This window comes from Mycobacterium sp. NPDC051804 (assembly GCF_044452905.1).
Classification (GTDB): Bacteria; Actinomycetota; Actinomycetes; order Mycobacteriales; family Mycobacteriaceae; genus Mycobacterium.
Genome location: NZ_JBITCD010000008.1, coordinates 171,149 through 228,319, shown reverse-complemented (window position 1 = coordinate 228,319; position 57,171 = coordinate 171,149). Strand labels below are relative to the sequence as shown.

Genomic DNA, 57,171 nt, shown 5'->3' with positions numbered 1-57,171 from the left:
TTTCATAAGCGGCCATCGTGAACCAACTCATCCAACGCCGTGACGTGCGACTACACAACACGCCCAACGCAGCTCAAAGCAGCAAACGCCCAGATAACAGAATCCGGCTTACAGGCCGACTCATCCGCCCTGCACAGCTGGGCGCCTTGACCTCAGTAGACTGGCCTCACGACGCTTGGATCGAGGCGAACGATGGCCACACCACCAACCGATCGGGCAGCAATTGCAGCCGACCTCGAACGCGCTCGTACGGATTTTCAGCGGCTCTTGACCGCCGCGAAAGACGCCGACTGGAACAGACCCACGTCAGGGACTCGCTGGACTAACGAACAGCTGCTATTCCACATGGTGTTCGGGTACATGGTCGTGCGACGGCTGATCTTCCTCATGCGTGTCTTCGGGCGACTGCCCGATCGAGTCAGTCGCAGCTTTGCGCTACTGCTGGACGCGGCTACCCCGTCGTTCCATGTGGTCAATTACTGCGGGTCCTGCGCCGCAGCCCTCGTCTTCAACCGCAGACGCATGGGCCGGCAAATGAACCGGGTGATCCGCAAACTTCAAGAGTCGCTGGCCGTTGAGGACGCCACAACCTTCGAAAGCGGGATGCATTACCCGCCGCGCTGGGACCCCTACTTCCGCGACTACATGACACTTGCAGACGTTTACCGGTATCCGGGCCGCCACTACGACCACCACCGACAGCAGTTGACGCTGAGCGGCGACTGAACACCCATCAGCTCTAGGCCGCTTTGTCATTGCGTCGCAACCGAACTCAACCATCTTGTTGCGGCTTACAGCCGACGCCATGCCCTTTCCATGCTTCCTCACAGCCACCGTCTGTATACAAGATTTCAAGATCGTAGACAGGACGACGCCATGGCATCCGAAAGTTCGGCAGCACGCATCGCCTCGCAGCTCAGGACCGAGATCCTGCACGGAGACGTCGCGCCCGGCGCCAAGCTCGCTCAGGTCGGCCTCGCCGAGCGGTTCGGCGTCAGCCGCATCCCGGTGCGCGACGCCCTCGCGCAGCTCGCCGGCGAAGGCCTGGTGCAGCCGCTGTCCAACGCCACCGCGATCGTCACCCGCATGTCCATCGAGGAACTTCAGGAGCTCTACGACCTACGCCTGTCAATCGAGCCCAAGACCACCGCAATCGCCGTACCGCACGTCGGTCGCGCCGACATCATCTACATGCGAAAGCAGCTGGCGATCATGTCCGAACCCACCGACGCGCGCACGTGGCTGGGGGCCAACACCGAGTTCCACGCCGCGGTCTACCGACGGTGTAACCGCCCGCGCACCATCGAACTGATCGAGCATCTACGCCGCCTGACCGACCGCTACGTGTACCTGCATCTCGAGGTGATCGGCCAGACCGGGCACATCGGCTCCGAGCACGAAGAGATCCTGGCCGCCGTCGAACGCGGGGACGCCGTAACGACGGCGCGTCTCACGGGCGTCCACCTCGTGAACGCACACGACCACATCCTCAACTACGTGGTCGACCACCCTTCGGTGCTCGACCCCCACGCGGTGCTCTCGCCATGACCGACGGCAGGGTGATTCGGCAGGCCATGGCGATGCTGTCGAACCCGCACCGTGCACTCATCTACCGGGCGTACTACCTAGGCCGCACCACGGCGCAGATCGCTTCCGAGTACTGCACCACCGAACGAATCGTGCGGGCCGAACTGCACGACGCGATGCTGGAGCTGCGCCGCATCCTTCGCGGAGCGCACGCAACGGTCTAAGTCACCGACTTGCGCAGCTTCTTGAGCGTGGCGTCCAGGTTCTCTTCTGCCCGGCGCGCGACTTCGTCTTCGAGCTGATAGAGCACCCCGTAGGTGAAGGTGTCCTCGCCGGCGGCGTGCGCGGTGGCGGCCTCTTTGCTGAGGTGCCCCCGGCTGACGACGCTGTCCTGGTGGTCGCCGAGCAGCGACTGAACGGCCTTCGCACGATCAGCCACCTTGTCGTCACCGGTCGCTGACGCGGTGTAACGAAGTCGTTTGGCGCGCTTACGGATTCGGTGTAGCTCTTCGTCGCGCTGCTCGTCGGTTTCGGCGGCGTCGGCAGCCTTGGCTGCTTTACGAACCTTCTTGTATGCCGCGTCGATCGTCAGCGTCGCGGGTTCCTCGTCGCCCGACGGGGGCGGTGGTGGGGGAGTGGCGACCAACGCTTCGAGCGCGTCGAGCAGTCGGAAGTAGCGTTCCGAGCGCATCGCGATCAGCGACCGCCGGTGTCCGGCGGCGTAGCGCTTCTTCGCCCCGTCGACCAGTCGCTCGCGCACCGGACCGCGGATCAATTCTGCGGGCAGGTCGTCCAGCGCCTTTTCGTACTTCTCGGCGAGCACCTCGGCGTCGCGCGCCACCCCCAGCACGGCTGCCAGCTGGCGCAGTTCGTCGAGGATCCAGGCGTCGTCGGTGATTCCGAACGCGTCCTCGGACGCCTGCAGCAGGCTGCGGATCTTGCGGGTCGTAACCCGCATCTGGTGCACCGAGTCGTAGACGTCGGCGCGGACCGCGCGATCCCACTCCAGCAGCTCGTCGACGTGGCCGGCCACGGCCCGGTGGATCGGATCGTCGGGCAGCTCCGTGGGCTCGGACTCAGCCGACGACTCGAGCACCCTGGCGAGCTTGGAACCGTGCCCTGCGGGTACGGCGCCGGCGTCCAGCAGTCTGTTCGCCAGCCGCTCTAGGAGGTCGCGATCCCCGCCGTCGGCGAGCTCGAGCTCCCATTCGCGCCACTGCTGTTTCGGGCCGTCCAGTCCGGCCGTGGCCGTGACTTGGTCGTCGCAGAACTCGGCGAGCGCAACGCCGTCGGGTCCGTAGAGCATGTCGACACTGCGTTCGGTCGAGATGCGGGCCACCGGGGCCAACGGGCGGTCGCGCACGATGGCCAACACGACGTCGCGCAGCGCTTCCGGCACTTGGTCTTGGGCGGAGCCGTCCGAGGAGCCCAGCGGCTCGCGTACCTCGGTGCGGGCGTCGGCGCCTGCCGGCAGTTTGAGGTGCCAACCGGCGTCAGGGCCGCCGGTGCGCCGCCGCAACGTGATGCTGTGCGCGGCGAGGTCGCGATTAGGGGTGTCAAAGTAGACGGCGTCGAGTTCCTGCACAGGCGAACGTTTCACCGATGCGACGGCCGACAGCCCGTCGAACGAGGGGGAGACGGTGGAGTCGACGACGTCGAACTTGCGCTCGACCTCCAGATACCTCGAAGTGGATTTGCCCATGGTGCGGGCAAGACTGCCACATGCAGTTGAACGAGCAGGCCGGGGGAGCGCTTGAGCCGCTGGATAGCGGCGATAAAGTCCAGGGGTGACCGATTACGAGACCATCAAGTTCGAGCCGTCCGATGCGATTACCCGGATCACGTTGAACCGGCCCGACGCCGCAAACGGGATGAATGACACCATGACTCGCGAGCTCGCCGATGCCGCGCGGCGCTGCGACACAGCCGCGACGAAGGTCGTCGTGCTCACCGGTTCGGGTCGCTTCTTCTGCGCCGGAGGCGACCTCAAGTCGTTCGCGCCGGCGCCCGATCGCGGACTGCACATCAAGGGCGTCGCGAATGACCTGCATCGCGCGATCTCGAGCTTCTCGCGGATGGACGCCGTCCTCATCACCGCGGTCAACGGCACTGCCGCCGGAGCGGGGTTCTCGATCGCCGTAACGGGCGATCTGGTCCTCGCCGCGGAGTCGGCGTCGTTCACCATGGCCTATACCAAGGTGGGGCTGTCGCCGGACGGCAGCTCGTCCTACTTCCTGCCCCGGCTCATCGGCATCACCAAGACCAAGGAGCTGATGCTGACCAACCGCACCCTTTCGGCGCAGGACGCGCAGCAGTGGGGTCTGGTCACTGAGGTCGTCGCCGACGACCAACTGGCCGCCCGCGCCGACGCGCTGGCCGAGAAGATGGCGGCCACCTGTGCGGGCTCGAACGGCGGCGTGAAGGCGCTGATGCTGTCGACGTTCAGCAGCGGGCTCGAAGAGCAGATGGAATTCGAGAGCCGGCTGATCGCCGAACGTGCCAACTCGGCCGACGGCCGCGAAGGCGTCGATGCCTTCATGGCGAAGCGCAAGCCGGAGTTCTCCTAGCCGCGCAGAAAACTAGAAGGAGTGCTCCTCGGCGGGGAACGTTCCGCTGGCCACCTCGTCGGCGTACTGCTTTGCGGCGCGGCCCAATTCGGCACCGACGTCGCCGAAGCGCTTGACGAACTTGGCGGTCTTGCCGCTCGTCATGCCGGCCATGTCCTGCCACACCAGCACCTGCGCATCGCAGTTTGGTCCGGCGCCGATGCCGATGGTGGGGATGGTCAACTTGCCGGTGATCTGCGTCGCCAGTTCGGCGGGCACCATCTCGAGTACGACTGCGATGGCGCCGGCTTCCTGGACCGCGATGGCGTCGTGGACGGTCTGCTCGGCGGCGTCGCCGCGGCCCTGAACACGGAATCCGCCTAGTCCGTTGACGCTCTGCGGGGTGAATCCGATGTGGGCCACCACGGGGATGCCGGCCTGCGTCAGCGTCGCGATCTGATCGGCGACGCGCTCACCGCCCTCCAGCTTGACCGCGTGCGCGCCCGCCTCCTTCATGAACCGGATCGCGGTGGCCAGCGCCTGCTGCGGGCCCGCTTCATAGCTGCCGAACGGCATATCGGCGACCACCAGCGCGTGCGGAGCACCGCGGACGACGCCGCGCACCAGCGGCAGGAGTTCGTCGATGCTGACCGGCACCGTGGTGTCGTAGCCGTAGACCACGTTGGCTGCGGAATCGCCGACCAGCAGCACCGGGATCTCTGCGTCGTCGAACACGCGGGCGCTGGAGTAGTCGTAGGCCGTCAGCATGGCCCACTTGTGGCCTTCGGATTTCCACTTCTGCAGGTGAAGGGTTCGTACCTTGGTTCGCGGCTTATCCGCGGCAGCGCCATAGACAGTCTGCTCAGACATCGTTGTCCCTCATGGGTTGGTCTGGTCGTTCCTCGAGGCCCATCCGGGTCCCCGGGTTCGTCTGACCTGTACAGTCTGCCACTTTCGGTGCCGAAAGTTAAAAGGCGCGTTGAGTGGATTTCCTCACACCGCGCTCAGCCACGCCTAACATCTGCGGCATGCAACGGTTAAGCGGACTCGACGCCAGTTTCCTGTATCTCGAGACCGCACAGCAGCCGCTGCATGTGTGTTCGATCCTCGAGCTCGACACGTCGACCATGCCCGGCGGGTACACCTTCGACCGTTTCCGCGACGCGTTCGACCTGAGAATCAAGGCGATGCCGCAGTTCCGGGAGAAGCTCGCCGACAGCCGGTTCAACCTCGACCATCCAGTGTGGGTGGAGGACAAGGACTTCGACGTCGACCGGCACCTGCACCGCATCGGGTTGCCCGCTCCGGGAGGCCGTCGCGAATTGGCCGAGATCTGCGGGCACATCGCCTCGCTGCAGCTCGACCGCAACCGGCCGCTGTGGGAGAAGTGGGTGATCGAGAACGTCGAGGGCACCGATCCGCAGCAGGGCGGCCGCATCGTCGTGATGACCAAGGTGCATCACTCCGGAGTCGACGGGGTGTCGGGGGCCAACCTGATGTCGCAGCTGTGCAGCACCGAAGCTGACGCTCCGCCGCCGGACCCGGTGGACGGTACGGGCGATGCGAGCTCCCTCGAGATCGCGGTGTCCGGCGCCGTCAAATACGTCACCAGACCGCTGAAGCTGGTCAACGCGCTGCCGTCGACGCTGGCGACGGTCGTGGACACCGCCCGGCGGGCGCGTGGGGGTAACGCGATGACGGCGCCGTTCGTCGCTCCGAAGACGCCGTGGAACAGCAACGTCACCGGGCACCGCAACGTGGCATTCGCCCAGCTGGACCTCGAGGACATCAAGACCGTGAAGAACCACTTCGGGGTCAAGGTCAACGACGTGGTGATGGCGCTGGTGTCCGGCGTGCTGCGCAAGTTCCTCGATGACCGCGGCGAGCTGCCGGAGAACTCGTTGGTCGCCATGGTCCCGGTCTCGGTGCACGACAAGTCGGACCGGCCGGGCCGCAATCAGGTGTCGGGCATGTTCTCCAAGCTGGAAACCCAGATCGACGATCCGGCAGAGCGACTGAAATCCATCGCCGACTCGAATTCGGTTGCCAAACAACACAGTTCGGCGATCGGAGCGACACTGCTGCAGGACTGGACTCAGTTCGCGGCACCCGCGGTGTTCGGTGTCGCGATGCGCGTCTACGCCGCCAGCCGGCTGAGCGGCGCCAGGCCGGTGCACAACCTCGTCGTGTCCAACGTTCCCGGCCCGCAGGTTCCGCTGTACTACCTGGGCTGCAAGGTGGACGCGATGTACCCGCTGGGGCCGATCTTCCACGGCTCCGGACTGAACATCACGGTGATGTCGCTGACCGGCAGCCTGGACGTCGGCATCGTTTCGTGCCCGGAGTTGCTGCCTGATCTGTGGGACATGGCTGACGACTTCAAGGCGGCGCTCGACGAGTTGCTCGCTGCCACGAAATAGCCACGCGATAGCCGCTTAGCCAGCGCGGATGTGTGGTCATGGCAGCATGTGGTGCCATGAGCCTGAAGATCGGCGTCCAAGTGACGGCGTTGATGCTGTTGGTCGCCGGTTGCACCAATCTCGTGGAGGGCCGCGGCGTGGTCGCGGTGCCCCCGCCGGGATCGCCGATCGAGTGGGGGGAATGCGAGAACACTTCTTCGGACGGCGAGCCCGCGCCCGTCGGCGCCGAGTGCGGCATGCTGTCCGTTCCCGTGGACTACTCCAAGCCTGACGGCGAGGTCGCCCGCCTGGCGATGATCCGGTTCAAGGCGACCGGGGAGAAGATCGGCTCGTTGATCGTCAACCCCGGCGGTCCGGGCGAGTCGGGCGTCGCGGCAGCGACGAGCATGCTCGCGCTGCTGCCCGACAGCGTTCGCCAAAGGTTCGACCTGGTCGGTTTCGATCCGCGCGGTGTCGCGGGCTCCACGCCTGCGGTGTGGTGTAACTCCGACGCGGACAACGACCGGCTGCGCGCCGACCCTCAGGTCGACTACAGCCCGGAGGGTGTCGCGCACATCGAGTCGGAAACCAAGGCGTTCGTTCAGCGCTGCGTCGACAAGATGGGCGACGAGTTCCTCGCCAACGTCGGAACCGCCAGCGTCGTCAAGGATCTCGACGCGATGCGGCAGGCCCTCGGCGACGACAAGCTGAACTACCTTGGCTACTCGTACGGCACCCGGATCGGTGCGTTGTACGCGGAGGCCTATCCGGACAAGGTGCGCGCGATGATCCTCGATGGCGCGATCGACCCCAACGCCGACCCCACCGAGGCCAACATCCGCCAAGCCAAGGCATTCCAGACTGCGTTCAACGATTACGCCGCCGACTGCGCCACCAACGCGGACTGCCCACTGGGCACCGATCCCGCGAAGGCGGTCGACATCTATCGCAGCATGGTCGACCCGCTGGTGGAGAAGCCGCTGAAGACCCGTGATCGGCGCGGGCTGAGTTACTCCGATGCGATCGTCGGCACCATCCTGCCGCTGTACTCGCCCAACCTGTGGCGCCACCTCACGCAGGCCCTCACCGAGATCAAGGAGGGCGAGGGCGACACGATGTTGGCACTGGCCGACCTGTACATGGGCCGCGATGAGAAAGGTCACTACAACAACTCGACCGATGTCCGGGTGGCGGTCAACTGCGTCGACAAGCCGGCTGTTACGGACCGCGCCAAGGTTGTCGAGGAGGACCGGCGGGCTCGTGAGGCGGCGCCGTTCATGAGCTACGGCGAGTTCACCGGAAACGCGCCGCTGGGCACATGCGCGTTCTGGCCCGTTCCGCCGACGACCGAGCCACACGAGATCAAGGTCGACGGGCTGCCGCCGATCCTGGTCATCTCGACGACCAACGACCCCGCCACGCCGTACGAGGCGGGCGTCGACCTGGCCCGTCAGCTCGGCGGCACGCTGGTCACCTTCGTCGGCACGCAGCACACCGTCGGCTTCCAGGGTGAGGGCTGTGTCGATGACATCGCCGCGAAGTATCTGGTCGACCTCACCGTCCCGCCCGGGGGCGCTCGTTGCGACTGAAACATCACTGGTGTCACGGCTGCGGACCTGGCGGAGCTGTTGCCGATGATGCGCGGTTACTGCGACTTCTACCGCGTCGATCCGTCCGACGACCGTCTGCTGGCCCTGTCGAACGCGCTCATCGAGAACCCGGATGAAGGCGTGCAGCTGATCGCGCGGGGTGACGGCACACCGTTGGGTTTCGCGACGATCTACTGGACGTGGCAGACCTTGTATGCCGCTCGCGTCGGCGTGCTCAACGACCTGTACGTGGAGTCGGCCGCGCGCGGCACCGGCACCGGCCGGGCGCTGATTGAGCGTGGTCTGCAGCTGTGCCGCGACCGCGGTGCCGAGAAATTGGTGTGGGAGACGGCGCCGGACAACGCGACGGCGCAACGGCTGTACGACGGAATCGGCGCGGCGAAATCGACCTGGCTGAGTTACGAACTCGACGCCTGAGCCAACGACGGATGAAAGCCACTCGTTTTACCTGCTCTTCGCGCAAGCGCTCATCGCCGTAACACAGATTTAACAGCCGGTGCATACCCTGCGGACATGGACCGGCAGAAGGAATTCGTGCTGCGCACGCTGGAAGAACGCGATATCCGCTTCGTCCGGTTGTGGTTCACCGATGTGCTCGGATACCTCAAATCGGTCGCCATCGCGCCCGCCGAACTTGAAGGCGCGTTCGAGGAGGGCATCGGCTTCGACGGGTCGGCGATCGAAGGCTTCGCCCGCGTCTCCGAGGCCGACATGGTCGCGCGGCCCGATCCGTCGACGTTCCAGGTGTTGCCGTGGACGTCGAGCGCCGGCGAGCATCACTCGGCGCGGATGTTCTGCGACATCACGATGCCCGACGGATCGCCGTCGTGGGCGGACTCTCGGCACGTGCTGCGCCGCCAGCTGTCCAAGGCCAGCGACCTCGGCTTCTCCTGCTACGTGCACCCCGAGATCGAGTTCTTCCTCCTGAAGCCGGGCGAGTACGACGGCTCCGAGCCCGTGCCCGCCGACAACGGCGGATATTTCGACCAGGCCGTGCACGATTCGGCGCCGAACTTCCGCCGCCACGCCATCGACGCGCTCGAGCAGATGGGCATCTCGGTGGAGTTCAGCCACCACGAGGGCGCGCCCGGCCAGCAGGAGATCGACCTGCGCTACGCCGATGCGCTGTCGATGGCCGACAACGTCATGACGTTCCGCTACGTCGTCAAAGAGGTCGCACTCGGCGACGGTGTGCGCGCGTCGTTCATGCCCAAGCCGTTCTCCGACCATCCCGGGTCGGCGATGCACACGCACATGAGCCTGTTCGAGGGCGAGAACAACGCATTCCACAGCCCCGACGACGTGCTGCAGCTCTCTGATGTCGCCAAGTCGTTCATCGCGGGAATTCTCGAGCATGCAAACGAGATCAGCGCCGTGACCAATCAGTGGGTGAACTCCTACAAGCGGCTGGTCCACGGCGGCGAGGCGCCCACCGCGGCGTCCTGGGGTGCGGCCAACCGTTCGGCGCTGGTGCGGGTGCCGATGTACACGCCCCGCAAGGCGTCGTCTCGACGCGTGGAGGTCCGCAGCCCCGACTCGGCGTGCAACCCGTATCTGACGTTCGCCGTTCTGCTGGCCGCGGGGCTGCGCGGCATCGAGAAGAACTACGTGCTCGGTCCGCAGGCCGAGGACAACGTCTGGAACCTCACCCCCGAGGAACGCCGCGCGATGGGCTATAAGGAGCTGCCGGGCAGCCTCGGCGTGGCCCTGGCCGAGATGGAAAACTCCGAACTCGTAGCAGAAGCGTTGGGGGAGCACGTCTTCGACTACTTCCTGCGCAACAAGCGAGCCGAGTGGGAGAACTACCGAAGCCACGTCACGCCGTTCGAGCTCAAGGCCTACCTATCTCTGTAGTCCGACCTGTGTTCTCCGTGCGCTAACGTCGAGCCGTGGCCAAACCCGCGACGCAGCGACCGAAGCTGCCCAGCGTAGGGCGGCTCGGGCTCGTCGAGCCCACCGCGTCGACCGACCTGGATCGGCTGGGCTGGAACACCGATGCCCACGTCGAGTTGTTGTGGTCGCTGTCGCGCGCGCCGGACGCCGACACCGCGCTGGCCGCGATGGTCCGTCTGGTCGACGCCGTTGGCGACGGCTGGAAAGACCTCAATCAAGAATTGCTGACCGACCGCGGCCTGCGTGGCCGACTGTTCAGCGTGCTCGGCTCCTCGCTCGCGCTTGGCGACCACATGGTCGCCCACCCCGACAGCTGGAAGCTGTTGGCGGGACAAGTCACGCTGCCGTCGGCCGAGGAACTGCGCGCAACCTTCTGCGATCGTGCCGAAACGACAACGGACGCAACGGATGCACTGCAGCCGCTGCGCAACCTGTACCGCGACCGGTTGCTGGTGTTGGCGGGTCTGGACCTGGCCTCGACGGTAGAGAACGAACCCGTCCTGCCGTTCACGGTTGTCGGTGAGCATCTGTCCGACCTTGCCGACGCCGCCCTCGGGGCGGCGATGGTCTTAGGGCACAAAATGGTGGGCGGCGAGATGCCCCGGCTGGCCGTCATCGCGATGGGCAAGTGCGGTGCGCGCGAGCTGAACTACGTCAGCGACGTCGATGTGATCTTTGTAGCCGAAGGATCGCCGGACGACCTCGCCGTCGCGACCCGGGTGGCCGGCGAGATGATGCGCTTCGCGGGGGACGCGTTCTTCGAAGTCGACGCCGCGCTGCGCCCGGAGGGCAAGCGGGGCCAGTTGGTACGCACGCTGGAGTCGCATATTGCGTACTACCAGCGCTGGGCCAAGACGTGGGAGTTCCAGGCGTTGATGAAGGCACGACCCGCGGCCGGGGACGCCGACCTGGGCAAGCAGTACATCGACGCGCTGATGCCGATGGTATGGACGGCGAGCGAACGGGAGGACTTCGTTCCTGAGGTGCAGGCGATGCGCCGCCGCGTCATCGAAAACGTGCCCGCAGGTATGCGAAGCCGCGAGATCAAACTCGGGCCCGGCGGATTGCGGGACGTCGAGTTCGCAGTCCAGCTGCTGCAGCTGGTGCACGGCCGCAACGACGAATCGCTGCACGTGGCGTCGACGGTCGACGCGCTGGCCGCGCTTGGCGACAGTGGTTACATCGGCCGCGATGACACAGCGAACCTGACGGCGTCCTATGAGTTTCTGCGGCTACTCGAACACCGGCTGCAGCTGCAGCGGCTCAAACGCACGCACATGCTTCCCGAGGAAGATGACGACGAGGCGCTGCGATGGCTGGCGCGGGCAGCCCATATCCGCCCCGACGGCACGCACGACGCACTTGGGGTGCTGCGCGAAGAGCTGAAGCGGCAGAACATGCGGGTGTCGCGGCTGCACGCCAAACTCTTCTATCAGCCGCTGCTGGAATCGGTTGGAACGTCCGGGATTACGGAGGGGCTCAGTGCCGATGCCGCCGAACGTCAGTTGGCCGCACTGGGCTACGAGGGCCCGCAGAGCGCGCTGACACATCTGAGGGCGCTGACGGGCGACAGCGGGCGACGCGGGCAGGTGCAGCGGGTGTTGCTGCCGACGCTGCTGGACTGGCTCTCGGACACGCCGGACCCCGACGCCGGCCTGCTGTCGTACCGGCGTATCAGCGAGGCGCTGCCCGACGCGCGGTGGTACCTGTCGACGCTGCGCGACGAGGGTGCGGTGGCCAAGCGCCTGATGCAGGTGCTGGGCACCTCCGCGTACGTGCCCGAGCTGCTGATGCGGGCTCCGGAGGTCATCCAGCTCTACGCCGACGGGCCCGACGGGCCGAAGTTGTGCGACGTCGAACCAGAAGGGGTGGCACGAGCGCTGGTGGCCTCCGCGGGCCGGCATGCCGACCCGGTGCGGGCCATCGCTGCGGCGCGCACCCTGCGCAGGCGGGAACTGGCTCGCATCGCATCGGCCGACCTATTGGGCATGCTCGAGGTGACCGACGTGTGCAAGGCGCTGACCTCGGTGTGGGTGGCGGTGTTGCAGGCCGCGCTGGAAGCGGTGATCCGTGACAACACCGGCGACGAAGGTGCGCCCGCCCGCATCGCAGTGATCGCGATGGGCCGACTCGGCGGCGCCGAGCTGGGCTACGGGTCGGACGCCGACGTGATGTTCGTGTGTGAACCGAACGAGGGGTTCGAGGACTCGGCCGCGGTGAAGTGGTCGGTATCGGTGGCGGAGAAGGTGCGCACGCTGCTCGGCACGCCGTCCGCGGATCCGCCGCTGGAGGTTGATGCCAACCTGCGGCCAGAAGGTCGCAACGGTCCGTTGGTGAGAACACTTGCCTCCTATGAGGCGTACTACGAGAAGTACGCGCAGACGTGGGAGGTGCAGGCGCTGCTGCGCGCGCACCGGGTGGCAGGCGATGAAGACCTCGGTCAGCGTTTCCTGTTGATGATCGACAAGACGCGTTACCCCGAAGGGGGCGTCTCGCAGCAGGCGGTCCAGGAGATCCGGCGCATTAAGGCGCGCGTCGATGCCGAACGCCTTCCGCGCGGCGCCGACCCCAATACTCACACCAAGCTCGGGCGCGGCGGCCTGGCCGACATCGAGTGGACGGTGCAGCTGATGCAATTGCGGCACGCGCACAAAGTGCCTGCGCTGCACTGTACTTCGACGCTGGAGGCGCTGAACGCGATCGGCGCCGCCGAGCTGATCGCCGAGGGTGATGTCGAGTTGCTGCGACAGGCGTGGCTGACAGCGACGCGGGCGCGCAATGCCCTGGTGCTGGTGCGCGGGAAGCCGACCGATCAGCTGCCGGGGCCGGGACGTCAGCTCAACGCGGTGGCACTGGCCGCCGGCTGGGAGAGCGACGACGGCGGGGAGTTCCTCGACAACTACCTACGTGTGACGCGTAGGGCTAAGGCAGTGGTACGAAAGGTTTTTGGTGAGTAGGTACAGCGAATGAGTATGGATTTCGGGTTCGACCTCATCAGCGATGCGGAGTACGAACGTCAGCGTGCGCTCTACGGACCGCTGACCGAGTCATTGCGCAGGCTGATCGACGCCGGCCTACACACCGAGGTCGACGAGGACACAGTGCGCGACGCACAGGACAGGATCGACGCATTGACCCAGTTGCTCGAGAGCAAGCAGCGTGCCGTGACGACAACACTGCGCCACGAGGCCACCGGGCGGCCGCTCGCGTGGGCCAATCCCGCTGTCGGACTGCGCAATGCGATCGCACCTCCGATGATCATCCATCACGAGGAGGACGGGCAGTGCTGGAGCGAGTTCACGCTCAGCGGCGCCTATGAGGGTCCACCGGGATGGGTGCACGGTGGCATCTGCGCCCTGGTGCTGGACCACCTCCTCGGTGAGGCGGCCAGCGAAGGGCTGACCCAGCCGAAATTCACCGGCACGATCTCGCTGCGCTACCTGCGTGGCACGCCGCTGGGGCCACTCCGTGCCGAGGCATTCGTGGAGCGGTCCGAGGGTGTGAAGACCTTCGCCAGAGGCTATTTGAAGGATGCCAGCGGCCCGACGGTGGAGGCCGAAGGTGTGTTCATCCGTCCGGCGTGGGCGCGTGACGCCGGATGAGAATCTATGTCAGCGCGGCCTTTCTCGATACGAGTGAGGTCGTCGAGATCGCCAAGGCCGCAGATGATCTCGGCTACGACGGCCTTGGCATTCCGGACCATGTGATCAATCTCGAGACGCTGAAGACGCCGTACCCCTACACGAAGGACGGCAAGCGGCGATGGGAGGCGTTCACCGACTGGCCGGATCCCTGGGTGCTGATCGGTGCCCTCGCGATGGTGACGACGCGGCTTCGCTTCGTCACGACGGTGTATCTGCCCGCCATGCGTGATCCGTATTCTGCGGCGAAATCCATTGGTACGGCGGCAGTGTTGGCCGGCGGACGGTTGGAACTCGGTATCGGCGTCGGCTGGTGCGAGGAAGAGTTCACCCTGATGGGGCAGCAGTTCGCCCGCCGCGGTAAGCGCACCGACGAGATGCTCGCCCTCATGAAGGAGCTGTGGAAGCCGGGCTGGACGGAGTTCGACGGCGAGTTCTACCAGACACCGCGGCTCGAGATGGAGCCCACGCCGCCGCACATCCCGGTCTTCGTCGGTGGATTGTCCGACATCGCGCTTCGCCGCGCCGCAAAGCACGACGGCTGGATCGGCGATCTGATCAACACCGAACAGGCGCTCCTGCGCGTCGAGAAACTACGCGAACTGCGCGCTGCGCAAGGGTTGTCGATGGACGGTTACACCGTCATCACACCGCTGACCGATGCGTTCACCCCCGAGCACTACGAGCGCGCACAGGCTGGGGGGATCGACGGCATCATCACGATGCCGTGGATGTTCTACTCGGGTCCGCTCGCCACGCTCGACGAGAAGATCGACGGCATGCGGAAATTCCGCAAGGACATGGCGCTCGACTAGTCAGCGGCGGCGGAAGCGGCTGAGCAGTCCGCCGCGACGGACAGGCTGACCGGTCGCATAACCCGCGGGCGCCGCAGTTCCGGTGACCACGCGATTCGGCGCAACACCGCCGACGCGGGTGCGTCGACGGGCATCCACCGACCACACGCCGGCGCCCATGCCTGCAAGGAGCAGGAAGCCGAAGCAGTAGAGCAACGCGGGCTCGCCGCCGTTGACCGTGGGCCAGAAGCTCGCGGGGGGACCTTCGAGGGGCGGCCAATGCATCCAGAAATACGCCACGGCCATCTCACCGGCGGCGATCAGTGCCGCGATACGCGTGAAGAAGCCGACGGTGATGAGCACACCACAGACAACCTCGATCAGACCCGCCCACCACGCGGGAAATGAGCCGACCGGGATCGGCATCGGTGTCGGAGCCGGCCATTGGAACAGCTTCTGTGTGCCGTGCAGGAAGAACATCAGGCCGGCCACGATGCGAAAGAGGCTCAGCGCGGGTGAGGAGTAGCCGGCGAGACGGGCGTCCAGATTCGTCGTCATGTCGTCAAACCCCTACGCGTAGGCGGACAGAATGTTCACAGGTGAATGCCCAAGGGCCGGATGGCGTAAACGCCACCCGGCCCTTCGGTGAGAGCTCTTTACTCGCCGATTAGACGTCGTAGTAGAGCGCGATCTCGTACGGGTGGGGACGGATCTGCACCGGCATGATCTCGTTCTCCCGCTTGTAGGAGATCCAGGTCTCGATCAGGTCCTCGGTGAAAACGCCACCCTCGGTGAGGTATTCGTGATCCTCTTCGAGCTTGTCGATGACCGCGGACAGCGACGTCGGAGCCTGGGGGATGTTGGCGGCCTCGTCCGGCGGCAACTCGTAGAGATCCTTGTCGACCGGCGCCTGCGGCTCGATCTTCTTCTTGATGCCGTCCAGGCCGGCCATCATCATCGCCGCGAAAGCCAGGTACGGGTTGCCCGAGCTGTCCGGTGCACGGAACTCGAGGCGCTTGGCCTTCGGGTTGTTGCCCGTGATCGGGATACGCACTGCGGCCGACCGGTTGCGCTGGCTGTACACCAGGTTGATCGGAGCCTCGTAGCCCGGCACCAGACGCTTGTAGGAGTTCACCGTCGGGTTGGTGAACGCCAGCAGCGACGGCGCGTGGTGCAGGATGCCGCCGATGTAGTGGCGTGCGGTGTCCGAGAGGCCCGCGTAACCCGACTCGTCGTGGAACAGCGGCTGTCCGTCCTTCCACAGCGACTGGTGGGCGTGCATACCGGAGCCGTTGTCACCGAACAGCGGCTTGGGCATGAAGGTGACCGTCTTGCCGGCCGCCCAAGCGGTGTTCTTCACGATGTACTTGAACAACAACAGGTCGTCGGCGGCGTGCAGCAGCGTGTTGAACTTGTAGTTGATCTCGGCCTGTCCGGCGGTGCCCACCTCGTGGTGACCACGTTCGATCTCGAAGCCGGCGTTCTGCAGGTTCGTGGTGATCTGGTCGCGCAGGTCGACGTAGTGGTCGTACGGCGCTACGGGGAAGTACCCGCCCTTGGGGCGCACCTTGTAACCACGGTTGGCGCTGCCGTCGGCCTCGAAGGGCTCGCCGGTGTTCCACCAGCCGGCCTCGGAGTCGATTTCGTAGAAGGTGCCATTCATCTTCGAGTCAAAGCTCACGGAGTCGAAGATGTAGAACTCGGCCTCGGCACCGAAGTAGGCGGTGTCGGCGATGCCGGTGCTGGCGAGGTAGTTCTCCGCCTTGCGTGCCACGTTGCGCGGGTCGCGGGAGTAGGCCTCGCGGGTGAACGGATCGTGGACGAAGAAGTTGAGGTTCACCGTCTTGGCTGCGCGGAACGGATCGATGCGCGCAGTCTCGGGGTCGGGCAACAGCATCATGTCGGATTCGTGGATCGACTGGAAGCCGCGCACCGACGAACCGTCGAAGGCCAAACCGTCCTCGAAAACGCTCTCATCGAACGCGGACGCCGGGATCGAGAAGTGCTGGACCACGCCGGGCAGATCGCAGAATCGGATGTCGACGTATTCGACTTCCTCATCCTTGATCAACTTGATGACGTCGTCAGCCGTCTTATCTGCCACTGAGAACTCTCCTTATATCTGGTAACCCGCGCGTTGACGCTATGGACACGATGTTGCACGGTCATCAACCGCATGTTGCGCCGAAGTTACGCAATGTCCCGCAAGACCCATGCGGCGGCCGGCGGGCTCGTCTGTGCTCCTTCGAGTCCCCGCATATCCTGACAGTATGACCCGCCCCTTGGGGTCCTGGCTGTCGGGTTCGGACCCGAGCGGCGACTCAGGACTCAACGAATACCCCGGTCAGCGTCTTGGTTTACCGCAGTCCGGCCCCGGTTCGATCGCCGGGTTCGGCAGACGCATCGCCGCGCTGCTGATCGACTGGTTCATCGCGTACGGCCTGGTCGGGCTGCTGGTCGCGCTTGGTCTGATGAATCAGCAGACCTTCTTGTACACCCCGCTGGGGTCGACGTCGATCGCCGTGGTCTGGGTCGTGCTCGGCATCATCTCGGTGCGGCTGTTCGGCTTCACACCGGGTCAGCTGGCGCTCGGCGTGCGGGTGGCCTCCGTCGACAACCGGATTCACGTGGGTATCGGCCGCGCGACGGTGCGCGGGATTCTGGTGTTCTTCGTCATCCCGGCGCTGTTCACCGACAGCGACCTGCGCGGCTATCAGGACCGCTTCACCGGCACCGCGGTGGTCCGGCGCTGAGCCGTCAGGCCTCGTGGCGGATCTGCCCGTTCATCATGGTCATCGTGACCTGTGCCTGGTGAATGTCGTGCGGGTCGATGTCCAGGATGTTCTTGTCGAGGACGATCATGTCGGCAAGCTTGCCGACCTCGAGCGAACCCACCCTGTCGTCCAACCGGATCTGGTAGGCCGCACCAAGGGTGTTGGCGTGCACCGCCTCCTCTACTGACAGCTTCTGGTCGGCGGGCGGCAGCACCTCGGCGCCTGGCTTGCCGATGAGCTGGCGCGTCACGCCGAGCTGGATCGAATCCAGCGGCTTGTAGGTCGAGAAGTAGCCGGCGGCGGGCCAGTCGGTGCCGAAGGAGATCCGTCCGCCGGATTTCAGCACGTCCTGCGGGCGGTACATCAGATCCTGGCGGGGCCTGCCGTACCGGGCCGCCATGTTCACGACGGTGTCGGGATCGGCGGACATCCAGTTGGCGGAGAACTGGGCGACGACACCGAGTTCGCCGAACCGCTGGTTGTCGGGCTCCTGTACGTACACCAGATGCGCGATGGTGTGTCTGCGGTCGCGGGGCGGGTTCGCCGCGATGGCGCGCTCGATGGAGTCCAACGCGACGCGCGCCGTGCGTTCCCCGCACGCATGGACGTGCACGTCGAATCCGGCGGCGTCGACACCGCTGATCAGTTGGTGCCATTGGTCTTCGGTGAACGGCGACGCGCCCGTCGAATCCGGTTTGTCCGCGTAGGGCTCGATCAGCCACGCGGTGTAACCGCCCTGGGTGCCGTCACCTATGACCTTGACGGCGCCGACCTGGACCAGCTCTGTCGAGATCCTGGTGCGGATGTCGGTCAGCTTGGCCGCGGCGTCGTCGACCGGTGGCGACTTCACGCTGTAGGAGGCGACCACGCGGAACGGCAACGCGCCCCTGGATTCGGTGTCGGCGTAGAGCTCGATCAGCGCACCCTGGTCGTCGCCGATCGGAGGCACGCCGGCGTCGAACACCGACGTGATGCCGGCCGCCGAGGCCTTCGGCAACCACGCCTCCATCAGCGTCCCCATGGTCTCGGGGGAGATCGGTTCGATGGCATTGACCAGGCCGAGCACGGCGTTGACCTCGAGCACGTATCCGGTGGGCTCGCCGTTCTCGTCGCGGACGTAGTAGCTGAATCCCGGGATCGGGTCCTCGGATTCGCGGGTGATGCCCGCTTTCTCGAGGGCCTTGCTGTTGGCCCACAGACTGTGGCCGTCGATGGCGAAGAAGAAGCCGGGACGGTCCGGCAGGACCTTGTCGAGGTCGGCGCGCGTCGGTCCCTGCGGGCCGAACATGTCCACGCGCCAACCGAATCCGCGCACCGGACCGTTCGGATTGTCGTTGGCGTACTTCTCGATCGCCGCCAGCGCGTCGGCGCCGGTGGGCACCTGAAGGTCGACGCCGGTGGTCAGGAACGCCCCCAGGAAGGGGTGGATGTGGCCCTCGACGAACCCGGGCATGAGCAGCTTGCCGTCCAGGTCGATGACGTGGGTGTCGGGGCCTGCGAAGGTCAGAGCTCCGGCGCTGTCACCGACGTAGGTGATCGAGTTGTGGGTGACGGCGACGGCTTCAGCCCACGGCATCGCTTCGCGCACCGTGTAGACGCGGCCGTTGTGGAAGACGAAATCCGCAGGCACGGGCTCGATGGGCTGGTCCTGGGAACCGGACGCCGGCTCAGTGGTACAGGCCGCTGCCGTCGCGACGACGGCCGTGACGGCCGCGGTGCGCAGGATCGTCCGCCGGGACACCGGACCGCCGCGCCCGAACGCCGCGAAGTGCGGCGCCCAATCGCACGCAGTGCACACCGATCGTGACTATTTCCGTCGAACAGTGCGCTGTACGCCGCGCATCTTGGCCTGCGTCGGCAACGGGCCTTTCGGCATCGCGGCCGGCCCGACCTTGCTGCCGAGTGCGGCCAGCCGCGACTCCAGTGCGTCCATCTGCTTGACGGTGATGTTCGCGGGCAGTTTGTTGAGGTGGCGTTCGAGCTTGGCGAGGGGAACCTCATCCTCGCCGTTGCCGATCACGATGTCGTAGATCGGGACGTCGCCGACCAGGCGCGCCGTGCGCTTCTTCTCCTGGGCGAGCAGCGGCTTGACCCGCGATGCCGACCCCTCGCCCACGAAGATCACGCCGGGACGTCCGATCACCCGGTGCACCGCGTCGAAATGCCCGGTGGCCGCGACACCGGGGGTGACCCGCCACTTGCCGCGCAGATTGTCCAGCGCCCATGCCGCCGCACCGGTCTGTCCCTCGGCCTTGCGGTACACCGACTTCTGCGCCCGGCGGCCGAAGATGATGAACGCGACGAGTGCTCCGAGTACCACGCCCAGCGGAATCATCATGTACGTGGTGAACCCGCCTGCGAAGATTCCGAGGGCCACCGAAGCCGCCACGATCAGCACGAACGCGCCGATCATGTAGGGCAGTAGCCGCTTGTCCTCTTTGCGCTGAATCTGGAAGGCCTGCCAGAGCTGGCTGCGGCGCTGCTTGGAGGCCGCCTTACGGGCCGCCTTGGCCTCGGCCTTGGCCGCCTTGTTGGCGGCGGCATTGCGGGGTTTTGCCATTTGTTCAGGATACGGCTGGCTTCGCCGGCCGCGATGCCACGGCCTGTGCATACAGGCGACCCGCGCGGTACGACGACCGCACCAGCGGTCCCGCGAGGACCCCCGGGAAGCCGAGTTCGGTGGCGAACTTCTCGTGCTCGACGAACTCTTCGGGCTTGACCCAGCGCTCGATAGGGTGATGCCGAACAGACGGCCGCAGGTACTGCGTGATCGTGACGAGGTCGCAGCCCGCCTCGTGCAGATCGGTCAGCGCCGTCCGGACCTCGTCGGGCGTTTCACCCATGCCGAGGATCAGGTTTGACTTGGTGACCAGGCCGTCGGCGCGTGCCGCGGTCAGCACCGAAAGGCTGCGCTCGTAGCGGAAGCCCGGTCGGATCCGCTTGAAGATGCGGGGCACCGTTTCGACGTTGTGCGCCAACACTTCTGGGCGTGACTCAAACACCTGGGCCAGCAGCTGCGGGTCGGCGTTGAAATCGGGGATCAGCAACTCCACCCCGGTGTTCGGGTTGAGTTCCTTGATCGCGCGGACGGTCTCGGCGTACAGCCATGCACCACCGTCGGGAAGATCGTCACGCGCCACCCCGGTGACCGTCGAATAGCGCAGCCCCATCGCCTGCACACTTTCGGCGACGCGGCGTGGCTCGTCACGGTCGAGTTCAGCGGGCTTACCGGTGTCGATCTGGCAGAAGTCGCAACGACGGGTGCACTGCTCGCCACCGATGAGGAACGTCGCCTCGCGGTCCTCCCAGCATTCGAAGATGTTGGGGCAGCCCGCCTCCTCGCAGACCGTATGCAAGCCCTCGCGCTTGACCAGCGCCTTGAGCTCCTTGTACTCCGGGCCCATCTTGGCTCGGGTCTTGATCCACGGCGGCTTACGCTCGATCGGCGTCTCGGCATTGCGTACCTCGAGACGCAGCAGCTTTCGGCCTTCCGGAGCGACTGTCACTGCGTCAATGCTACCGATAGGCGGCCGTCGAGCGCGTCAGCGACGGCGGCGGCCACCGGCTCCACCACGTCACTGACAGTGATTTGCCGGTCCAACTCGGCGGTCAGCGAGGTGACGCCGGCATCAGAGATGCCGCACGGCACGATCGCGGAGAACGCAGAGAGGTCGCAGTCGCAGTTCAGCGCGAAGCCGTGCAGCGTCGTCGACCGGGACACCCGGATGCCGACGGCGGCCACCTTGCGGGCCGGGCGACGACCGTCTTGTGCCACCCACACGCCAGAGCGGCCCTCGATTCGGCAGGTCTCCAATCCGAGGTCGGCGCACACGGTGATGAGCGATTCCTCCAGGCGCCGAACAAAATTCACGACATCCAGCGGTTCGGCCAGACCGATCACCGGATAGCCCACCAATTGTCCGGGGCCGTGCCAGGTGATCTTGCCGCCCCGGTCGGTGTCGATCACCGGAACGTCGGCCGCGCCGGGCCTTTCACTGGGCAGCGTGCGCTTGCCAGCCGTGTACACGGACGGGTGTTCGAGCAGCAGGAGTGTGTCCGCGCCGCCCGCGATGCGCGCATCGGCCAGCTCGCGCTGCAGCTGCCAGGCCTGCCGATAGTCGACGGTGCCGAGTCGTCGTACGTCGAGAGGTGTCGTCACCGACCGGATGGACACTGGCGCCATGACTTTGACGGTACGCGCTAACCGGCTTTCGGCGCGGTCGCGAATGCCAGCGCCTCGCCGATCGTGTTGTGGTGGAACTCGAAGCCGGCCCGCTCCAGCGCGGCCGGTATTGCGCGCTGGCCTCCGAGCAGGCCTTCGTCGGCGAACTCGCCGAACGCGGCCCGCAATGCGAAGCCCGGCACCATCAGCGGTGTGGGGCGATTCACCGCCCGTCCCAGGGCGGTCGTGAACTCCGCGTTGGTGACCGGAGCGGGTCCGGTGAGGTTCACCGGACCCGACAACCCTTCGTGGGTGATCGCGAACAAGATCGCGCGCACCTCGTCCTCCAGGCTGATCCAAGGCATGTACTGGCGCCCGTTGCCGAGTCGGGCGCCCAGCCCTAGCGAGAACAGCAGTTTGAGACGGCCGAGCACCCCGCCGGCATCCGTCAGCACCAGGCCGCTGCGCAGCAGCACCACCCTGGCGCCGCCGTCCTCGGCGGACGCCACCGCGGCTTCCCAGTCCTGGCTCAACTGAGCGAGGAAGCCGTCGCCCGGGGGCGCGGACTCGTCGACGGTGTGGCTGCCGGTGTCGCCGTAGTAGCCCACCGCGCTGGCGTTGATGAGCACCGGCACCCCGGCTTCCGCGACAGCGGCGGACAAGACCTCCGTCGGCCCGATGCGGCTGTCGCGCAGGCTCTGTTTGAACGCACCCGACCACCGCTTGTCGCCGACGTTGACGCCGCACAGATTCACCACGGCGTCGACCCCGGCCAAGGACCCCGGATCGAACTCGCCGGTGTCGGGGTTCCAGAACACCTCGTCTGCGTTGGACGGGGCTCGGCGCACGATTCGGAGTACTCGGCGATCGGTGGCTCGCAGGGCGTACACCAGTGCGGAACCGATCAGACCGGACGATCCGGCGATCGCGATGACAGCGTCGGACACGGCGGGCGGCAGTCCTTCCCGGTCTTAAAGGCCGAGATCGGCCTCGAACGCGCCGTCCTCGAGACGCCGCTTGATGGTGGTCACAAAGCGTCCGGCATCCGCGCCGTCGATGAGGCGGTGGTCATACGTGAGCGGTAGGTAGCAGACGGACCGCACACCAATCGACTCGTTGCCGAAGTCGTCGACGATCACCCTCGGCCGCTTCACGATGGCACCTGTGCCCAGCATCGCCGCCTGCGGCGGGACCAGGATCGGGGTGTCGAAGAGCGCGCCCTGGCTGCCGATGTTGGTGATGGTGAACGTGCCGCCGGACAACTCGTCGGGCTTGAGGTTGCCGGAGCGCGCGCGATCGGCGATGTCGGCGATCGCGCGGGCCAGCCCGGCCAGTGACAGGTCCCCGGCGTTCTTGACCACCGGCGATAGCAGGCCCTGCTCGGTGTCCACCGCGAAGCCGAGATTCTCGGCGTCGTAGTAGGTGATCTCCTTGGACTCTTCGTTGTAGCTCGCGTTGACATTCGGATGCGTCTTCAGCGCATCGATGACCGCACGCGCGATGAACGGCAGGTACGTCAGGTTGACGCCTTCGCGCTCGGCGAATTCCTTCTTCGCGCGGGCTCGCAGCGCCACCACCTTGGTCATGTCGACCTCGTGGGTTTGCGTCAATTGCGCTGTGGTCTGCAGGGATTCGCGCGTCTTCTTCGCGGTGATCTGCCGGATCCGGTTGGCCTTCTGCGTGGTGCCGCGCAGATGCGCCAGGGCGGGTGCCGGGGCGGCGGCCTGGGGTGCGGCGGCACGGGCGGCAGGCGCCTGTGCTGCCGGCTCGGCCGCCGGGGCTTTCTTGGCGTCCGCGGCGGCGAGGACGTCCTGCTTGCGGATGCGCCCGCCGACGCCGGTTCCCTTCACCGATGCCAGGTCGATGTTGTTCTCCGCGGCCAGTTTTCGCACCAGCGGGGTGACATACGGCGAGCCGTCACCCGACGGTGCCTCGCCCGCGGGCTCCGACTTGGGCTCCGGCTTCGATTCCTGCTTCGGCTCGGGCTTGGGTTCGGGCTTGGGTTCTTCCTTCGGTTCTTCCTTGGGTTCCGGCTTGGGTTCCGGCTTGGCCTCTTGTTTGGGTTCGGGCTCCGGCTCGGGCTCCTTCTCGGGCTCCGGTTCGGGTTCGGGCTCGGACTCGGCTGCCGCGTCCGCGTCGCCGATCTTGGCCAACTCGCCACCGACCTCGACAGTGTCGTCCTCTTCGGCAGTGATCGATACCAGCGTGCCTGCCACCGGCGACGGGATCTCGGTGTCGACCTTGTCCGTGGACACCTCGACCAGCGGTTCGTCGACCTCGACGGTGTCGCCGACCTTCTTCAGCCACCGGGTCACGGTGCCCTCGGTCACCGACTCGCCGAGCTCCGGCATCTTCACCGACGTCGCCGAGCCAGACGACCCCGACGACCCCGATGACCCCGATGACTTGGCCGCCGGCTTCGATTCGGGCTCGGGCTCTGCCTCCTGCTCCTCGGCGGCGGGTTCCTCCTGCGCGGCGGGCTCTTCGGCCGGCTTTTCCTCTTCGGCAGGTTTCTCGTCGGGCTCCTCGTCAGATCCAGAGTCATCGCCGTCTGATTCGCCCGCATCGCCGATGACCGCCAGCTCACCACCGACCTCGACGGTGTCGTCCTCTTGGGCCACGATCTTCTGCAGCACGCCGGCCGCGGGCGACGGGATCTCCGTGTCGACCTTGTCCGTGGACACTTCCAGCAGCGGCTCGTCCTGTTCGACCGTGTCTCCCTCCTGCTTGAGCCAGCGGGTGACAGTCCCCTCGGTGACGCTCTCACCGAGTGCGGGCATCTGAACGGAGATGGCCATGCGTTTGGGCTCCCTCGAACGGTCTGTCGCAGGTGGTCGATTTATCTGTTCCCATCCTGTCACGTCCGTACCAACGTTTCGCCGCAGAGTCGGTGAGCCGATGCTCTGGCACTATCGAAGGAGGTAGACGAAGGGAGAGCGGCCCGAGGTGGGTTTGTTCGACAAGTTCAGGCGCGGCGCGCGCAAGGGAACGAGCGGCGGGAACGACCCGGCCGCGGATCTGGAGTACCTCCGCCAGTGGGTTTTCGACCACCACGGTGTGGAAGCCTTCGTCGAACCGCGCACCACAGTCACCGACGTCACGGTTGTGCTGGTCGCCGCCGACGGCGAGTGGACGAGGCGACGTGCTGGGGGAGACGCCGGAGCGCGCAGGCTCTCGGACCGTCTCGCCATTCCGGTCTACGACGTACAAAAGGTCGGATACCCGCAACGGATGCGTGACTACGACGCCCGACGTCGAATCGAGCGCAAACGTGCCGCCCGCGAGGAGCTCGAAGAGCGCTAGGAGTACTGTCAGGGCAGTCGATACCGGCGGTACGAGATACTTCAAGTAACACGCAACGTTGCGGGAGGCCCTGATGCAGTTCGTCGACAGCAGCGGCGGCGTACAGATCGCGGCTTACGAAGAGGGCAATCCCGACGGGCCCGCGATCGTGCTGGTCCATGGCTGGCCCGATTCCCATGTGCTGTGGGACGGCGTCGTCCCCCTATTGACGGACCGCTTCCGCGTGCTGCGCTACGACAACCGCGGAGTGGGGGGCTCATCGACGCCGAAATCGACATCTGCGTATCGGATGTCCTGCTACGCAGACGATTTCGCGGCCGTAATCGAAACTTGCGCACCCGGTGAAAAGGTCCACGTGCTGGCTCACGACTGGGGATCGGCGGGCGTGTGGGAGTACCTCGCCCGCTCTGATGCCAATGACCGTGTCGCATCATTCACGTCGGTCTCCGGCCCGAGCGGCGACCACGTGAATCGTTTCATCATTGGCAACCTCAAGCGTCCGTATCGACCACGGCGATTTCTGCAGGCTCTCAGCCAACTCGCCCGGTTTACGTATATGGGATTGTTCTCCATTCCCGTGATTGCACCCCTTCTCGTGCGGTTGGCCGTTGCCGACGGGCTCACGCGACTGCTCATGACCCGGGACGGCATTCCCGCCGACCAGATGCACCATTCGGCCACCTACAAATCCGATGCGGTCAACAGCCTCAAGGTGTACCCGGCGAACTATTTCCGCACGATCGTCTCCGCCAGAACCGACCACCACGTCGACGTGCCGGTTCAGGTGATCGTCAACTCGAGAGATCCGCACGTGCGACCACACGTGTTCGATGACACCCACAAATGGGTGTCGCGACTGTGGCGACGTGACATCAAGTCGGGCCACTGGGCGCCACTGTCGCATTCCCGTGTACTGGCGCAGTCGGTACATCAGCTCGTCGACCACCTCGAAGGCAAGCCGCCGAGCCGGGAGCTGCTGCGCGCGCAGGTTGGCCGTCCGCGCGAAGAATTCGGTGACACGCTCGTGTCCGTCACCGGGGCGGGTAGCGGCATCGGGCGCGCCACCGCACTCGAGTTCGCCCGGCTGGGCGCTGAATTGGTGATCAGCGACGTCGACGAGGCGGGCGTGAAGGACACCGCCGCGACAATCGCGTCCCGGGGCGGGTTGGCCCACGCCTACACCCTGGACGTCGCCGACGCCGATGCCGTCGAGCAGTTCGCCGAGATGGTATGCGTCGAGCACGGCGTCCCCGATGTCGTCGTGAACAATGCGGGCGTCGGCCACACCGGCATGTTCCTCGACACACCCCGCGACGAGTACGACCGCGTGCTCAACATCAACTTCGGCGGAGTCGTCAACTGCTGCAGGTCATTCGGACGTAGATTGGTCGACCGCGGCGCGGGTGGCCACGTCGTCAACGTTTCGTCGATGGCGGCGTACTCCCCGCAACAATCGATGAACGCCTACGCCACCAGTAAGGCGGCGGTCTTCATGTTCGGCGACTGTCTGCGCGCCGAACTCGATCAGGCGGGTATCGGGCTGACCACGATCTGTCCCGGCGTGATCGACACGAATATCGTCCACACCACGCGGTTCGACGTGCCCGCCAACAAGGCGGCGAAGGTCGAAGCGCGCCGCAGGCAAATTGAAAAGGCTTTCGCGGTAAGGCGTTACGGCCCGGAGAAGGTCGCCAAGGCCATCGTGTCGTCGGTGCGGAAGAACAAGGCGATCCGTCCCGTCGCGCCCGAGGCCTATCTCCTCTACGGCGTGTCCCGTGCGCTGCCGCAGGTGATGCGCAGCACCGCCCGCGGCAAGGTGCTCTAGCTCGGCCGTCTACCGCTCCGCCGAGCGTGGGCTTATGACACGCCAAACCGGCCCAAGGCGTGCGGGTAACCCACGTCCGCCGGTGGATCTCTAGCTAGCCGTTCGCGGCTATATCCTCCAGGACCGCGAACATCGTCCGCGTCGGAACGCCGGTGCCACCCTTGCCGGTGTAACCCCACGGCCCTCCGGTGTTGTACGCCGGCGCCGCGATGTCGATGTGCGCCCATTGCACTCCGTCGGCCACGAACTCGCGCAGATACGTTCCGGCGACCAGCATTCCGGCGTAACGCGAACCACTCACGTTCGCGAGGTCGGCCACCGTCGACTTGAGGTCGTCCTTCAGTTCCTCGGGCAGCGGCATCGGCCACGCGTTCTCGCCGACCTGCTGGCTGCGTTCGGCCACCCGGTCGCGGAATTCCTCGCTGCCCATCACGCCCGGTGTACGCGCACCGAGCGCCACGGTCTGGGCGCCGGTCAGCGTCGACGTCTCGATGAGGTAGTCGGGACCGTCCTCGCAGGCCCGGACGATCGCGTCGGCCAGGATCAGCCTGCCCTCGGCGTCGGTGTTGAGCACCTCGACGGTGATACCGCCGTACTGAGTGAGGACGTCGCCGGGCCGCTGCGCGGTCGCCGACGGCATGTTCTCAGCCATCGGCACCGTGGCGATGACGTCGATCGGCAGCTTCTGCTTGGCGGCCAGCACCACGGTCGCGATCACGGCGGCCGCCCCGCCCATGTCCGAGGTCATGTGGTGCATGTTGGCGGCCGGCTTGATGGAGATGCCGCCGGTGTCGAAGGTGATGCCCTTGCCGACCAGCGCGACCGTCTTAAGCTTCTTGCCCTTGCCTCCGCGGTGGGTGAGCCGGACCAGCCGGGGCGGACGCGACGAGCCCTTCCCGACGCCGATGATTCCGCCATAGCCCGCCTTGTCGAGCGCCTTGTCGTCCAGCACCTCGACGTCGAGTCCCACGGACTTACCCAAAGCCTCTGCGCGCTTGGCGAATTCGGCCGGAAACAGGTGCGACGGCGGGGTGTTCACGAAATCGCGCGCCGTCGCCACAGCGGTCGCGATATCGGCCGCCCTCGCGGCGGCCTCCTTGGTTCTGGTCTTCGTGTCGGCCGTCAGCGCGGTGATCGCCTGCAGGCCGTCGTCCTTGGGTGCGGTCTTCTCGCTGCGGAAGTCGCTGAACCGGTACGCCCCCAGGATCAGGCCCTCGATCGCGGCACTCAAATCGATGTCCGACAGCGTCGTGATGACGTTCTCGACACCGTTCAGCGAGCGCGCGGCGACGCCCGCCGCGCGCCGGATCGTGTCCGCGGGCCATTCGTCACGGTCCTTGCCCAGCCCGACCGCGACCACGCTGGCCACCGGGAGCGACGGCGCGATCACCCGGGTGACCTGGTCGGCCCCGCCCTTCGCGCCGAGAACCTCAAGCGCGACTTCGATCTCGCCGACCGCTTCGGCGTCGAGGAACGGGTTACCGACGACGGTCGCCCGCGTGTTCTCGTCGGACCCGCTCACCACGGCGACGATCAGGACGGAGCCGTCGGCCTTGCGCTTGGGCAGCGACGAGCTGACGGTGACGGAGGGGGCTTGAAAACCGGTGCTAGCTGGGCTCACGAGCGATAACCATATCGCTCATCGGGAAAGGTGCAGGTCGTAGGCCGCGACCGGCTCATCGAAACCTTTGAGTATCAACGGTTCCTGCGGGATGGCGGGCCATTCGGGCAGCTGGTCGCGGACGTCGGAGGATGCCAGGATCTGGCCGGGCGCCGCGGCCGCGACCAGGCGGGCGGCCAGGTTCACCGGGTTGCCGAAGTAGTCGCCGTAGATGCCCAGCACCGAGCCGTAGCCCAGTCCGGCGCGCACTTGCAGACCGGCCTCGCGGGCCCGCGGATGCTCGACCAGGTCCATCGCCACCTTGACCAGCAGTTCGGGTGTCGAGGTCACCCACATCACTTCATCGCCGATGAACTTCACCACGCGGCCGCCGTCGGTGTGCACGGTGTCAGACACCGAGCCGCCGAATTCCATGAGCAGGTCGAACAGGTCGGTCGGATCCATGATCTGCGTCAGTTGGGTGAAACCGGTGAGATCGGCGAATCCGACACCACACGTGACGTTCGCCGATGCGTCGGTGATGACACCCTCGAAATGTGTTCTGGCACTGACGATGTGCTGACGAAATACGGCATCGATCAGTACCCCGAAGGTCTGCGTGATCTCCGTGATTTCGCGGTACGCCATCGCCGTGGTGAGCTCGTCGTTGCTGATCGCCATCAACAGGTCGGGCTGCGCCATTCGCACCATCGTTCCGCCCGCCTCGGCGACCCGAGCCATCGCGTTGCCGAGGAGCCGCAGAAACGCGAGCGCCGGCTGCTCGCCGACGAGTTCCTTGACGGCCACCCAGGTCGCCAGTCCGTCGACGTCCAACTGACTCAGCGTGAGCGCGTCCGGGTCGGTGATGGTCAGCCCGAGCGCCGTCCACGCCGTCGCTACCTCCGGCAGGGTCACACCCAGCGTTTCAGCGGCCGTGCGCAGGCTGTGAATCGGACGGCCCGGCCCCTGTAGAGCATCGCCCGCCAGGCCGAAAAGCCGGCCTCGGCGCTCGGCCTCGACCATTTCGTCGGCCGAGAACCCGAGCTTGTTCAGGTAATCGATCAACGCCGCCCGGCCGCGCGCATTCGCGATTCCCGCGGCTTCGAGCGCGTCGAAATCGACCACAACCCGAGTCTGCCAGCGTCGACGATCCGATTAGGGTGGTTTTCCGTGACGAGTGAAGTCCTGCAAGGCCCCTTGGAAGAACGTCATCGCCAGCTCGGTGCGAGCTTCGCCGAGTTCGGCGGCTGGTTGATGCCGGTTTCCTATGCGGGCACCGTCGCCGAGCACACCGCGACGCGCTCCGCCGTCGGCCTTTTCGACGTCAGTCACCTCGGTAAGGCGCTCGTGCGCGGGCCAGGTGCGGCCGAGTACGTCAACTCGGCGTTCACCAATGACCTGCGCCGCATCGGGCCCGGGAAGGCGCAATACACGTTGTGCTGCACCGACTCCGGTGGCGTGGTCGACGACCTGATCGCCTACTACGTCTCCGACGACGAGATCTTCCTGGTGCCCAACGCGGCCAACACCGCCGCGGTCGTCGCCGCACTGAAAGAACGTGCGCCAGCCGGACTCACGATCACCGATGAACACCGGTCGTATGCGGTGCTCGCAGTGCAGGGACCGAAGTCGCCCGAAGTTCTCGGCGCGCTCGGGTTGGCGGCCGACATGGACTACATGGGTTATGTCGACGCCGAATTCCGCGGGATTCCGGTGCGTGTGTGCCGCACCGGCTACACCGGCGAGCACGGCTATGAACTGCTGCCGCCGTGGGAGCAGGCCGGTGTCGTGTTCGACGCACTGGTCGACGCGGTCGGTGCGGCCGGGGGAGAGTTGGCGGGCCTCGGCGCCCGCGACACGCTGCGCACCGAGATGGGATACCCGTTGCACGGGCACGAACTGTCGCTGGACCTCTCGCCGCTGCAGGCGCGCTGCGGCTGGGCCATCGGCTGGAAGAAGGACGCGTTCTGGGGCCGCGACGCGCTGCTGGCCGAAAAGGAGGCCGGACCGCGACGACTGCTGCGCGGGCTGAAGGCCGTCGGTCGCGGAGTGCTGCGGCCCGACCTCAACGTGCTCGACGGCGACCGTCAGATCGGCGTCACCACATCGGGAACCTTTTCTCCGACTTTGAAAGTCGGTATCGCACTCGCCTTGATCGACACTGACGCCGATGTCGCCGACGGGGAGCGCGTGTCGGTCGACGTCCGTGGCCGCGCGCTCGAATGTGAAGTGGTCAAGCCCCCATTCGTCGACCCGAAAACTCGGTAGTCAGCGGATATACAATCGCTGCATGACTGACGGCCCCCTCGAGTTCACGGTAGAGCGCAATGCAACTCCGGCGACCGACGAGGTACGGGCATCGATCCTGGCCAATCCCGGATTCGGTCAATTTCACACCGATCACATGGTGTCCATCGACTACGTCGAGGGCAAGGGCTGGCACGACGCGCGGGTGGTCCCGTACGGCCCGATCGAACTCGATCCGTCCGCGGTCGTGCTGCACTACGCCCAGGAGATCTTCGAGGGCCTCAAGGCCTACCGATGGGCGGACGGTTCCATCGTGTCGTTCCGGCCCGAGTCCAACGCAAGCCGGCTGAAGACCTCGGCGAAGCGACTGGCGATTCCCGAACTGCCCGAAGAGGTGTTCATCGAATCGCTGCGCCAGCTGATCGCGGTCGACGAGCAGTGGGTGCCCGCGGCCGGCGGCGAAGAGTCGCTGTACCTGCGGCCGTTCACCATCGCCACCGAACCAGGTCTCGGCGTGCGGCCCGCCAAGGAGTACCGCTATCTGGTCATCGCGTCACCGGCGGGCGCGTACTTCAAGGGCGGCATCAAACCCGTCAGCGTCTGGCTGTCGACCGAATACGTGCGGGCCTGCCCTGGCGGCACGGGCGCGGCCAAGTTCGGCGGCAACTACGCCGCGTCGCTGCTGGCTCAGGCGCAGGCCATCGAGAACGACTGCGACCAAGTGGTTTGGCTGGACGCCGCGGAACGCCGCTTCGTCGAAGAGATGGGTGGGATGAACCTGTTCTTCGTCTTCGGCAACGGTGGGTCAGCGCGACTGGTCACGCCCGAGCTGAGCGGGTCGATACTTCCGGGTGTCACGCGAGATTCGTTGCTGCAGTTGGCAACCGATGCCGGCTTTGCCGTCGAGGAACGCAAGATCGACGTCGATGAATGGCAGAAGAAGGCGGCCGCGGGCGAGATCACCGAGGTGTTCGCGTGCGGTACCGCCGCGGTCATCACGCCCGTCGCGCACGTCAAGCACGCCGACGGTGAGTTCACCATCGCCGACGGTGGCCCCGGTGAGATCACGATGGCCCTGCGCGACACCTTGACCGGAATTCAGCGAGGCAAGTTCGCCGATACGCACGGCTGGATGGCCAGGCTGAACTGAAACGACAGGGGACCCCACCGCAGTGGGGTCCCCGTCTGGTGAGTGTGGACTAGCCGAGTGCGGCCTCGTGCTCGGGGCAGTAGGTGGCCACGGCGGCGCCGACGAAGAACGCCGAGTCTTCCTGCACGAGATCGGTGGTGGTGGAGACGGAGTCCACCGCGTCGTAGAGCGAATCGCCCTGGTCGAACATGATGCAGACGTCGTGGGCGAGGCTGACGGCCTCCTTGGTCGACGGCGGCTGGATGCCCTCGTCGGTGAGCACGCTGACGAACATGTCGTCGGTGGTGGTGGCGCCTGCCATACCCGTGCTGACGAGAGCGGCGATGCCCAGGCTGGACGCGGCGGCGGCAGCGGCGATGACGGCGGTGAGGTGGCGGAAGGTGGGCATTGCGGTTCCTTTCGGTGGTCGATCTCCCTGGTGGGGTAGGAAGAGACTCCGATACCGCGCTTGACGAATTCTTGACAGATTCTTGGGGGCGTCAGAACTGCCCGACCGCGAGGCCGATGGCGGCCACCGTCGTGGTGATTTCGACGGCCGCGCCCAGCACGTCACCGGTGATACCGCCGAAACGGTGCACGCAGTGCGCGACCAGCGCGGCGCCGCACGCCAACGAAATCAGTACGGCCACCGGCCCCTGCCACGGTCGTGGGCTTGCCACCACTGCTGCCGCGGCAATCGCAATCACCCACAGCCCTGCCACCGCGATCGGCTGGGTGCCCGCGACGAGCCCGCCGAGCGAACTACCCGCCGCGGCCGGCACCGAGCGCCGGCACGCCAGCACCGCGGCGACCCGGCCCGCAGTCACCGCGACGATCACCCCGACGGCGCCGCACGCCGTGAACGCGAATGCCTGTGTCAGGATCACGACCACCAACGCGGCGACGCCAAACGGTCCGGCCGACCCGTCGCGCATCACCTCCAGCGCGCGCTGCGGCGGGCCGTAACAGCCGAGACCGTCGGCGGTATCGGACAGCCCGTCGGCGTGCAGCCCGCGGGTGGCGAGCAACAGCACGGCGACCGCGAGCACGCCGCCCAGCGGATTCGACTGCCCGAAGGCCCATTCCGATGTCCACAGCGTCGCGGCCGCCACGGCTCCCAGCGCGACGCCCACCAGGGGAAGCGCGGTCAGCGCGCCTCGGCCGAACGGCATCGCCGAGCGCACCGGGAGGACGGTCCCGAATGCCAGCGCCGTAGCTATCGAGCGGAGCACTGCTTCTCGGATGCCTGGGTGATCCCGGCTTCGTCGAAGGTCGCCATCGAGGACAGCGTGGCCACAGCGGCCCGCACGATCGGCAGCGCCACCGCGGCACCGGTGCCTTCGCCGAGTCGCATCCGCAGATCGACGATGGGTTCGAGATCCAGCCGCCGCAGAGCGTGCTCATGCGCAGGTTCGGTGGACCGGTGGCCGGCCTGCCACCACTGCTTGGCGCCGGGCGCGAGTTCCTCGGCCACCAGTGCCGCGGCAGTCACCACGACGCCGTCGAGCAGCACCGGTGTACGCCGGACCGCAGCCTGGGCGCAAAATCCCGCCATCGCCGCCAGGTCGGCTCCGCCGCAGACCCGCAGCAGCGCGATGGGACTGCTCATAGCCCCGCGGCCGCGGAAGAGAGCGTCTCTGATGGCGGCGGTCTTGCGGGCCCACCCGGCGTCGTCCACTCCGGTGCCCCGACCGATCACGGCAACCGGTTCGGAGCCGGTCAGTGCGGCAATCAAAGTTGTTGCGGGCGTGGTGTTTCCGATACCCATATCCCCGACGATGAGAATGTCCGCGCCAGCGTCTACCTCCTCGTCGGCGATCCGGCGACCTGCATCGAGCGCCGCCGCCACCTCGTCGACGGTCAGCGCGTCTTCGACGGCGATGTTGCCGCTACTGCGGCGCACCTTGTGCGCGCCGATCGACGGTGCGAACGGCTCGTCGGAATCGACGGCGATATCCACCACACGCACGGTCGCGCCCGCCGATTCGGCGAGGACGTTGATGGCGGCACCGCCCGCGTCGAAGTTGGCGACCATCTGAGCGGTGACCTCGGCCGGAAAGGCGGACACGCCGGCCGCGGCGACGCCGTGGTCACCGGCGAACACCACCACCCGCGCGCGCTCGAACTGCCGGGGCGGACACGCGCCCTGACACGACGATACCCAGACCGACAGGTCCTCCAGCCTGCCCAGCGAGCCCGGCGGTTTGGTCAAGCGCTGCTGACGGGCGCGCGCGGCGACGGCGATGTCGGGGTCGGGCGGTGAGACGGTGTCGAACTCGGTCACTTCGCCCCATCCTTGACGGTGATGGGCTGACCGGCGACGACCAGTACCACGCGGTCACACGCCGCGGCGAGTCGCTGGTTGAGAGCTCCCAATTGGTCGGCGAACCGCCGCCCCGACGCCGTCGCCGGCACGACGGCCAACCCGACCTCGGGCGAGACGAGTGCCAATGCGGAGCCGAATGCGCCCACCGCGTCGACCAGGTCGTCGACGTCGGCCGAAACGGATCCGTCGGTCCACGCGTCCGTCCGGTCCATCGCCGCGGTCAGCCAGGCCCCGACATCGTCGACGACGGTCGGCGTCGCAGCCGAGCGCAACTGCGTTGCGACCTCGACGGTTTCAACCGTTGACCAGTTCGCGGGCCGGCGCCGCCGATGTGCCTCCACCCGCGCTGACCATTCGTCGTCGCCGTCCGAAGCGGGGCCCGTGGCCAGATACCGGACGGCCGTGGTGGCCTCCACCGATTCGGCGATCGCCGACTCCGCCCAAAGGGACTTGCCCGACCGGATGCCCCCGAGCACCAGGATGCGCACCTGGGTCAGGTGACCTTGGTGCCGCGGTCCACCTGCGGCCGGGGCGCGCGCATGCGGCGCAGCTGCGAGGCGCGACTGGCCGCGTAAAAGCCCAATTTCCAACCGGTTTCGGTGTTGTCGGGGAACTTCGCGTCGGCCAAGCGGTTGACCTTGCGGCCCAGGATGAAACCGTCGATCACCATGATCAGGACCAGCACCAGCATCGCGGGGGAGATGAGTTGCTGCACCTGGACCGACGGCACCGAGAGCATCACGAAGATGAGCGCGAGCGCGGCGGGCATGAACAGGCCCAGCACGTTGCGGCGCGAGTCGACGATGTCGCGGACATACCGACGGACCGGACCTTTGTCCCGCGGCAGCAGGTAGGCGTCGTCGCCGGCCATCATCTTCTCGCGGCGGTCAGCCATATCGGCGCGCCGTGTCAGCTTCTCGGCCTTGCGCTCTTCCTTGCTCAGCTTGGTGCGCGCTTCCTTGCGCCGCTTGCGGGCCTCGGCGGTGGTCATCGGGGCGGGCGCCACCGGACCACGCTTGCGGGTGGCCTCGCTGCGTTTCGGTGTCGGCCTGCCCTTGGGAGCTGTCGCCCCGGATCCTTTACCGTTGTCCTCGAGGCCGGTCTCGGCGGTGTCTTCGGACACATCTGGCTCGGGTGTCCGCGACGTGTCTTTCTTTCGGCCCAGCAGGTTCACACTTGCCAGGTTACTTCCGACCGTGAATACGCCCGGGGGGACCTGGGGACTAACTCGGGAATAGTGCCGGGACAAGGTACCGTTGAGCTAGTACGCCGCACATTTTGATGAGGCCTTACAGGAGACGTAATGACTGTTCAGGGAGAGTCGGCCACGACTGCCACCCACGGCGCGAAGCTGACCGATGCCGCCGCAGCCAAGGCCAAGGCGCTGCTCGACCAGGAGGGCCGCGACGATCTGGCCCTCCGTATCGCCGTGCAGCCGGGTGGCTGTGCCGGCCTGCGCTACAACCTGTTCTTCGACGACCGGTCCTTGGACGGGGACGTGACCGCCGAGTTCGGCGGCGTCGCGCTGACCATCGACCGGATGAGCGCCCCCTATGTCGAGGGCGCCGTGATCGACTTCGTCGACACCATCGAGAAGCAGGGCTTCACCATCGACAACCCGAACGCCACCGGCTCTTGCGCCTGCGGCGACTCGTTCAACTGATTCAGTACTGCCCGGCTGTCCTCGGCAGATAAGAGCAGACCAGCACCTCGTTGCCCTGGGTGAGCAGCTGAGCCACGCCCTGCTGTTCACCTTCGGCGCGTGGCTGGCCACGGCGCGAAGTGCCCGACGGCTCCACGCGCATGGTGAACAGCACCTGCGCCTGATGCGGCGACCACATCACGATCTTGTCGATCGACGTGACTTCGGCACGCCCATATTGCTGCCGGAAGGCGTCGCTCGCCAGGCTGGCCAGCGCCAAGTCCGAGCGCTTTTCCTTGACCGCGTCGAACATCCCGCACAACGTGTGCCTGGCGACAGTCTCATCGTCCCCGTTGGTCATCGCGTCCAGATACTCCTGGATCGACGTCTTGGCTGACTCGTCGGTCAGCGCGCCGGATGCCGACGATCCGCCCTCGCCGCGGGTGGCGAGCGTGATCCCGGTCACCGTCGCGGCGACCACGAGAACCGCGAGCAGTGCGCCCGCGATCAGAGGCCAGCGCCGCTTCTTCGGATACTGCACCGGCGGCGGCAGCATCCCCGGATAGCCTTGTTGGATATTGTCCGGATAGGGCTCGGGGTCTTGCTGCTGAGGAAACCATTGCGGACCTGTGTTCGGATACATTTGCGGGCCGGTCGGTCCAGCGCCGTATTCGGGCGGGTACGGACCGGACATATATTTGCTCCCCAAAAGAGTGTGTCGGAATTGGTCTGTCTACAGTGGCCCAACGGGCACTCGTACGCAGGTTAGCGCACCTTGGGCGGGGGCCCCGCTGGGTAAGGTTTATCTAGACGACTTAATGATTGAAGGGTGTGACGTTTCGTGACCATTGCGGTTACCGGATCAATTGCGACCGACCATCTGATGCGGTTCCCCGGGAAATTCTCCGAACAACTCCTGCCCGAGCATCTGCAGAAGGTGTCGCTGAGCTTTCTCGTCGACGATCTGGTCGTGCACCGCGGTGGCGTCGCAGGCAACATGGCCTTCGCGATCGGCGTCCTCGGCGGGGACGTGGCGCTCATCGGCGCTGTCGGACGCGATTTCGACGACTATCGTTCGTGGCTCGAGGCCGTCGGCGTGGACACCGACAGTGTGCTCGTTTCGGACACCGCCTACACCGCACGGTTCGTGTGCACGACCGATGAAGCCATGGCGCAGATCGCATCCTTCTATCCCGGTGCCATGTCGGAGGCACGCAACATCTCGCTGGCCGAGGTCGTGAAGCGGGTCGGCACACCGGAATTGGTGATCATCGGCGCCAACGATCCCGAGGCGATGTTCCTGCACACCGAAGAATGCCGCAAGCTCGGCCTGGCCTTCGCCGCCGATCCGTCCCAGCAGCTGGCCCGGCTGTCGGGTGAGGAGATTCGCAAGCTCATCGACGGCGCGACCTACCTTTTCACCAATGACTACGAGTGGGATCTGCTGCTGCAGAAGTCCGGCTGGAGCGAGGCTCAGGTGATGAGCCAGATCGGCATGCGGGTCACGACGTTGGGTCCCAAGGGTGTCGACCTCGTCAGCTCGAACGGCACCTTCATCCACGTCGACGTCGTCCCCGAGAAGCATCAGGCCGATCCGACCGGCATCGGCGACGCGTTCCGTGCCGGGTTCCTCACCGGCCGTAGTGCGGGGCTTAGCGACGAGCGGTCGGCGCAGCTGGCCTCGCTCGTTGCCGTTCTCGTGTTCGAGGCGCCAGGGCCGCAGGAGTGGAGCTGGGACCGCGAGGAAGCCGTGCAGCGGCTGACCGACGCCTATGGCGCCGAGGCCGGCGCCGAAATCGCCAACGCTCTCAAGTGATTACAGCTGGACCGGGTAGGTCGGCTCACTGATCTGCGGGGTCACGCTGTGCTCGACGAAGATGGCGTGCCACAGCATGAAGATCAGCACAGTCCATAGCCGTCGGCTGTGATCGCTTGCGCCACTTCGGTGTTCGTCGAGCATCTTGGTGACGGCACCCAGGTCGATCAGGTAGCCGGCCTGTGACGCCGCGACCGTCCGATACGCCCAGTCCTGCAGTTCGCCTGCCTGCAGCCAATGCCGGATCGGCACCGGGAAGCCCAGTTTCGGTCGGTTGAGCACGTGCGCGGGCACGATCGGTTCCAGTGCCCGGCGCAGCGCGAACTTGGTGGTGGTCCTGGTGATCTTCTGGTCCAGCGGAAGACGTGACGCGACGGCGAACACCTCGGGGTCCAGGAACGGCACCCGCAGCTCGAGCGAGTTGGCCATCGTCATCTTGTCGGCTTTGACCAGGATGTCGCCGCGCAGCCAGGTGAACAGGTCGATGTGCTGCATGCGGGCCACCGGATCCCAGCCGTCGGAGGCCGCGTAGACCGGTGCGGTCACGTCGGTGTGCGTCCATTCCTGGCGGAAGCCGGGTAGGACGGCGCGCAGTTGGGTGTCGGAAAAGCTGCGCGCGTTGCCGTAGTACCGCTCCTCGAGGGTCAGCGAGCCGCGATGCAGCAGGCTCTTGCCGCGCATACCCTCGGGCAACGGCCGCGAGGCCTTACCCAGCGATTTGCGAACCGGCCTGGGCAGGTAGTCGAAAGGCTTGAGCGACAACGGTTCCCGGTAAATGGTATACCCGCCGAACAGCTCGTCGGCGCCCTCGCCGGACAGCACGACCTTCACATGCTTACGCGCCTCGCGGGCGATGAAGAACAGCGGAACCAACGCCGGGTCGGCGACGGGTTCGTCCAGATACCAGACGATTTCGGGCAGCGCCGCCACGAACTCGGTCTGGCTGACCACCTTGGTCACGTGCCGCGCGCCGATCGCCTCGGCCGACGCCACCGCGACGTCGACCTCGGAGTAGCCCTCACGTTCGAAACCCGTGGTGAACGTGATGAGCCGCGGATTGTGGCGCATGGCCAGCGCCGCAATGGCCGTCGAGTCGATGCCGCCGGACAGAAACGCGCCGACCGTGACGTCGGCGCGCATGTGCTTGGCCACCGAGTCCTCCAGGACGGCGGTGATCTCGTCGTAGCGTGCGCGTTCGTCGTCGGGAGCCGAACGGGCGGGAAAAGGCACCGCGGCGAAGCGCGGGGTGAAGTATCGCGTCACCTGGGGCGGATGACCAGGACGCACGCGCGCATAGCTGCCCGATTCGAGCCTGCGCACACCGCGGTGCAGCGTTTCGGGTTCGGGCACATACTGCAGCACTGTGTAGTGCTGGACGGCGCGCACGTCGATACCGAGATCGATTCCGACGACCCCGGCGAGGTCCAGCAGGCACTTCTTCTCGCTGCCGAAAACGGTCCCGCCGCTACCGGTCGCCATGTACAGCGGCTTGATGCCGAAAGGGTCTCGGGCGCAGAACAATTCGCCTTCGACGGTGTCCCACAGCGCGAAGGCGAACATGCCGCGCAGCCGGGTCAGCGCATCCGTGCCCCAGTAGTGATAGGCGGCGACGATCGCCTCGCTGTCGCCGTCGGTGGCGAACACGGCACCGTGCTCAGAGCGCAGTTGCTCCCGCAACTCGAGGTAGTTGTAGATCTCGCCGTTGAACACCAGCACGTACCGCCCCGGGGACTCCGGCGGGCCCCAGCGCAGCGGCTGGTGGCTGTGGGCGATGTCGATGATCGACAGCCGGTTGAAGCCGAGCACCGTGGTGGGGTGCGCGGCGTCGTCAGACCAGGTGCCCGGTTCGTCAGGGCCGCGATGACGCATCAGGTGCGACGCGCCCGACACCGCGTCTACGAGGTCCCCGGATAGCTCAGCCGACGGGTCGGTTACCAGGGCCAGCAGTCCGCACACCGCGCCAGTATGCCTAATCCCTGACCTGTGTCGAGACCTGCGTCCGGAGGTGGTCTACGCTGCGTAGTATTCGGCTTTCTGTTCCGACTTCTAGGAGGCGCCGGCGTGACACCTCGCGGTGTGAAGGTGGTGGCGTTGTCAGTCGTCCTCGGCAGCATGACAGTGCTGCTCAGCGGGTGTGACTGGTCTACGGTTCTCGGACTCGGCTGGCCCCGCGGCATCACCCCTGAGGCGCATCTCAACCGCGAGCTGTGGATCGGCTCCGTGATCGCCTCGCTGGTCGTCGGTGTGATCGTGTGGGGCCTGATCTTCTGGACCTCGGCGTTCCACCGCCACAAGAAGGGCGAGACCGAGCTGCCTCGCCAGTTCGGCTACAACATGCCGCTGGAGCTGGTGCTCACCGTCGTGCCGTTCCTGATCATCTCGGTACTGTTCTACTTCACCGTCGTGGTGCAGGAACGGATGCTGCACAAGGACCCCAACCCCGAGGTCGTCATCGACGTCACCGCCTTTCAGTGGAACTGGAAGTTCGGCTATCAGAAGGTGAACTACGGGGACGGCACGTTCACGTACGACGGGGCCGACCCCGAGCGCCAGGCGGCCCTCGCATCCGGGCCAGAAGGGCTGGAAAGCCCGGAAGGCGGCGAGGCCGGCTCGCACGGTGGTGAGTTCGGCGCCATCGCCGGAAAGAACCCCGAAGACCGCACCTACCTGAACTTCGACGACGTGGAGGTCTTGGGTTCATCCACTGAGATTCCGGTCCTGGTGGTGCCGTCGGGTAAGCGCATCGAGTTCCAGATCGCCTCCGCGGACGTCATCCATGGCTTCTGGGTGCCGGAGTTCTTGTTCAAGCGCGACGTGATGCCCAATCCGAAAGCGAACAACTCCGACAACATCTTCCAGATCAGCGAGATCAACCAGAACGGCGCGTTTGTCGGCCGATGCACGGAGATGTGCGGCACCTACCACTCGATGATGAACTTCGAGCTGCGCGTGGTGTCGCCCAACGACTTCAAGGCGTATCTGGAGCAGCGCATCGACGGCAAGACCAACGCCGAGGCGTTGCAGGCCATCAACCAGCCGCCGTTGGCAACCACTACGCAGCCGTTCGACACCCGCCGCGGCGAGCAGGCGCCCGAGCTAACGCAGGCCAGCAAGTAGGGGTAGGGGACACCACATGCATATCGAAGCCAGGCTGTTCGAGTTCCTGACCGCGTTCTTCGTCCTGTCCGCGGTTGTCTACGCCGTCCTGACGGCGATGTTCCAGTACGGCGGCGTGGAGTGGGCCGGTACTACCGCGCTGGTCCTGACCGCAGGTTTGACCCTCATCACGGGTACGTTCTTCCGGTTCGTCGCCCGGCGGCTGGACACCAGGCCCGAGGACTACGAGGACGCTGAGGTCAGCGACGGGGCCGGCGAGCTGGGCTTTTTCAGCCCGCACAGTTGGTGGCCGATCTTCATTGCCCTGTCGGCGTCGATCACCGCTGTCGGCGTCGCCCTGTGGCTCCCGTGGCTGATCGTGGCCGGTGTCTGCTTTGTGCTGACGACCGTGGGCGGCCTGGTGTTCGAGTACTACTCCGGAGCCGAGAAGCACTGACGCTCCCCAGCTTCGCGTGGGCCCAGGCCAGTCGCGAACAGCCGGCCCGGACTAGGTCACAATCGGGGCACTACTTCACCTGTTATCAGTGCTGCGAGATCCATCCGCATCGGGTGGTTGGGTAGTGTTGCCGAGGCACGGTCAGCCGCTTGTCGCGGACACGCGGCGGATTACGCCACAGGTGTGAGTCGAGAAGGATAGGCGTAAATGAGCGGGCCGAACCCCCCGGATCACGAAGGGGACGATCTTCCTGGTCAGGGCAGCAGCTCCGGTGGGCCGGAGAGCAGCGAAACCGACGCCTATTCGCAGGCCTACTCAGCCCCCGAGTCCGAACAGTTCACCAGCGGCCCCTACGTGCCCGCGGACTCCGGTCTTTACGACTACGACAGCTTCGAGCCCAACGAGCGTCTCGATCCAACTGAACCGCCGAGGTGGCCCTGGGTCGTGGGGGTGGTGGCCATCGTCGCTGCCATCGCGCTCGTGGTCTCGGTGTCGGTACTGGTGACCCGGACCGATACCGACAACCTCTCCAAACCCGACACCACGACGAGCACGCCGCCTCCACCGCCGGTACAGGACGAGATCACCACGACGACTCCGCCACCGCCGCCGCCCCCACCGCCACCGCCGTCGGAGCCACCTCCGCCGCCGGAGACCGTGACCGTCACCGAGGAGCCGGCACCACCTCCGCCGCCGCCCCCACCGCCCGCGGAGCCGCCTCCGCCGCCACCTGAGAGCGCGCCGCCGCCTCCACCGCCGACCACCACGCGCGCTGGACCACGTCAGGTCACCTACTCGGTGACGGGCACCAAGGCGCCGGGGGACATCATCACGGTGACCTATATCGACGCCTCTGGCCGCAGCCGTACCCAGCGCAACGTCTACATCCCGTGGTCACTCACCGTGACGCCAATCTCGCAGTCCGAGGTGGGCTCGGTTCAGGCCTCCAGCCTGTTCCTCGTGAGCAGGCTCAACTGCTCGATAACGACCAGTGACGGCACCGTGCTGTCGTCCAACACCAATAACTCCGCACAGACAGCCTGCTGATGCCTTACGCCACTGATCCCGTGGGGAGCCTGCATGTGCGCCCCAACCTCGAACCCGGCGAGTTCGATCGCACCGACCGCATCCTGTTGGGCGCCTGCGCGGGGATATGGCTCGTGGCGCTGGGCACGGCCGTCGCGGCTGTCGTGGCCCTCGTCGATCTGGGCAGCAGTCAGTCCGAATCGTCGGACAGTTCGGGCACGCCGTGGCTGCTGTACATCGTGATCGCCGTGTCGGCCGCAGTGATCATCGGAGCGGTGCCACTGCTGATTCGCGCCCGCCGCGACGCGATGTCCGACGCCGAACCGCCCGCCCGTCCCGGGTCGCGACCGGCGTTGGGCCGCCAGGAAGCCGAACGCGGCGATAGGACCCACAGCGAGCGACTGCGGATCTCCGGGGCACCGGTAGGCCGGATTCACAACGGCCCGGGCTATGCGGCTGCGGTCACGCACAGCACCTCGCTGCCGGCTCCGCTGGTGGCCGCCATCGACCAGGTATGGCTGCGCTGCGCGGTCCTCATCGCGTGTGCGATCGGCATCGCCATGGTGATCATCGGCGTCGCGACCTACTTGATGGCTGTCGAAAGTGACGCCGCCGCATGGGTTTTCTTCGTGCTGAGCGTGCTGGTCACGCTGGCAATGCCGGCGATTCCGTGGTTTTACTTGCGTGAATTACGCACCCTGCTGGACGGCGACAGCGCGTAACTTCGGTTTCAACGATCTGCAGCCGATGCTCTACCGGGCTTCCGCGCAACTCCTCGGCGAAACTAATCCGGAGCCGCCGCCGTAGCGGCGGCGTCCGCCTCTAGTGGTGCCCGTTCGTCTCGCCGTTGGAGGACCCGTTCGACGAGCCGTTGCGGTCCTGGTGCTCCTTCAATGCGGTGAGCGCCTTGCGGTGAGCAGCATGCTCGGCCTCGACGAGTGCCTCGTTCTCCGACAACGGATCTCCCTTGAGGAAGCTGCCGCTGCCAGGAGCGCCGGCGAAGCCGAGCTTGTTCATCCGCTTCGGAAGCGCTGCGCCCTGGTACTCCAACGGAATTGGATGACCGTGGTCGTCGACGGGTCCGAGCGGCTGGTGCAGCTCGATGTAGGCACCGTGCGGCAACCGCTTGATGATGCCGGTCTCGATGCCGTGTTCGAGCACCGCGCGGTCACTGCGCTGCAGCCCGATGGCCCACCGGTAGGCGATGTAGTACACGATCGCCGGCAGGACCACCATGCCGATGCGGCCGATCCACGTCGTCGCATTCAACGAGATGTGGAACTTCAGCGCGATGACGTCGTTCATCGCCGACAGCGTCAGCACCATGTAGAACGCAATCGCCATCGAGCCGATTGCGGTGCGCACCGGTGCATCTCGGGGACGCTGCAGCAGATTGTGGTGAGCGTTGTCGCCGGTGAACTTCTTCTCGAGGAAGGGCCAGGCCGGCAGCAGCATGAAGACCAGGCCCATGATCAGCGCCACCCAGACCGGGGCGGGCACGGTATGACCCAGGAAGTACAACTCCCAGGCCGGGAAAATACGTGCCAGGCCTTCCGTCCACATCATGTAGAAGTCCGGCTGACTGCCCGCCGAAACATGTGACGGTCTGTACGGACCCAATTGCCAGATCGGGTTGATCTGTAGCAGGCCGCCCATCAGGCCGAGGATGCCAGTGGTCATCGCGAAGAACGCGCCGGACTTGACCGCGAACACCGGCATGACCCGCACGCCGACGACGTTCGACTCCGTCCGTCCCGGACCAGGGAACTGGGTGTGCTTCTGGAACCACACCAGCGCGAGGTGAATTCCGATGAGCGCCAGGATGATCCCGGGGATCAACAGGATGTGCAGTGAGTACATTCGCGGGATCCAGTAGCCGTCCTGCGCGCACTGGTACCCGACACCGCCGCATGGGAAGTCGCCGCCGAACAGCGCCCAGTGCAGCCACGTACCGATCACCGGCATGCCGAGCGTGATGGAGCTCAAGGCAGCCCGCAGGCCGATGCCGGACAGCAGGTCGTCGGGCAGTGAGTAACCGAAGTAACCCTCGAACATGGCCAGGATCAGGAGCAGGGAGCCGATGATCCAGTTCGCCTCGCGTGGCCGGCGGAACGCGCCGGTGAAGAAGATGCGGGCGAGGTGCACCATGATCGACGCGGCGAACAACAACGCCGCCCAATGGTGGACCTGGCGGACGAACAGGCCGCCGCGCACCTCGAAGCTGATGTCGAGCGTCGACGCGTAGGCCTTTGACATCTCGATGCCGCGCAGTGGCTGATACACGCCGTCGTAGACGATTTCGGCCATGGACGGATCGAAGAACAGGCTCAGGTACACGCCCGTGAGCAGCAGCACGATGAAGCTGTACAGCGCGATTTCACCCAGCAGGAACGACCAGTGGGTGGGGAACACCTTGTTCAGCTGCCGGCGTACGGCTGCTGACGGGTGATAGCGCGAATCGATGGCGTCGCCTTGGCCGGCTGCGATCTCGGCCATGCTTGGCGGTTTTGGCAGTTTCGGACTCAATTTGTTTGCTCCCAGAATGCCGGGCCGACGGGTTGGATGAAGTCGCCGTTGGCGACCAAGAATCCGTCCTGATCAATGGTGATGGGCAGCTGCGCCAACGCGCGCGCAGCCGGGCCGAATATGGGTTTCGCAAAGTGCAACGCGTCGAACTGCGACTGGTGGCACGGGCAGAGGATGCGGTAGGTCTGCTGCTCGTAGAGCGATGACGGGCAGCCCAGGTGAGAGCACACCTTGGTGTAGGCGAACAGATCGCCGAAGTTGAAGCTTTCCTGGTTCTTTCGCTTCACGACCCTCGGCAAGTCGACCGGCTTGATACGGATGAGCATGACCGGATTACGCACGCCCATGGTGATTTCGGCGAGCCGGTGATGAGATTCGACAGTGGTGCCGTCGCCGTCGGACTCACGCCACGGGAACACGGTCTCCATGCCGCCGGCGTCGATGTCCTCGGGACGCATCTTGGCGTAGGTGCCGTTGCCTGTCGCGCGGGCGAGAAAGATGGTCTCGCCCTTGAAGCGCGGGGTCCACCCCGATGTCCACAGAATCGCCTTCTTGCCATCGGCGGTCTGCACCACGGGCTTCCACGGGTTCTTGATCAGACCACCGGCGAACGCCACCAGCGTGCCGAGGCCGAACGCGCCGAGCCCGACCCCGAGCGACAGGCCAATCAGCTTGCGCCGCTTCAGCGTCGACGATTCGAGCGCATCGGAGAGGTTGGCTACGACGGTCTTTCGCTGGATCTCGGGGGACGCGCCGTCGTGGCGCTCCTGAATAGAGATCTCCTCGGGAATGAACTTCTTCTGGTACAGCACCGCGCCGATGCCGATGGCCAGGATCGACAGCCCGAACGTCAACCCGTACATCGGAGTGGCGAGGTCGTACCAGAGATGACCTTCTTCGGCTCCGCTGCGGTACTCCCATGGCCAGAACAGGAAGACGACCAGCAGTGCCAGGCCCGAAAGGCCGCCCAGCATCAGCCAATACGCCACGACGCGCTCGGCGCGCTTCTCGGCCTTGGTGCCCGGAACCGGCCAGCGCTCGTCCTTGTAGACGATCTCGACGCCGTCGAGCTTGCCGCCGAGCTCCAACAGTTCCTCGCGCGACATCGCGGCGAGTTCGGCGTCGGTCGGTTGACCGGGTACGCCTTGCTGCCCGGGGGTGTCGGTTCCCTTGACGTTGCCGTCGCTGCCGTCGCTCATGCTCGCGCTCCGATCCACAGGGCCACAACGACGACGGCCACTATGCCGATAATCCAGATCGCCATGCCCTCGGACGTGGGGCCGAAGCCGCCGAGGCCGTAGCCGCCGGGGTCGGGGGCCGTGGTGGCCATCCGGACGTAGGCGACGATGTCCCGCTTCTCCTCGGGCGACAGCTGCCGGTCGGAGAACTTGGGCATGTTCTGGGGGCCGGTGAGCATCGCCGTGTAGATCTGCGCCGGGTTGGCGCCGGCCAGGTCGGGTGCGTACTTACCCGACGACAACGCGCCGCCCTTACCGGTGAAGTTGTGGCACGACGAGCAGTTCAGCCGAAACAGGTCACCGCCGCGGGCGACGTCGCTGCCCAGTAGCGATTCGTTGGCGATGCCGCCGTTCTCGTCACGCGGGACGACGGGTCCGCCACCGTTGGCCTGCACGAATGCGCCGAGGGCGTCGATCTGCTCCTCATCGAATTGCGGGGGCTTCTGCGGTGCCTGGGCCTCCCCGCGCATGGCGGGCATGCGGCCGGTGGAGACCTGGAAGTACACGGCGGCCTCGCCGACGCCGATGAGGCTGGGTCCGCGGTCGGCGACACCCTGCAGGTTCGCGCCGTGGCACGAAATGCACGAGGTGTCGAACAGTTCCTTGCCGGTACGCAGCAGCGCCGACTGCGACTCGTCGGCAACCGCCACCTGGGGGGTCGGAGTGAGCGTGGCGGCCAGCCCACCGGCGACGCCCAGCCCTACGAGCAGGAGCATCGCTGCTGACAGGCGACGACGCAGGCGACGGCGCTTCACAGTCGCCGACTTGCCGGTTCCGGTGGCCTTCTCGGTCATCGAACCCCTTCTCTTCGAACCCCTCAACGAACGCATCGGCGAGCCGATCACCGAACGAAGTAAATGACGGCGAACAGGGCAATCCACACGATGTCGACGAAGTGCCAGTAGTACGAGACGACGATCGCCGCGGTGGCCTGAGCAGGCGTGAACTTGCTCATCCTGGTTCGGGTCAGCAGGAACAGGAAGGCAATGAGCCCACCGATGACGTGCAGACCGTGGAAGCCGGTGGCCAGGTAGAAGACCGTTCCGTACGCGCTGCCGGGAATGGTCGTCCCCTCATGGACGAGATGGACGTACTCGTAGCCCTGGCCGATCACGAAGAACAGGCCCATCAGGAACGTGATGACGTACCAGCGCCGCAGCCCGAACACGTCACCGCGCTCGGCGGCGAACACGCCCATCTGGCAGGTGAACGACGATGCGATCAGCACCAGCGTCACCGGAACAGCCAGGGCGAGATTCAACTCGGTGGGCTCGGGTGGCCAGTTGCCGCCGGCTTGCGAGCGGGCGGTGAAGTACATCGCGAACAGTCCGGCAAAGAACATCAGTTCACTGGAGAGCCAGACGATCGTTCCGACACTGACCATATTCGGCCGGTTCAGGGAATGAACTCGCGACGTGATAGCGGTCCCCGAGGTGCCTACAGCGCTCGTCACATCCGCAAGTATGACGCTTTGTAGTTGTTGAACTCCACCCGGGTGAGCAATTCGTCATAATCAGCGCGTGACTTCCGCTGATTCCCCCACATGGCCCCAGCTCCTCGGCCGCCTAACCACTGGTCAGGCGCTCGCTGTCGGGCAGGCCGCCTGGGCGATGGATCAGATCATGACCGGCACGGCCACTCCAGCTCAGATCGCCGCCTTCGGCGTGTCGATGAAGATGAAGCGTCCGAACTCCGCGGAAGTCGCCGAGTTGGCCGACATCATGCTCAAGCATGCGCGACGGGTGCCGACCGAGGCGATCGGCACCGACACCGTCGACGTCGTCGGTACCGGAGGCGACGGTGCCAACACGGTGAACCTGTCCACGATGGCATCGATCGTCGTGGCGGCCGCCGGTGTCCCGGTGGTCAAGCACGGCAACCGGGCCGCGTCGTCGCTCTCAGGTGGTGCCGACACTCTCGAGGCACTCGGGGTGCGTATCGACCTCGGGCCCGAGGATGTCGCGCGCAGCGTCGCCGAGGTCGGCATCGGTTTCTGTTTCGCGCCGCAGTTCCATCCGTCCTATCGGCACGCCGGTGTGGTGCGTCGTGAGATCGGAGTGCCGACGGTATTCAATCTGCTTGGCCCACTGACGAATCCGGCATCACCGCGGGCCGGTCTGATCGGTTGCGCGTGGGGGGACCTGGCCGAGGTGATGGCCGGTGTGTTCGCCGCCCGCCGTTCCAGCGTGCTGGTGGTGCACGGAGACGACGGCCTCGACGAGCTGACCACGACCACGACGAGCACCATCTGGCGCGTTCAGGCCGGCACGGTCGAGCGGCTGACGTTCGATCCGATGGCCTTCGGGTTCGCCCGTGCCGAACTATCCGAGCTGGTGGGTGGTGACGCGGAGACGAATGCCGCGTCGGTGCGGGCGGTGCTCGGCGGCGAGAAGGGCCCGGTGCGCGACGCCGTGGTGCTCAATGCGGCAGGCGCAATGGTGGCCCACGCGGGGCTAGCCAGCGACGCCAAGTGGGTGCCTGCGTGGGAGTCGGGTCTGGCCAGGGCTGCTGAGACCATCGACTCCGGTGCGGCCGAAAAGCTGCTCGCGCGTTGGGTGGGGTTCAGTCAGAAGCTCTGATTCGGAACGGGTTTCGGCCAGCTGTTCGGCCGCGACGCGCGCCGACCGCGCCGCTGCGGCCCAATCCGCGAACCGGCCTGCGCCATGTGCCGGTGAGGCGTAACCGGATTCGGCGCGCACGATCCGCACGCCCGGCTGGGTGAGCCAGCGCGCGATGAGCGCGGTCTCCTCGACGAGAGCCCCCCCGAGCGGTGCCGAACTCGGCAGAATCGCTTGTGCGCCAGCACATATCGCGTCGACGACCGGCATCGGCGGAACGCCGCGCGGTGCGTTTCCCGCCGACGCCAGCTGCCCGTGGCGGACCACTGCCAGACGCCAGCCGCCGGCGCCGTCCGGACGCGCCGCGACGATCTCGCTGACATCGGCCAGCGCACGCAACCGCTGGCCACGCCAGAGCACGTCGATGGCGGTGGTGGCGTGGTCGCGCAGCCGCGCCGCGGTTTCGTAGCGGGCGCGGCCCGCCAGTTCGGTGATATGCGCCAGCACGTCGGCCAACGCACTGCTGTCGGCGCCTTCGATGAGGTCGCGGGCGCGCATGGGCGCGTCGACGTATTCGACGGCGGTGATGTCGCGCGGCGCCGGGCACGGTGAGACTTCGTGTTCGGGGCACTTCGGGCCGTGCAGCGCGGAGCGGCCCAGCCGCGCCGAACATGTCCGCACGCCGGTGAAGCGGGCGAGCAGCGCGGCGGTCTGTACCGCGTCGGCGCGGGCACGGAACGGGCCGACCGCGGATGCGTGCTTCGGCGAGCGCACGACCGAGAAGCGCGGAAACGCCTCGTCCGTCAGCACCACCCACCACCATCGGTGCGGAAACTTCGAGCGGCGGTTGTACGGCGGCGAGTGGGCGGCTAGCAGTCGCAGCTCGCGGACGCCCGCCTCCAAATCGTGCGCGCACTCGACGTGGTCGACGGCGGTGGCCAGCGACGCCATCTCCTTGATGCGGGTGCGCGGATCTGCGCCGTTGAAGTACTGGCTGACCCGGCGGCGTAGATCGACGGCCGTCCCTACGTAGAGCACCTCGGACGCTGGTCCGCGGAACAGGTAGACACCGGGTCGGCGGGGCAGTGATGAGGCGAGGTGCCGGTTGCGCCGCTGCGCGGGGGAGACGTCGGGCAGGTACGAGCGCAGCTCGGTATAGGTGTGTACGCCCTGGTTACCGACGCGCTCGATGAGCCCGTGCAGGACGTCGACGGTGGCGCGGGCGTCGTCGAGGGCGCGGTGCGTGGGCGTGGTGGAGGCGCCGAACAACCGGGCCAGCGCCGACAGTCGCACGCTGGGCGCCTCGTCTCTGGTGAGCACTCGACGCGCCAAGCGGACCGTGCACAGCACCGGCGGCCGCGGCCAGGTGATCTGGGCGCGCTCGGCGGCCGCGCGCAGGAATCCGACATCGAAGCCGGCGTTGTGCGCGACGAGCACAGCGCCGCGGGCGAACTCCAAGAACGACGGGAGCACCGAATCGATCCTCGGCGCATCGCACACCATCGCCGTGGTGATCCCGGTCAGCGACACGATCTGCGGCGGGATGCTGCGGCCGGGGTCGATCAGCGTGGCGAGTTCGCCCAGAACGACGCCGCCACGCACCTTGACGGCGCCGATCTCGGTGATGGCGTCGTGGTTGTCACCGCTCGCGCGCCCGCCCGTGGTTTCGAGGTCCACGACGACGAAGGTGGTCTCGCGCAGCGACACATCAGCCAGGGGATCGACATCAGCGAAGCTGAGCTGGCCCATGCGCTGACGGTAGGGAACGGGACCGACAAATGCCGCCAGGCTGGGCCTTGCCACGCCGTCCGAACTTTGTTGTCGGTGCCCGGCGATACCGTGCGGGCAACACAGAGCAGGAGGACTGCGGAATGACTGATAACGACGAAAGGCCGGGCACGGTCACCATCGACTGCGATGACTGCGCGGTGCGCGGCCCGGGCTGTGAGGACTGCGTTGTGAGCGTGTTGCTCGGTATCCCCGAAACTTTGCTCGACGACGAACGTCGGGCGCTTGAGGTGCTCGCTGACGTGGGATTGGCGCCACGGCTTCGACTGGTTCCGATCCACGGCCGCAATAACTCTGGCGTTGCGTGATAACACGCGACAGCTGGGCCGGTTGTTGCAGATGTGGCGTCAACTGTTAAATTTGCGTCTTCTGTTGGACAAGGGCGATGCCGTTTCGTAACCTATCTGAGACCTAAGCGCAGCTCGATGCGGCTCCGTCACGGCAGTTGAAGGACGCAAAATCTTGAGTTTCGAACGCACTCATTGGTTCACTCGTGTTCTTAAGCGACCCGCAATTGGTGCGATAGCCGGCTTGACCTTATTCGGCGGCATCCTCGCGTCTAGTGTGCAGGCCGATCCCGCTGACGACGCGTTGGCGAAGCTCAACGAATTGTCGCGCCAGGCCGAGCAGACGACCGAGGCCATGCACTCCGCACAGTTGGATTTGAACGACAAGCTGGCGGCTCAAGAGGCTGCCGAGGCCAAGCACGCCGCTGACGCCGGTGCGCTCGATTCAGCCAGGTCGCAACTGGCCACGTTCCAAACCAACGTCAACAGGGTTGCCGCCGCGCAGTACATGGGTGGCCGACCCGACGGCATGAACGCCCTGCTGACCGCGTCGTCGCCGCAGGGCCTGATCGATCAGATGTCGGTGCAGCGGGTGATGGCTGCCGAGATGTCATCGCAGATGAAGAGCTTCCGCGAGGCCAGCGCACGGGCCACGGTCGCCGAGCAGGCGTCGGCGAAGTCGGCCGCCGAGGCGAAGACCGCCGCCGAGCAGGCCGCCGCGGTCCGCGCGGATCTCCAGTCCAAGCAAAGCAAACTGCAGGTCGACATCGCGATCGTCAAGTCGCAGTACGAATCCCTGACTCCCAACCAGCGTGAGGCCCTCGCCGCCCTGCCGCCCGGACCCCCGCCGCCGCCACCACCGGCTCCGCTGCCCCCGGGCGATCCGCAGATCCTGGCGATGGCGCCTCCCGGCATCGCTCCGCCGCCCGCCGGCGCAGTTCCCTCTCCCGGCATTCCGCCAGGTGACATGGCGCCTCCGCTCGGGGGCCACGGCCCCACGGTGATCCAGGCCGCGCTGAGCCGCATCGGATCGCCCTACTCATGGGGCGGGTCGGGCCCGAACGCGTTCGACTGCTCCGGGCTGGTGCAGTGGTCGTTCCAGCAGGCAGGCATCTCGCTGCCGCATTCCAGCCAGGCGTTGGCCAACGGGGGATCGCCGGTCTCCGTTGACCAGATGCAGCCGGGCGATGTCGTCAACTACTACTCCGACGCATCGCACACGGCCATCTACATCGGCAACGGAATGATGGTGCACGCGTCGACCTACGGCACGCCCGTGCGCGTCGCGCCGGTGGACAACGCACCGATCTACAACGTTCGCCGCTACTGACCGTCGCGAAGAGCAGGACAACTCTCGCAGCAGTTCTGATCACCGAACTGCTGTGCGCACTACTTATCGTCGGCAGAACCGCACCAACGTCCGTCGGCCCGTCGATGGCCGCACCTGCGTCGCTCACCACGCCCACCTCTGCGTCGACCACGCAGACGCTGAGAGACGGCCGCACTGTGCGCCTCGTCGGTCTCGCGGACCGCACGGCCCCGCTGCTGCATCGGATCGCCGCGCAACTCGATGACGCGGCGGACGCCGTCAGCGCATTCTGGGGGCCGGACTGGCCGCGCGAGATCGTCATCGTGGCGGCAGGCACCGATGAGCAGTTCGCCGCGGTGGGCGGCGGCGACTCCCACACCGCGGCCACCACCACCGGTGAACGGATCATGTTCGCTGCCGGGGCCGCGCAGATGAGCGACGAATCATTGCGAATCGTGTTGCGTCACGAGCTTTTCCACTTCGCGGCTCGCGACGCCACCGCGGCCGACGCGCCGCAGTGGCTCACCGAGGGAGTGGCCGACTTCGTCGGCCGGCCGTCGGCACCTCTGCCCGACGACGCGGCCGCCACGGCGCAGGAGGCACTGCCGACCGACGCAGAGTTGAGCGGACCCGACCGCTCGCTGGCCTACGACCGCGCCTGGTGGTTCAGCCGGTTCGTGGCGCAGGAGTACGGCACCGCGGCCCTCAAGGCGCTCTACGTACGGGCCTGCGGACACGACCACCCCGACGTCGCCACCGCGGTACAGGACACCCTCGGGACCGATCTCGACGGAGTGTTGGCTGCGTGGCGGCAGTGGCTGACCTGGGGGCACCTCCCACCCGGAGGGTAGGGGGAATAGCCTGACGGGCGATGAGTCGGGTCTTGCTGGTTACCAACGATTTTCCGCCCAGACGTGGCGGCATCCAGTCGTACCTGCAGGAATTTGTGGGCCACCTGGTCGACGCGGGTGCGCACACGCTGACGGTGTACGCGCCCAAATGGAAGGGTGCCGACGAGTTCGATCGGGCCGCCGCCTACGAGGTCGTGCGGCATCCGACCACGCTGATGCTGCCCGAACCGTCCGTCGTGGGGCGGATGCGGCGACTCATCGAACAGCACAAGGCCGATACCGTCTGGTTCGGTGCGGCCGCCCCGCTGGCATTGATGGCGCCGCTGGCCCGTGACGCCGGTGCGGGCCGGGTGATCGCGAGTACCCACGGCCACGAGGTGGGGTGGTCGATGCTCCCGCTGGCGCGGACGGCGTTGCGCCGCATCGGATCCGGAACTGACGCGGTCACGTATGTCAGCGGCTACACCAGGCGGCGGTTCGCGTCCGCGTTCGGTCCGCAGGCTGCGCTCGAGCACCTGCCGCCGGGCGTGGACACCGAACGGTTTGCGCCCGACGAGATCGCGCGCGCGGAGCTGCGCGCCCGCTACGGGTTGGGCGACCGCCCCGTCGTGGTCTGCCTGTCGCGGCTGGTGCCACGCAAGGGTCAGGACATGTTGATCCGTGCGCTGCCCGCGATCCGGCAACGCGTGCCCGGTGCCGCGCTGGTGATCGTCGGTGGCGGCCCCTACGGCCAATCACTGCGCCGCCTGGCGCACGACTTCGGGGTGTCCGAGCATGTGGTGTTCACCGACGGCGTGCCGGGCGAGGAGCTACCCGCTCATCACGCGATGGCTGACGTGTTCGCGATGCCGTGCCGTACCAGAGGCGCCGGTCTCGATGTCGAAGGGCTCGGCATCGTCTACCTGGAGGCATCGGCGTCTGGAGTGCCGGTGGTGGCGGGCCGTTCGGGTGGTGCGCCGGAAACCGTCGTCGACGGCGAGACCGGGTTGGTGGTCGACGGCTGGGACGTCGGCGCTATCGCGTCGACCGTCGGCGACCTGCTCTCCGATCCCGATCGGGCCGCGCGGATGGGCGCGGCCGGACGGCGCTGGGTCGTCGACAATTGGCAGTGGAAGGATCAGGCCGCCAGGTTGTCCGACCTGCTTTAGTCCTACTCGTACAGACCCTCGATATCGGTCGCGAACTTCTCGGCCACCACCTTGCGCTTGACCTTCATCGTCGGTGTCAGCTCGCCGGTGTCCTCGGTGAAATCGACTCCCAGGATGCGAAATTTGCGGATCGCCTCGGCCTTGGATACCGCCTGGTTGGCTTCTTTGACGGCCAGGTCGATCTCGGCGACGAGGTCCGGGTCGGTCACGAGGTCGCCCACCGATGCGCCAGCGCTCTTCCCGTTGCGCTCCTTCCAGCCGTCGAACGCTTCGGGGTCGATCGTGATGAGCGCCGCGATGAACGGCTTGGCATCGCCGACCGCCATCGCCTGACTGATCAGCGGGTGGGCACGCAGCCGGTCCTCGAGAATGGCGGGTGCGACGTTCTTACCGCCCGCGGTGACGATGATCTCCTTTTTCCGGCCGATGATGGTCAGGAAGCCGTCGTCGTCGATGGCGCCCAGATCGCCGGTGTGGAACCAGCCATCGGAGAACACCGCGTTGGTCTCAGCTTCATTGCCCCAGTAGCCGCTGAACACCACGCCACCCTTGACCAGCAGCTCACCGTCCTCACCGAGCTTCATGCTGTTGCCGGGAAGCAGCTTGCCGACCGAACCCACGCGCAGGTCTCCGACGCGGTTCACGGTGATCGCCGCGCTGGTCTCGGTGAGCCCGTAACCCTCGTAGATGGACAGGCCCACCCCGCGATAGAAGTGGCCGAGACGCGCGCCCAGCGGGGCGCCGCCCGAAATCGCAGCGTGGCAGTTGCCGCCGAGTGCGGCACGCAGCTTGCCGTAGACGAGTTTGTCGAACAACGCGTGCTTCGCCCTGAGCACCAGCCCGGCGCCGCCGCTGTCCTGCGCCTTGCTCCACTCGATCGCCGTATCGGCGGCGGCCGCGAAAATCTTCCCCTTGCCGCCACTTTCGGCGTTCTGCTCGGCGGTGTTGTACACCTTCTCGAACACCCGCGGTACCGACACCACCAGTGTCGGCTTGAAGACCGCGAACGTAGGCACGAGGTTCTTGATGTCGCTGGTGAACCCGAGCGTCACCTTGTTGGTGAATGCGGCGACGGTGATCGCACGGGCCAGCACGTGCGCGAGCGGCAGAAACACCAGCATCCGCTCGCCCTTGGCCAGGTGTGTGGGGAAGCAGTCCTTGGCGCCGCGAATCTCGTAAAGCAGGTTGGAGTGGGTGAGCTGGCAGCCCTTCGGCCTGCCGGTGGTACCCGATGTGTAGATCAGTGTCGCGGGGTCCGACAACTTCACGCCGGCCAGCCGGTCGTCGAGCTGTTTGACGTCCACCGACGTGCCCGCTTCGGCGAGCGCGTCCAGCGCAGGGGTGTCCGACCCGTCGATCCGTAGCACCTTGCGTAACGAGGGCACCTCGCCCTTGAACTGCTCGATGTTGTCGGCGTGCGCGTCGGTCTCGGCGAAGATGAGCACCGCGCCGGAGTCCTGGAGCACGAACTTCACCTGTTCGGCGGAGCTGGTCTCGTAGATCGGCACCGTGACGCCGCCCGCGGCGAGAATCGCGAAGTCCAGGATCGGCCACTCGTAGCGGGTCGCCGACAGGACGGCGACGCGATCACCGGGTGCGACACCCTCGGCGATCAACCCCAGTGCCGCCGAACGTATCTGGTCGGCGGCTTCCCTGCAGGTGACATCGGTCCACACGCCGTCGACGAGGCGCTGGAAGATCACATGGTCGGGGTCGTCGCGCTCGTGGCTGAAGACGGAGCTGACGACGTTGTCGTGCTCACCCACGGTGAACGAGGCGGGAACACTGAACTCACGCACGATCATGGCCTCTCGACTAGCGGCTTTGCCGTTCATCAGCGTAGTCGGCCACCCTCGACAGCCGCCGGGGCACATGTGTGAAGCTATTGCTCCATGAACAGCATCCAGATCGCCGACGAGACGTTCATCTCGGCCGACCCGGTCGAGGTGGGAATGGCGGTTGGAGATCCCGCGAGCTGGCGCCGCTGGTGGCCCGACCTGCGGTTGACCGTCGTCGAGGACCGCGGTGAGGTCGGTCAGCGGTGGACGGTGACGGGCGCGCTCACCGGAACAATGGAAGTCTGGCTGCAGCCCATCCTGGACGGGGTGACCCTGCACTATTTTCTGCACGCTGAACCGTCGGGCGTGGCGGCCTGGCAGCTGGCGAAGATGAACCTCGCCAAGATGAACCATCGACGCCGGGTCGCGGGCAAAGAGATGGCGTTCGAGATCAAGCGGCGCCTGGAGGCGACGCGCCCGGTCGGAGTGTCCCGGCTGGCATGACACTTGGGTTCAAGCGCGACCCAACGGGTAGATTTTCTGCCAGCGACAATTGGACGGGGAAGAAGGCAGTGGCGGACAAGACGGCGCAGACCATCTACATCGACGCCGACCCCTCGACGGTCATGGGTGTCATCGCCGACATCGCGTCCTATCCGGAGTGGGTCAACGAATACAAGGACTGTGAGGTCCTCGAGGCGGGTCCGGGGGGATATCCGAGGACCGCGCGTCTGGTGCTGGACGCCGCCGTGCTCAAGGACACGATGGTGCTGGCATACGACTGGAAGCAGGTCGAGGCCGGATCGGTGGAGTGGACACTGGTGTCCAGCTCGCTGCTGAAGTCCCTGAACGGCGCATATCGTCTGTCGCCCAAGGGTTCCGGAACCGACGTCACCTATGAGTTGTCGGTCGACCTGATCATCCCGATGATCGGGTTGTTGAAGCGCAAGGCTGAACGGCGCCTCACCGATACCGCGTTGAAGGACCTCAAGAAACGAGCCGAGGCTGAGTGAGACGGCCCGGATCAGTCTTTTCGTCGGTAAGGGCGGCGTAGGGAAGTCAACGTTGGCGACGGCCACCGCTGTACGCGACGCGCGCTCGGGTATGCGGGTGCTGCTGGTGTCAACGGACCAGGCGCACTCGATCGGTGACGTGCTGGGCACCCCGATCGATCCGACCGGAAGCAGGGCACCGACTCGGGTGTTCGCCGATCTCGACAGCGGCCAGGACACCGGCGGTTTCCTCGACGCGCTCGCCCTCGACACCTTGGCGCTGCTCGAGACCCATTGGCGCGACATCGCCGGCATGCTGGCCGGCAGATTCCCCGAGTCGGATCTGGGAAGCGTTGCCCCAGAGGAACTCTCAGCGCTACCCGGCATCCAGGAAGTGCTCGGGCTGCACGAGGTCGGCGAGTTGGCGGCGTCGGGCGAGTGGGATCACGTCGTGGTCGACTGCGCGTCGACCGCCGACGCGCTGCGCATGCTCACGTTGCCCGCGACGTTCGCGCTGTACTTGGAGCGGGCCTGGCCACGGCATCGCCGGCTGTCCGGCACTGAGGACGCTCGCTCGGCCGCGGTCGTGGGACTCGTGGAGCGCATCGGCGCGGGCACCGAACGGCTGAGCGCTCTGCTCACCGACGGATCCGTACTAAGTGCGCACCTGGTGATGACCGCTGAACGGGTCGTCGCCGCGGAGGCGGCGCGCACGCTGGGCTCGCTGGCACTGATGGGTGTCCGGATCGACGAGTTGATCGTCAACCAGATTCTGGTGCAGGACGATTCGTATGAGTACCGCAACCTGCCCGACCATCCGGCATTCGATTGGTACTCCGAGCGGATCTCCGAGCAGCGGTCGGTTCTCGACGAGCTGGACACC

The 57,171-nt window shown here is 66.3% G+C and carries 53 protein-coding genes and 2 pseudogenes (1 of these 55 running past the window's edge); 30 read left to right on the top strand and 25 right to left on the bottom strand.

The window, feature by feature from the left end:
- Positions 1-192 precede the first annotated feature (192 nt).
- The 3 genes from ACIA48_RS29935 (at position 193) to ACIA48_RS29925 (ending at position 1,751) form a co-directional block, all read left to right on the top strand.
- On the top strand, positions 193-726 hold the full coding sequence (locus tag ACIA48_RS29935; RefSeq protein ID WP_396739881.1) for a DinB family protein: 534 nt from the start codon (positions 193-195) through the stop codon (positions 724-726).
- Between the two features lie 150 nt (positions 727-876).
- Positions 877-1,548, top strand: coding sequence for a GntR family transcriptional regulator (locus ACIA48_RS29930; RefSeq protein ID WP_396739880.1), 672 nt, complete (start codon positions 877-879; stop codon positions 1,546-1,548).
- Complete coding sequence (locus ACIA48_RS29925; protein ID WP_396739878.1) at positions 1,545-1,751, top strand: hypothetical protein; 207 nt, start codon at positions 1,545-1,547, stop codon at positions 1,749-1,751. The genes ACIA48_RS29930 and ACIA48_RS29925 overlap by 4 nt, the downstream gene beginning before the upstream one ends.
- Here the strand turns inward: ACIA48_RS29925 and ACIA48_RS29920 are convergent.
- The gene (locus tag ACIA48_RS29920; protein WP_396739876.1) at positions 1,748-3,229 is read right to left on the bottom strand and encodes a CYTH and CHAD domain-containing protein; all 1,482 of its coding nucleotides are present in this window, start codon (positions 3,227-3,229) and stop codon (positions 1,748-1,750) included. The two genes, ACIA48_RS29925 and ACIA48_RS29920, sit on opposite strands and share 4 nt — an antisense overlap.
- A gap of 85 nt (positions 3,230-3,314) precedes the next feature.
- Here ACIA48_RS29920 and ACIA48_RS29915 point away from each other — a divergent pair, with 85 nt between their 5' ends.
- Positions 3,315-4,094 (top strand): enoyl-CoA hydratase/isomerase family protein, encoded by a 780-nt coding sequence (locus tag ACIA48_RS29915; RefSeq protein WP_396739874.1) that lies wholly within the window; start codon positions 3,315-3,317, stop codon positions 4,092-4,094.
- Between the two features lie 12 nt (positions 4,095-4,106).
- Here ACIA48_RS29915 and panB read toward each other — a convergent pair whose 3' ends face one another.
- Positions 4,107-4,943, bottom strand: a complete 837-nt coding sequence (gene panB, locus ACIA48_RS29910) for a 3-methyl-2-oxobutanoate hydroxymethyltransferase (protein ID WP_396739872.1) — start codon at positions 4,941-4,943, stop codon at positions 4,107-4,109.
- Positions 4,944-5,101: 158 nt separating this feature from the next.
- Here panB and ACIA48_RS29905 point away from each other — a divergent pair, with 158 nt between their 5' ends.
- From ACIA48_RS29905 to ACIA48_RS29875, 7 genes are all read left to right on the top strand, one after another.
- Positions 5,102-6,493 carry a wax ester/triacylglycerol synthase family O-acyltransferase gene (locus ACIA48_RS29905; protein WP_396739870.1) on the top strand — a complete coding sequence of 464 codons (1,392 nt, stop codon included), beginning with the start codon at positions 5,102-5,104 and terminating at the stop codon, positions 6,491-6,493.
- A gap of 56 nt (positions 6,494-6,549) precedes the next feature.
- Positions 6,550-8,061, top strand: a complete 1,512-nt coding sequence (locus tag ACIA48_RS29900; RefSeq protein ID WP_396739869.1) for an alpha/beta hydrolase — start codon at positions 6,550-6,552, stop codon at positions 8,059-8,061.
- Between the two features lie 45 nt (positions 8,062-8,106).
- A complete protein-coding gene (locus ACIA48_RS29895) occupies positions 8,107-8,499 on the top strand; it encodes a GNAT family N-acetyltransferase (protein ID WP_396739867.1) in 393 nt (130 codons plus the stop codon).
- Between the two features lie 96 nt (positions 8,500-8,595).
- Entirely contained in the window at positions 8,596-9,936 is a 1,341-nt protein-coding gene (gene glnA / locus ACIA48_RS29890) for a type I glutamate--ammonia ligase (protein WP_396739865.1), read from the top strand.
- 35 nt (positions 9,937-9,971) lie between these two features.
- A complete protein-coding gene (locus ACIA48_RS29885) occupies positions 9,972-12,932 on the top strand; it encodes a bifunctional [glutamine synthetase] adenylyltransferase/[glutamine synthetase]-adenylyl-L-tyrosine phosphorylase (protein WP_396739863.1) in 2,961 nt (986 codons plus the stop codon).
- 9 nt (positions 12,933-12,941) lie between these two features.
- Complete coding sequence (locus ACIA48_RS29880; RefSeq protein WP_396739861.1) at positions 12,942-13,577, top strand: PaaI family thioesterase; 636 nt, start codon at positions 12,942-12,944, stop codon at positions 13,575-13,577.
- Complete coding sequence (locus ACIA48_RS29875) at positions 13,574-14,431, top strand: TIGR03619 family F420-dependent LLM class oxidoreductase (protein ID WP_396739859.1); 858 nt, start codon at positions 13,574-13,576, stop codon at positions 14,429-14,431. Before ACIA48_RS29880 ends, ACIA48_RS29875 begins: the two co-directional genes overlap by 4 nt.
- Positions 14,432-14,554: 123 nt before the next feature.
- Here ACIA48_RS29875 and ACIA48_RS29870 read toward each other — a convergent pair.
- A pseudogene (locus ACIA48_RS29870) lies at positions 14,555-14,968 on the bottom strand (DoxX family protein); the annotation flags it as partial.
- A 109-nt stretch (positions 14,969-15,077) separates the two neighbouring features.
- On the bottom strand, positions 15,078-16,514 hold the full coding sequence (glnA, locus tag ACIA48_RS29865; RefSeq protein ID WP_396739858.1) for a type I glutamate--ammonia ligase: 1,437 nt from the start codon (positions 16,512-16,514) through the stop codon (positions 15,078-15,080).
- 166 nt (positions 16,515-16,680) lie between these two features.
- On the opposite strand from glnA (ACIA48_RS29865), the gene ACIA48_RS29860 reads away from it, so the two are divergent.
- Positions 16,681-17,163 carry an RDD family protein gene (locus ACIA48_RS29860; protein WP_396739857.1) on the top strand — a complete coding sequence of 161 codons (483 nt, stop codon included), beginning with the start codon at positions 16,681-16,683 and terminating at the stop codon, positions 17,161-17,163.
- 4 nt (positions 17,164-17,167) lie between these two features.
- Here ACIA48_RS29860 and ACIA48_RS29855 read toward each other — a convergent pair whose 3' ends face one another.
- Genes ACIA48_RS29855 through sucB form a run of 6 tightly spaced genes read right to left on the bottom strand, consistent with a single transcriptional unit; the run spans position 17,168 to position 24,144 of the window.
- The gene (locus ACIA48_RS29855; protein ID WP_396739856.1) at positions 17,168-18,982 is read right to left on the bottom strand and encodes an amidohydrolase; all 1,815 of its coding nucleotides are present in this window, start codon (positions 18,980-18,982) and stop codon (positions 17,168-17,170) included.
- Positions 18,983-18,991: 9 nt separating this feature from the next.
- A complete protein-coding gene (locus ACIA48_RS29850) occupies positions 18,992-19,744 on the bottom strand; it encodes a DUF4191 domain-containing protein (RefSeq protein WP_396739855.1) in 753 nt (250 codons plus the stop codon).
- Between the two features lie 4 nt (positions 19,745-19,748).
- Positions 19,749-20,690 (bottom strand): lipoyl synthase, encoded by a 942-nt coding sequence (gene lipA / locus ACIA48_RS29845; protein ID WP_396739854.1) that lies wholly within the window; start codon positions 20,688-20,690, stop codon positions 19,749-19,751.
- Positions 20,687-21,367, bottom strand: a complete 681-nt coding sequence (gene lipB / locus ACIA48_RS29840) for a lipoyl(octanoyl) transferase LipB (protein WP_396739853.1) — start codon at positions 21,365-21,367, stop codon at positions 20,687-20,689. The genes lipA and lipB overlap by 4 nt, the downstream gene beginning before the upstream one ends.
- A gap of 17 nt (positions 21,368-21,384) precedes the next feature.
- Positions 21,385-22,293 (bottom strand): TIGR01777 family oxidoreductase, encoded by a 909-nt coding sequence (locus ACIA48_RS29835; RefSeq protein ID WP_396739852.1) that lies wholly within the window; start codon positions 22,291-22,293, stop codon positions 21,385-21,387.
- Positions 22,294-22,317: 24 nt separating this feature from the next.
- On the bottom strand, positions 22,318-24,144 hold the full coding sequence (gene sucB / locus ACIA48_RS29830) for a 2-oxoglutarate dehydrogenase, E2 component, dihydrolipoamide succinyltransferase (protein WP_396739850.1): 1,827 nt from the start codon (positions 24,142-24,144) through the stop codon (positions 22,318-22,320).
- Positions 24,145-24,292: 148 nt separating this feature from the next.
- Between sucB and ACIA48_RS29825 the strand changes: the two genes are divergently transcribed.
- A complete protein-coding gene (locus tag ACIA48_RS29825; protein ID WP_396739849.1) occupies positions 24,293-24,649 on the top strand; it encodes an oxidoreductase in 357 nt (118 codons plus the stop codon).
- A 73-nt stretch (positions 24,650-24,722) separates the two neighbouring features.
- Positions 24,723-26,474, top strand: coding sequence for an SDR family oxidoreductase (locus ACIA48_RS29820; RefSeq protein ID WP_396739848.1), 1,752 nt, complete (start codon positions 24,723-24,725; stop codon positions 26,472-26,474).
- A 94-nt stretch (positions 26,475-26,568) separates the two neighbouring features.
- On the opposite strand, the gene ACIA48_RS29815 is transcribed toward ACIA48_RS29820, so the two are convergent.
- Entirely contained in the window at positions 26,569-28,095 is a 1,527-nt protein-coding gene (locus ACIA48_RS29815; protein ID WP_396739846.1) for a leucyl aminopeptidase, read from the bottom strand.
- An 18-nt stretch (positions 28,096-28,113) separates the two neighbouring features.
- Positions 28,114-29,199, bottom strand: a complete 1,086-nt coding sequence (locus ACIA48_RS29810; protein WP_396739844.1) for an adenylate/guanylate cyclase domain-containing protein — start codon at positions 29,197-29,199, stop codon at positions 28,114-28,116.
- A 45-nt stretch (positions 29,200-29,244) separates the two neighbouring features.
- Here ACIA48_RS29810 and gcvT point away from each other — a divergent pair, with 45 nt between their 5' ends.
- Positions 29,245-30,342, top strand: a complete 1,098-nt coding sequence (gene gcvT, locus ACIA48_RS29805) for a glycine cleavage system aminomethyltransferase GcvT (RefSeq protein ID WP_396739842.1) — start codon at positions 29,245-29,247, stop codon at positions 30,340-30,342.
- 22 nt (positions 30,343-30,364) lie between these two features.
- Positions 30,365-31,471 carry a branched-chain amino acid aminotransferase gene (locus ACIA48_RS29800; RefSeq protein ID WP_396739840.1) on the top strand — a complete coding sequence of 369 codons (1,107 nt, stop codon included), beginning with the start codon at positions 30,365-30,367 and terminating at the stop codon, positions 31,469-31,471.
- Positions 31,472-31,520: 49 nt separating this feature from the next.
- Here the strand turns inward: ACIA48_RS29800 and ACIA48_RS29795 are convergent, their stop codons facing one another.
- The 5 genes from ACIA48_RS29795 to ACIA48_RS29775 form a co-directional block, all read right to left on the bottom strand.
- Positions 31,521-31,859: a DUF732 domain-containing protein gene (locus ACIA48_RS29795; RefSeq protein ID WP_396739838.1), complete on the bottom strand. Its 339-nt coding sequence runs from the start codon at positions 31,857-31,859 to the stop codon at positions 31,521-31,523.
- 91 nt (positions 31,860-31,950) lie between these two features.
- Positions 31,951-32,682 (bottom strand): adenosylcobinamide-GDP ribazoletransferase, encoded by a 732-nt coding sequence (locus tag ACIA48_RS29790; RefSeq protein ID WP_396739836.1) that lies wholly within the window; start codon positions 32,680-32,682, stop codon positions 31,951-31,953.
- Positions 32,667-33,734 (bottom strand): nicotinate-nucleotide--dimethylbenzimidazole phosphoribosyltransferase, encoded by a 1,068-nt coding sequence (gene cobT / locus ACIA48_RS29785; RefSeq protein WP_396739834.1) that lies wholly within the window; start codon positions 33,732-33,734, stop codon positions 32,667-32,669. Before cobT ends, ACIA48_RS29790 begins: the two co-directional genes overlap by 16 nt.
- Positions 33,731-34,264: a bifunctional adenosylcobinamide kinase/adenosylcobinamide-phosphate guanylyltransferase gene (locus ACIA48_RS29780; protein WP_396739832.1), complete on the bottom strand. Its 534-nt coding sequence runs from the start codon at positions 34,262-34,264 to the stop codon at positions 33,731-33,733. The genes cobT and ACIA48_RS29780 overlap by 4 nt, the downstream gene beginning before the upstream one ends.
- A gap of 5 nt (positions 34,265-34,269) precedes the next feature.
- Positions 34,270-34,899 (bottom strand): DUF3043 domain-containing protein, encoded by a 630-nt coding sequence (locus ACIA48_RS29775; protein ID WP_396739922.1) that lies wholly within the window; start codon positions 34,897-34,899, stop codon positions 34,270-34,272.
- 180 nt (positions 34,900-35,079) lie between these two features.
- On the opposite strand from ACIA48_RS29775, the gene ACIA48_RS29770 reads away from it, so the two are divergent.
- Entirely contained in the window at positions 35,080-35,439 is a 360-nt protein-coding gene (locus ACIA48_RS29770; protein ID WP_396739830.1) for an iron-sulfur cluster assembly accessory protein, read from the top strand.
- A 1-nt stretch (position 35,440) separates the two neighbouring features.
- On the opposite strand, the gene ACIA48_RS29765 is transcribed toward ACIA48_RS29770, so the two are convergent.
- Positions 35,441-36,112: a hypothetical protein gene (locus ACIA48_RS29765; RefSeq protein ID WP_396739828.1), complete on the bottom strand. Its 672-nt coding sequence runs from the start codon at positions 36,110-36,112 to the stop codon at positions 35,441-35,443.
- Between the two features lie 147 nt (positions 36,113-36,259).
- Between ACIA48_RS29765 and ACIA48_RS29760 the strand changes: the two genes are divergently transcribed.
- On the top strand, positions 36,260-37,234 hold the full coding sequence (locus tag ACIA48_RS29760) for a carbohydrate kinase family protein (protein ID WP_396739826.1): 975 nt from the start codon (positions 36,260-36,262) through the stop codon (positions 37,232-37,234).
- On the opposite strand, the gene asnB is transcribed toward ACIA48_RS29760, so the two are convergent.
- A complete protein-coding gene (gene asnB, locus ACIA48_RS29755; RefSeq protein WP_396739824.1) occupies positions 37,235-39,190 on the bottom strand; it encodes an asparagine synthase (glutamine-hydrolyzing) in 1,956 nt (651 codons plus the stop codon).
- Between the two features lie 156 nt (positions 39,191-39,346).
- Here asnB and ACIA48_RS29750 point away from each other — a divergent pair, with 156 nt between their 5' ends.
- The 4 genes from ACIA48_RS29750 to ACIA48_RS29735 all read left to right on the top strand — a co-directional run bounded on the left by ACIA48_RS29750 (position 39,347) and on the right by ACIA48_RS29735 (position 42,535).
- On the top strand, positions 39,347-40,351 hold the full coding sequence (locus ACIA48_RS29750; RefSeq protein WP_396739920.1) for a cytochrome c oxidase subunit II: 1,005 nt from the start codon (positions 39,347-39,349) through the stop codon (positions 40,349-40,351).
- A 16-nt stretch (positions 40,352-40,367) separates the two neighbouring features.
- Positions 40,368-40,787, top strand: coding sequence for a cytochrome c oxidase subunit 4 (locus ACIA48_RS29745; RefSeq protein ID WP_396739822.1), 420 nt, complete (start codon positions 40,368-40,370; stop codon positions 40,785-40,787).
- 207 nt (positions 40,788-40,994) lie between these two features.
- Positions 40,995-41,834: an MmpS family transport accessory protein gene (locus ACIA48_RS29740; protein ID WP_396739820.1), complete on the top strand. Its 840-nt coding sequence runs from the start codon at positions 40,995-40,997 to the stop codon at positions 41,832-41,834.
- Positions 41,834-42,535, top strand: coding sequence for a DUF2561 family protein (locus ACIA48_RS29735; protein ID WP_396739818.1), 702 nt, complete (start codon positions 41,834-41,836; stop codon positions 42,533-42,535). Before ACIA48_RS29740 ends, ACIA48_RS29735 begins: the two co-directional genes overlap by 1 nt.
- Before the next feature lie 100 nt (positions 42,536-42,635).
- On the opposite strand, the gene ACIA48_RS29730 is transcribed toward ACIA48_RS29735, so the two are convergent.
- The 4 genes from ACIA48_RS29730 to ACIA48_RS29715 are packed head-to-tail and all read right to left on the bottom strand — an operon-like array spanning position 42,636 to position 47,030.
- Positions 42,636-44,339: a cytochrome bc complex cytochrome b subunit gene (locus ACIA48_RS29730; protein ID WP_396739816.1), complete on the bottom strand. Its 1,704-nt coding sequence runs from the start codon at positions 44,337-44,339 to the stop codon at positions 42,636-42,638.
- On the bottom strand, positions 44,336-45,538 hold the full coding sequence (locus ACIA48_RS29725; protein WP_396739814.1) for a ubiquinol-cytochrome c reductase iron-sulfur subunit: 1,203 nt from the start codon (positions 45,536-45,538) through the stop codon (positions 44,336-44,338). Before ACIA48_RS29725 ends, ACIA48_RS29730 begins: the two co-directional genes overlap by 4 nt.
- Positions 45,535-46,371, bottom strand: a complete 837-nt coding sequence (locus ACIA48_RS29720) for a c-type cytochrome (protein WP_396739812.1) — start codon at positions 46,369-46,371, stop codon at positions 45,535-45,537. The genes ACIA48_RS29725 and ACIA48_RS29720 overlap by 4 nt, the downstream gene beginning before the upstream one ends.
- Before the next feature lie 47 nt (positions 46,372-46,418).
- Positions 46,419-47,030 (bottom strand): heme-copper oxidase subunit III, encoded by a 612-nt coding sequence (locus ACIA48_RS29715; RefSeq protein ID WP_396739811.1) that lies wholly within the window; start codon positions 47,028-47,030, stop codon positions 46,419-46,421.
- 49 nt (positions 47,031-47,079) lie between these two features.
- Here ACIA48_RS29715 and trpD point away from each other — a divergent pair, with 49 nt between their 5' ends.
- The gene (gene trpD, locus ACIA48_RS29710) at positions 47,080-48,156 is read left to right on the top strand and encodes an anthranilate phosphoribosyltransferase (protein WP_396739918.1); all 1,077 of its coding nucleotides are present in this window, start codon (positions 47,080-47,082) and stop codon (positions 48,154-48,156) included.
- Here the strand turns inward: trpD and ACIA48_RS29705 are convergent.
- Positions 48,094-49,884: pseudogene (locus tag ACIA48_RS29705) on the bottom strand (DEDD exonuclease domain-containing protein); the annotation flags it as partial. The gene trpD and the pseudogene ACIA48_RS29705 sit on opposite strands and share 63 nt — an antisense overlap.
- A 122-nt stretch (positions 49,885-50,006) precedes the next feature.
- Between ACIA48_RS29705 and ACIA48_RS29700 the strand changes: the two are divergent.
- From ACIA48_RS29700 to ACIA48_RS29685, 4 genes are all read left to right on the top strand, one after another.
- Positions 50,007-50,231 (top strand): hypothetical protein, encoded by a 225-nt coding sequence (locus ACIA48_RS29700; RefSeq protein WP_396739809.1) that lies wholly within the window; start codon positions 50,007-50,009, stop codon positions 50,229-50,231.
- 154 nt (positions 50,232-50,385) lie between these two features.
- Entirely contained in the window at positions 50,386-51,540 is a 1,155-nt protein-coding gene (gene ripC, locus ACIA48_RS29695; protein WP_396739807.1) for a peptidoglycan hydrolase RipC, read from the top strand.
- Positions 51,541-51,644: 104 nt separating this feature from the next.
- On the top strand, positions 51,645-52,370 hold the full coding sequence (locus ACIA48_RS29690) for a DUF4157 domain-containing protein (protein ID WP_396739805.1): 726 nt from the start codon (positions 51,645-51,647) through the stop codon (positions 52,368-52,370).
- Between the two features lie 20 nt (positions 52,371-52,390).
- Positions 52,391-53,518: a glycosyltransferase family 4 protein gene (locus ACIA48_RS29685; protein WP_396739804.1), complete on the top strand. Its 1,128-nt coding sequence runs from the start codon at positions 52,391-52,393 to the stop codon at positions 53,516-53,518.
- Between the two features lie 2 nt (positions 53,519-53,520).
- On the opposite strand, the gene ACIA48_RS29680 is transcribed toward ACIA48_RS29685, so the two are convergent.
- Positions 53,521-55,317, bottom strand: a complete 1,797-nt coding sequence (locus tag ACIA48_RS29680) for an AMP-dependent synthetase/ligase (protein ID WP_396739916.1) — start codon at positions 55,315-55,317, stop codon at positions 53,521-53,523.
- Between the two features lie 93 nt (positions 55,318-55,410).
- Between ACIA48_RS29680 and ACIA48_RS29675 the strand changes: the two genes are divergently transcribed.
- The 3 genes from ACIA48_RS29675 to ACIA48_RS29665 all read left to right on the top strand — a co-directional run.
- Positions 55,411-55,800: a polyketide cyclase / dehydrase and lipid transport gene (locus ACIA48_RS29675; protein WP_396739802.1), complete on the top strand. Its 390-nt coding sequence runs from the start codon at positions 55,411-55,413 to the stop codon at positions 55,798-55,800.
- A 68-nt stretch (positions 55,801-55,868) separates the two neighbouring features.
- Positions 55,869-56,309 carry an SRPBCC family protein gene (locus ACIA48_RS29670; RefSeq protein WP_396739801.1) on the top strand — a complete coding sequence of 147 codons (441 nt, stop codon included), beginning with the start codon at positions 55,869-55,871 and terminating at the stop codon, positions 56,307-56,309.
- On the top strand, positions 56,302-57,171 hold the 5' portion of the coding sequence (locus ACIA48_RS29665) for an ArsA family ATPase (protein ID WP_396739915.1). The gene runs 381 nt beyond the window's last position; 870 of the gene's 1,251 nt are visible here — the first part of the coding sequence; the start codon lies at positions 56,302-56,304; its stop codon lies off the right edge, out of view. The genes ACIA48_RS29670 and ACIA48_RS29665 overlap by 8 nt, the downstream gene beginning before the upstream one ends.

Excerpts from the sequence above, each read along its gene's own strand:
- ACIA48_RS29935 (WP_396739881.1), top strand. The coding sequence starts at position 193 with ATGGCCACACCACCAACCGATCGGGCAGCAATTGCAGCCGACCTCGAA.
- ACIA48_RS29930 (WP_396739880.1), top strand. The coding sequence starts at position 877 with ATGGCATCCGAAAGTTCGGCAGCACGCATCGCCTCGCAGCTCAGGACC.
- ACIA48_RS29925 (WP_396739878.1), top strand. The coding sequence starts at position 1,545 with ATGACCGACGGCAGGGTGATTCGGCAGGCCATGGCGATGCTGTCGAAC.
- ACIA48_RS29920 (WP_396739876.1), bottom strand. The coding sequence starts at position 3,229 with ATGGGCAAATCCACTTCGAGGTATCTGGAGGTCGAGCGCAAGTTCGAC.
- panB (WP_396739872.1), bottom strand. The coding sequence starts at position 4,943 with ATGTCTGAGCAGACTGTCTATGGCGCTGCCGCGGATAAGCCGCGAACC.
- ACIA48_RS29905 (WP_396739870.1), top strand. The coding sequence starts at position 5,102 with ATGCAACGGTTAAGCGGACTCGACGCCAGTTTCCTGTATCTCGAGACC.
- ACIA48_RS29900 (WP_396739869.1), top strand. The coding sequence starts at position 6,550 with ATGAGCCTGAAGATCGGCGTCCAAGTGACGGCGTTGATGCTGTTGGTC.
- ACIA48_RS29895 (WP_396739867.1), top strand. The coding sequence starts at position 8,107 with ATGATGCGCGGTTACTGCGACTTCTACCGCGTCGATCCGTCCGACGAC.
- glnA (WP_396739865.1), top strand. The coding sequence starts at position 8,596 with ATGGACCGGCAGAAGGAATTCGTGCTGCGCACGCTGGAAGAACGCGAT.
- ACIA48_RS29880 (WP_396739861.1), top strand. The coding sequence starts at position 12,942 with ATGAGTATGGATTTCGGGTTCGACCTCATCAGCGATGCGGAGTACGAA.
- ACIA48_RS29875 (WP_396739859.1), top strand. The coding sequence starts at position 13,574 with ATGAGAATCTATGTCAGCGCGGCCTTTCTCGATACGAGTGAGGTCGTC.
- ACIA48_RS29860 (WP_396739857.1), top strand. The coding sequence starts at position 16,681 with ATGACCCGCCCCTTGGGGTCCTGGCTGTCGGGTTCGGACCCGAGCGGC.
- ACIA48_RS29850 (WP_396739855.1), bottom strand. The coding sequence starts at position 19,744 with ATGGCAAAACCCCGCAATGCCGCCGCCAACAAGGCGGCCAAGGCCGAG.
- lipB (WP_396739853.1), bottom strand. The coding sequence starts at position 21,367 with ATGGCGCCAGTGTCCATCCGGTCGGTGACGACACCTCTCGACGTACGA.
- sucB (WP_396739850.1), bottom strand. The coding sequence starts at position 24,144 with ATGGCCATCTCCGTTCAGATGCCCGCACTCGGTGAGAGCGTCACCGAG.
- ACIA48_RS29820 (WP_396739848.1), top strand. The coding sequence starts at position 24,723 with ATGCAGTTCGTCGACAGCAGCGGCGGCGTACAGATCGCGGCTTACGAA.
- ACIA48_RS29800 (WP_396739840.1), top strand. The coding sequence starts at position 30,365 with ATGACTGACGGCCCCCTCGAGTTCACGGTAGAGCGCAATGCAACTCCG.
- ACIA48_RS29795 (WP_396739838.1), bottom strand. The coding sequence starts at position 31,859 with ATGCCCACCTTCCGCCACCTCACCGCCGTCATCGCCGCTGCCGCCGCC.
- ACIA48_RS29770 (WP_396739830.1), top strand. The coding sequence starts at position 35,080 with ATGACTGTTCAGGGAGAGTCGGCCACGACTGCCACCCACGGCGCGAAG.
- ACIA48_RS29765 (WP_396739828.1), bottom strand. The coding sequence starts at position 36,112 with ATGTCCGGTCCGTACCCGCCCGAATACGGCGCTGGACCGACCGGCCCG.
- ACIA48_RS29750 (WP_396739920.1), top strand. The coding sequence starts at position 39,347 with ATGACAGTGCTGCTCAGCGGGTGTGACTGGTCTACGGTTCTCGGACTC.
- ACIA48_RS29745 (WP_396739822.1), top strand. The coding sequence starts at position 40,368 with ATGCATATCGAAGCCAGGCTGTTCGAGTTCCTGACCGCGTTCTTCGTC.
- ACIA48_RS29740 (WP_396739820.1), top strand. The coding sequence starts at position 40,995 with ATGAGCGGGCCGAACCCCCCGGATCACGAAGGGGACGATCTTCCTGGT.
- ACIA48_RS29735 (WP_396739818.1), top strand. The coding sequence starts at position 41,834 with ATGCCTTACGCCACTGATCCCGTGGGGAGCCTGCATGTGCGCCCCAAC.
- ACIA48_RS29725 (WP_396739814.1), bottom strand. The coding sequence starts at position 45,538 with ATGAGCGACGGCAGCGACGGCAACGTCAAGGGAACCGACACCCCCGGG.
- ACIA48_RS29720 (WP_396739812.1), bottom strand. The coding sequence starts at position 46,371 with ATGACCGAGAAGGCCACCGGAACCGGCAAGTCGGCGACTGTGAAGCGC.
- ACIA48_RS29700 (WP_396739809.1), top strand. The coding sequence starts at position 50,007 with ATGACTGATAACGACGAAAGGCCGGGCACGGTCACCATCGACTGCGAT.
- ACIA48_RS29690 (WP_396739805.1), top strand. The coding sequence starts at position 51,645 with ATGGCCGCACCTGCGTCGCTCACCACGCCCACCTCTGCGTCGACCACG.
- ACIA48_RS29685 (WP_396739804.1), top strand. The coding sequence starts at position 52,391 with ATGAGTCGGGTCTTGCTGGTTACCAACGATTTTCCGCCCAGACGTGGC.
- ACIA48_RS29675 (WP_396739802.1), top strand. The coding sequence starts at position 55,411 with ATGAACAGCATCCAGATCGCCGACGAGACGTTCATCTCGGCCGACCCG.